A 56733-nucleotide genomic window follows, 5' to 3' on the forward strand; every position below is an offset into this window, starting at 1 on the left:
CGAGTCCGGTCCGATGACGCGCAGGTCGTGGCCGCCGCGACTCGGCCTCGTGTTTGTGTGACGGTCGCCCGGGCCAGCCGAGTCCGGTTGTCACCTGCACGTCGGTCACCGTCACACTCCTCTTGCCGAACCGGATCCGTCCCGGCGATTCCGCTTCTGCTTCGCCGAGCTTCTACCACCTCGCGATGCCCCCGCGACGACGCGCACAACAGTGGTCGGCACCGACAGAAGATCTGCGCCCAGACGCTCGATGGAACACTCCGCGGCGCCGGCCGCATCGAGTTCAGGGCGCGCTTCGTCGAGTTCGGTGCCCGCGCGTTCTCCTTTCATGGCCAAGACTGACCCACCGGGCCGACACAGTCCAAGCGCGACACGGGCCAGGCGGGAAAGTGGCGCGACCGCTCTGGCCGTGACCACGTCGTAGGTGCCCCGGTGATCCTCGGCGCGAGCCCGAACTACCGTGACACCGGTCAGTTCGAGCGCCTCCGCCACCTCCGACAGGAATGTGGCCCGACGCAACAAGGGCTCCAAGAGCGTGACTCGGAGGTCTGGGCGGGCGATGGCCAGGACGATTCCCGGCAGCCCGGCACCGGAGCCGATGTCGCACACTGTGGCGTTGGCCGGGATGACGCTCGCGAGCACCCCGCAGTTCAGCAGATGCCGGTCCCACAGCCGAGGCACCTCGCGCGGGCCGAGGAGACCTCTCTCAGTACCCGCGCCCGCCAGCAGTTCGGCGTACCGCCGAGCTAGCGGCAGTCGTTCACCGAATATTTCCTCTGCGGAAGGAGGGCTCTCTGGAGCTGCGGTCGGCGGCGTTTCACGTGAAACGTCGGAGGCCGACGCCTCGGGTTCAGGCTTGCTGGACGACGACTCGCCGGTCCGGTTCTTCGCCCTCCGACTCACTCGTCAGCCCCTTCGCAGCAACGGCGTCGTGGACGATCTTCCGCTCGAACGGCGTCATCGGCGCCATCCGGACCGGCTCACCACTCGCACGGACTTCTTCGACGACCTTCTCCGCCAGTGCGACCAGGTCGGCACGGCGCTGGGCGCGGTACCCACCGATGTCGAGCATCAGCCTGCTGCGTTCCCCGGTCTCCCGGTAGACGGCGAGCCGCGTCAGCTCCTGCAGCGCTTCGAGGACCTCGCCGTCCTGGCCGACCAAGAGGTTCAGGTCGCCCCCGACGATCGCGACCATCGCGCGGTCGCCCTCTACGTCCAGGTCGATGTCCCCGTCGATGTCGGCGATGTCGAGCAGCTCTTCGAGGTAGTCAGCCGCGACGTCACCCTCGGCCTCGAGCCGGGCGATCCGATCCGCGGACGCCTCGCCGGCCTCCTCGCTGTCGGACGTTTCCGTTCCGGCGTCCTGGTCGGCACGCCCGGTCGCGTCCGCCTGTGAAGACTCCACCGAACCGGCTTCCACCGCCTGGTCGGAGTGCTCGCTCGAACCGCCGGACTTCTCCGCATCGCCACCTTCGACGAACGACGTAGCGCCTTCAGTCACGACTTCTCCTTCGTTCCCGCGCCGTCGGCGGCGCTTCACACCTTCGGGGACGGCCAGGCCGTCCGTCGTCAACGGCCCTTCCGCTTGCTACGCGGCAGGCGCTGCGGTTGTACCCGCTTGACCGTCTGCGCGGTCGCCGCCTGCTCGCCGCCGGCGGCAGGGGCCGAGCCGTTCGGGGTTTCCTTGGCGGTCTCCTTGGCGCTCCCCGGCAGGATCGCGCCAAGACCCGCGCGGTGCCCCGTCTTCTTGGTTTTGCGCGCCTGGTAGGCGTCGTAGGCAGGCGTACCCGGTGCAGGATTACGGCGAATCACCCAGAACTGCTGCCCCATCGTCCAAAGGTTCGTGGTGAACCAGTAGATGAGCACACCGACCGGGAAGTTGACGCCGCCGACCGCGAACACCAGCGGGAGCACGTAAAGCAGAAGCTTCTGCTGCTGGGCGTACTGGCCGGTCAGCGCCTCGGGCGGCATGTTCTTGCGCATCAACTGGCGCTGGGTGGTGAACGTCGTGGCCGTCATCAGGAGGATGAGCACGATCGTCACGATCCGCACGGACAGGCTCGTCGAGCCGATGAACTTGTCCGAGATGTGCGCACCGAAGATCGAAGCGTGGCGTAGGGAGTCGACCAGGTCCTGGTTCAGGCCCGAGCCACGGACCACGCCGTTCGCCGCACCGTCGAGCACCCGGAACAACGCGATGAAGATCGGAGACTGCAAGAGGATGGGCAGACACGAGGAGAACGGGTTGGTGCCGCTCTCCTTGTAGAGCTTCATGAGCTCCTGGCCCATCCGCTCCCGGTCGTGGCCGTACTTCTTCTGCAGCTCGCGCACCTTCGGCTGCAGCAGCGCCATGTTGCGGCTGGCCCGGATCTGCCGGACGAACAGCGGGATGAGCAGGATCCGGATGAAGACCACGAGGCCGACGATCGACAGAACCCACGTCCACCCCGAGTCCGGACCGAGGATCGGGGAGAAAACGGTGTAGAACGCTCGGATGATCCACGACACGACGTCGTAGAGCGGCGTAAGGATCGTGTCGTACCAACTCACGCTTCATGCACCTCAGGTGTGGGTGTGCGCGCCCACACCGGCGCGCGGTCGGGGTGGCGGGACCGGGTCGTACCCACCGGGGGTCCAGGGGTGGCACCGCGCAAGCCGGCGTACGGCGAGCCAGCTACCGCGCAGTGCCCCGTGTGTCTCGACTGCTTCCAGGGCATAGGCGGAACACGAAGGGTGATAGCGGCACACCTGGCCGTACAAGGGGCTCACCACCAGGCGATAACCCTTGAGGAGCAGGACAAGAACGACCTTCACCGCACACCCTCCGCGTCGACCCGCCGCGAACGCGTCAGGACACCGTCCAGCGCCGCGTCGAGGTCACGTCCGAGCCGCTGGCCGGACGCCTCCGCTGCCGACGGTAACGCGCGGACGACGAGGAGGGTTCCTGGGGACAGCCCGGGGACCCGGTCTCGCACCAGGTGCCGCAGCCGCCGCCGCACGGTGTTTCGGACGACCGCGTTGCCCACAGCACGGCTCACCACGAAACCGACCCTCGCGGGGGCAGGTTCCGTGGTGAGGGCGAGGTGGACGACAAGCGTCGACCGACCCGACCGGCGTCCGCGTCGGATGGCCGTCGCGAAGTCGGCCGGACGACGCATGCGGTGGCGGGCCGGGACCACGACATCGAGTGTGACCTGGACGACCTCGGCCGTCAGACGGCGAGGCGCTGGCGGCCCTTGCGCCGCCGGGCAGAGAGGATGGCGCGGCCGGCTCGGGTCCGCATCCGCAGCCGGAAGCCGTGCGTCTTGGCCCGGCGCCGGTTGTTGGGCTGGAAGGTGCGCTTCACAGGGAGTCTCCTGGTCAGTGACGATGATCGCGGGCACCGTCAACTCGACGTCACCGTCCACCCGCGGCCCAGCACACGCACCGAGTGCGGTGTGGGATCTGATCCGTGAGCATACGGCGAGCGCCGAAGAGGACGGCACCGTGACCGACTTACGGTACGGGTCAGCCGCTCGGCCGGTCAAACTGGGTCCTGCCCGGCCGGTTGTGGCGACCGTCTCATGGCCCGGCGACCGTGCGCTCGGGCGTCCTGGTGTCCTCCACGTCGCCGATTCGGAAACGTACCGGCCTGTCCGGGCTCGGCGGGTTCGCCGGAATGAACCGAAGCTTGTTGGCCGGATTGTGCGCTTGTTACCGTCCTTCACCCTTAGGGTCGTCCACAGTCGCTTTACACAGCCTGTGGAAGGATCTGTGGACGCCTGCGGGCGCCTGGGATTTGTGGTCGACCGAAGTCCGTCCACAAGCGCGACCAGCGCGGTAATCCACAGGACGTGACGCAAGACCGAAGCGTGTCGAGACGGGAGTGACCCAGTGGCCGGCGAACCTGACCCACTCAGCGCCACCTGGCGACTGGTCCGCGAAGGCCTCGACCAGGATCTGCCGGCGACGCATCGAGTGTGGCTCGCCCAGAGTCGCCCGGTCACCCTGCACGGCAACACCGCGATCATCGCCGTCCGCGACGACTTCACTCGCACCCAGCTCGAGACCAAGCTCCGCCCGCGGCTCGAGGACGCCCTGTCCACCGCTCTCGGCCAGCCGGTCCGCCTGGCCGTCACCGTCGAACCCTCGCTCTCACTCGACGATCACGACGACCCTGGCGGGAGGGCGAGCACGCCCGCCGCCGGCGGAGAGTACGACCAGGGGCCCGAGCGTGGCGGGCCCCCCGCCGGACCACACGCCCAGGGAGGCACCGGAACGCAGGCGCCCGGGATGTCCGGTTCGTCCTCAGTGGACCCGGCCTCCTCAGGCCGGTCCGGCGTACCCGATCTCCCCCGGTCCGGGTTGAACGGCGGCGTGAGCGGGACGGACGCCTTCGCCTTGTCGTCCGCGCCCCCCGGACAGCCGGTACGCGCCGACAGCGAGCCCCCGCGGCTGAACCCGAAGTACCTCTTCGACACGTTCGTCATCGGCTCGTCCAACCGGTTCGCCCACGCGGCGGCGGTGGCCGTGTCGGAGGCGCCGGGCAAGGCGTACAACCCGTTGTTGATCTACGGCGACTCCGGGCTCGGAAAGACCCACCTGCTGCACGCGATCGGCCACTACGTCCGGAACCTCTTCGCGAACGCCCGGATTCGTTACGTGTCCAGCGAGGAGTTCACCAACGACTTCATCAACTCGATCCGGGACGACAAGGCGCCGACGTTCCAGCGCCGCTACCGCGACGTGGACGTACTCCTGGTCGACGACATCCAGTTCCTGGAGAACAAGGAGCGCACGCAGGAGGAGTTCTTCCACACCTTCAACGCGCTCCACAACGCGAACAAGCAGATCGTGATCTCCTCGGACCGGCCGCCGAAGCGCCTGGAGACGCTGGAGGACCGGCTGCGCAACCGGTTCGAGTGGGGACTGATCACCGACATCCAGCCGCCCGATCTGGAGACCCGGATCGCGATCCTGCGCAAGAAGGCCGCCCAGGAACGCCTCACCGCGCCGCCGGAGGTGCTGGAGTTCATCGCCAGCAAGATCCAGACCAACATCCGTGAGCTCGAGGGCGCACTGATCCGGGTGACGGCGTTCGCCAGTCTCAACCGGCAGGCCGTCGACCTCGCCCTGGCCGAGATCGTGCTCAAGGACCTCATCCCTACCGGTGGCGAGCCGGAGATCACCGCCGGCCAGATCATGGCGCAGACGTCGTCGTACTTCGGCCTGTCGATGGACGACCTCTGCGGCTCCAGCCGCAGCCGGGTCCTGGTGACGGCGCGGCAGATCGCGATGTACCTCTGCCGCGAGCTCACCGACCTGTCGCTGCCGAAGATCGGCCAGCAGTTCGGCGGGCGTGACCACACCACGGTGATGCACGCGGACCGGAAGATCCGGCAGCTGATGGCTGAACGGCGCAGCGTCTACAACCAGGTGACGGAGCTCACGAACCGCATCAAGCAGCAGGCCCGTTCCTCCTGAACCACCTCACCGCGGCACGCCAGCACGAACTGCCCGTCACACCCTCGCGCAGTGCTCACACCCTGGGGACAACTCTGTGGATCAATCCGGACCCGGTCGGGGAAGAACTGTGGATCGGGTGGGACAGAACTCAACGGTCCACCGGGCCCACCCAGGCACCCCCAGCCGCACACACAGCCCCGGTGGACGCTCGCAGGCCCGCTGAGCAGCGCAAACGCGAGTTATCCCCAGTGTCCACCGCACCTATGACGAAGCTGAGCCTATTTACGTCGATGACAAGAACTCCACAATCCCCAACGGCCCGCTCCTGGGGACGACGTCACCAGCCCCCGCACTTTCAGACCCCGACGGCCGACCGGGGCGGCGACCGGGCCCGGACGGGGAGGTGCACTGCGGATCCGTCAGGTCGCCCCGCCGCCACCGCCGACCTGGTCGGCGGTGTAGCGTCGTGCTCCCAGTTGGCCGCTGTCCGTCGAGGAGGCGAAGAGCGGTGAAGTTCCGCGTAGACCGTGACGTCCTCGCCGATTCGGTGGCCTGGGTGGCACGCAGCCTTCCGTCCAGGCCCTCGCTGCCCGTGCTTGCCGGCATGTTGGTCGAGGCCCGCGACGGTGAGTTGCTGCTGTCCGGCTTCGACTACGAAACCTCCGCGCGCGTCAGCGTGCCCGCCGACGTCTCCGCCGAGGGTTCGGCGTTGGTGTCCGGGCGCCTGCTCGCAGACATCAGCCGGAGCCTGCCGGCCCAGCCGGTCGACCTCACCGCCGAGGGCGGCAAGGTCGTGGTGACCTGCCGCAGCGCGCGGTTCACCGTGCAGACGCTGCCGGTCGAGGACTACCCCGAGCTGCCCCAGATGCCGGCCGCCTCCGGCATGGTGAAGGGCGACGTGTTCGCCAACGCCGTCTCGCAGGTGGCCGTGGCCGCCGGACGCGACGACATGCTGCCGGTCCTCACCGGCGTCCGGATCGAGATCGAGGGCTCGTCGGTGACGCTCGCCGCGACCGACCGCTACCGCCTCGCGGTACGCGAGTTCACCTGGTCGCCCGAGCAGTCCGACCTGTCCGCCACCGCTCTGGTGCCGGCCCGGGTCCTCGCCGACACGGCCAAGGCGTTCGGTGCCGGATCGGACGTGACGATCGCGCTCGCCGCTCCGGGCACCGGCAGCGGCGAGGGACTCGTGGGCTTCACCGGCACCACCGGTGGCTCCCAGCGCCGGACGACCACCCGGTTGCTGGACGGTGAGTTCCCGAAGTACCGCACGCTCTTCCCGCCCGAGCAGCAGACCGTCGCCCGGGTGGAGACGAGCTCCCTCGTCGAGTCGCTGAAGCGCGTCGCCCTGGTGGCCGAACGCAACACCCCGATCCGGCTGACGTTCGACGACGGGGTCGCCACCTTGGAGGCGGGCAGCAGCGACGAGGCCCAGGCGTCGGAGTCGATCGACGCGACCATCGAGGGCGAAGGGCTGACCATCGGGTTCAACCCGCAGTACCTCCTCGACGGCCTGGGCGCGATCGAGGCGCCGATCGCGCAGTTCGCGTTCACCCAGTCGACCCGTCCGGCCGTCCTCACCGGCCTGGCCGCTGCCGACGCCGAGCCGAACAGCGACTATCGCTACCTGCTGATGCCGGTACGGCTGCAGAGCTGAGGCTCGACGGGCTCACTCGGGCCGATCAGCAGGCCGATGCGGGAATGCCCCGGCGACGTTGGGGCAGCACACGGGAGGAACGGCGTACCGGCACACGAGAAGGGACTGGTTCTGATGGAGATCGGGCTTGTCGGGCTGGGCAAGATGGGCGCGAACATGCGGGAGCGCCTGCGAGCAGCCGATCACACGGTCGTGGGGTACGACCACAATCCCGAGGTCTCCGACGTGGACAGTCTCGAGGCCATGGTCGCCCAGATGTCGCGGCCACGCGTCGTGTGGGTGATGGTGCCGGCCGGGGCACCGACCCGAGCGGTGATCGCCGAGCTCGCCAAGCTTCTCGACGACGGTGACGTGGTCGTCGACGGCGGCAACTCGCGGTGGACCGACGACGTCACCAGCGCCCAGACGCTCGCCGAACGCGGCATCGGGTTCGTCGACTGCGGCGTGTCCGGCGGGGTGTGGGGCCGCACCAACGGCTACGCGCTGATGTGCGGTGGCACCGCCGAGGACGTGGCCAAGGTCCAGCCGGCGTTCGACGCGCTCAAGCCGGAGGGCGAGTTCGGCTTCGTCCACGCCGGCAAGGTCGGCGCCGGCCACTTCGCGAAGATGGTGCACAACGGCATCGAGTACGGCGTGATGCAGGCCTACGCCGAGGGCTACGAGCTTCTCGAGGCCACCGACATCGTCGACAACGTCACCGACGTCTTCCGCTCCTGGCGCGAGGGCACGGTGATCCGGTCCTGGCTGCTCGACCTGCTGGTCTCCGCACTCGAGGAGGACCAGGGGCTGGAGAAGATCAAGGGGTACGCCGACGACTCCGGCGAAGGTCGCTGGACCGTCGAGGCCGCCATCGACAACGCCGTACCCATGCCCGCCATCGCCGCGGCGCTGTTCGCCCGTTTCGCGTCCCGCCAGGAGGACTCCCCGGCGATGAAGGCGATCGCCGCGATGCGCAACCAGTTCGGCGGCCACGCGGTGCACCCGGACGCCCATGCGGTGCGCCCGGACACCGAGGCTCCCTGAGCCCATCCTCCGACGCACTGCCGTGTACGTCGCGCATCTCTCCCTCACCGACTTCCGCAACTACGCCACGGTCGAGCTCGACCTCGAACCCGGGGTCACGGTGTTTCTGGGCCAGAACGGCCAGGGCAAGACCAATCTCGTGGAGGCGGTCGGTTACCTCGCCACGCTCGGATCGCACCGGGTGCCGCACGACGCGCCGCTGGTGCGCGCCGACGCCACCCGTGCGATCGTCCGCGGGGACGTCGTCCGTGACGCCCGGCACCTGCTGATCGAGCTCGAGGTCACGCCCGGCCGCGCCAACCGGGCCCGGCTCAACCGGTCGCCGGTCTCCCGGCCGCGGGACGTGCTCGGAGTTCTCCGCACGGTCCTGTTCGCACCCGAGGACCTCGCCCTGGTGAAGGGCGACCCGGACACCCGGCGGCGGTTCCTGGACGAGTTGCTGGTGGCCCGCGCGCCGAGACTCGCCGGCGTACGCCAGGACTACGACCGGGTCCTGCGCCAGCGGAACACCCTGCTGAAGACAGCAGCCCAGGCGTCCTCGGGTGCGCTGCGCACACTGGACGCGTGGGACTCGCACCTGGCCCGGCTCAGCGGGGAGCTCCTCGCTGCCAGGCTGGCCACCATCGAGTTGCTGGGTCCCCTGGTGGCGAAGGCGTACGCACACGTCTCGCCCACGCAGGAGGAGGTCCGGCTCGACTACCGCTGCTCCGCCGAACTCGGCGACCAGGTCACCGCCGCCGCGCTGGCCGACGACGTCACCGCCGCGCTGGCCGAACGCCGGGACGAGGAGGTACGCCGCGGCGTCTCGCTGGTCGGTCCGCACCGCGACGACGTGGTCCTGAGCCTCGGAGAATTCCCCGCGAAGGGGTACGCCAGCCACGGCGAGTCGTGGTCGGTGGCGCTGGCGCTGCGGCTCGCGGCGTACGACCTGTTGTCCAGCGACGGCGGCGAGCCGGTGCTGATCCTGGACGACGTGTTCGCCGAACTCGACGCCGGCCGCCGGCGCCGGTTGGCGGGCCTGGTCGCCGGCGCGGAGCAGGTGCTGGTCACCGCGGCCGTGGCCGAGGATGTCCCGGAGCAGCTGGCCGGGGCGCGCTACGTCGTGGCTGAAGGGAGGGTCGAGCGTGCCGACCGAGCCGCGTGACCAGCCGGAGGGCTCGACTCCGGCCGAACCGTCCACGCCGTTCCCCGGCGCTTCGAACGCCCTCGACCCCACGGTGCCCGCCGACCTTGTCGACCCCGTCGGGGGGGAGGTCCAGACTCCGGCCGGTCAGGTCGACGAGGCGCCGGAAGGCCCCCACTCGCCCGACGACGGCGACGCGACCTGGAATCCGTCCGGCCTCGAACTGGCCCGGGCGGTCGCGGCAGCCCTCGCACGTCCCGGGCTCGGCGGCCCCGGTGGCCGCGCGGGTGGGCGGTCCGGTTCGGCGGGCCGCGCCGATCGGCGTTCCCGGTCAGGTCGCACGACGCGAACCACCCGGTCCGGTGCCGGTCCCGACGACCGTGACCCGCAGGTGCTCGACGCCACCATCGGCCGGCTGGTCGACGAACGCGGCTGGAGCACCGACGTGGCGGTCGCCGGTGCGCTCGCCCGCTGGGACCACATCGTCGGGCCGGACGTCGCCGCGCATTGTCGCGCGGAGCGGTACGTCGACGCCGAACTGACCGTCCGGGCCGACTCGACCGCGTGGGCGACCCAGGTCCGGCTGCTCGCGCCGAGCCTGGTCCGGCGGCTGAACGAGGAACTCGGGGACGGCACCGTCCGCCGGGTGGTCGTTCTCGGTCCGTCGGCGCCGAGCTGGCAGCGGGGTCTGCGCAGCGTCCGCGACGGACGGGGTCCCCGGGACACCTACGGCTGAGCTGCCCGGGTTCACCCTCCGCCGGAGCCCGGGCAGCGACGCCGATTCGCCCGCGTTGCCGCCATCGTCCCCTCTGCTCCTGTCGTCCGGGCCAGCTCCGAACGGCCTGGTTCCGGTCGCCCCGGCCCGTCCCCGCCCGCCCACCCGTGATCGTCCGCAGAAGCCACTCAGACCGATCAGCGGAAGCGAAGGTACGGAGGGGGATACCTCAGCCGCGGCTGTGCGGGCCAGTAGGGCTTCCAGGGCCTGCCAGACATGCTTCTGCGGCTCCGGACGAGTACAATGGCGGCAGTTCAGGCCGCTCCAACCGTCTGGGGCGCCGCGTTCAGATCGAACGCCGGACGTGCTCACAACCGGAGCGGCCTTTTCGTGTCCTGTTGGCAGGAGGTCAACCACACGTGACGACGACTGGTGAAGTGCCTCAGTACGACGCTAGCGCGATCAGGGTTCTCGAGGGCCTGGATGCCGTACGCAAGCGCCCGGGCATGTACATCGGCTCAACCGGTGAACGGGGTCTCCACCAACTCGTCTGGGAGGCCGTCGACAACGCGGTCGACGAGGCGATGGCCGGCCACGCCGACCGGGTCGAGGTCACCATCCTCGCCGACGGCGGCCTGCGGGTGGTCGACAACGGCCGCGGAATCCCCACCGGCATCGTCGAGTCGGAGGGACGCTCGGCGGTCGAGGTCGTCATGACCGTGCTGCACGCCGGCGGGAAGTTCGGCGGCGGCGGCTACAAGGTTTCCGGAGGCCTGCACGGTGTGGGCATCTCCGTCGTCAACGCGCTGTCGACCCGGCTCGAGGTCGAGGTCAGGAACGCCGGCCACCGCTGGACCCAGTCGTACCACCTCGGTGAGCCCGACCATCCACTCCAGCAGCACGAGGAGACCGAGGAGACCGGCACCACCATCAGCTTCTGGCCCACGCCGGACATCTTCGAGGTGACGACGTTCTCCTACGAGACGATCGCCACCCGGCTGCGTGAGATGGCGTTCCTCAACAAGGGCCTGACCATCGCCCTGCGCGACGAGCGGGTCGACATGACCGAGTCGGGGCAGGTACGCGAGGACGTCTTCTGCTACGAGAACGGCATCGTCGACTATGTCGCGCACCTCAACGCCGCCAAGGATCCGGTGCACCGCAGCGTGATCGCGTTCGAGGCAGAGGACGACAAGGCCGGCATGAGCCTGGACGTCGCGATGCAGTGGAACTCCTCCTTCACCGAGTCGGTGCACACGTTCGCCAACGCGATCAACACCCACGAGGGCGGCACGCACGAGGAGGGCTTTCGATCCGCGCTGACCAGCCTGGTGAACAGGTTCGGTGAGGACTGGAACCTCATCAAGAAGCGTGAGGACCGGCTGAGCGGCGACGACGTGCGCGAGGGCCTGACCGCGATCATCTCGGTCAAGATGGAGCAGCCGCAGTTCGAGGGCCAGACGAAGACCAAGCTCGGCAACACCGAGGCCAAGACGTTCGTCCAGACGCTGATGTACGACCAGCTCAGCCAGTGGTTCGAGAAGAACCCGGGTGAGGGCCGCGACATCGTGCGCAAGGGCATCGCCGCCGCGACCGCCCGGGTGGCCGCCCGGAAGGCGCGCGACCTGGCCCGCAACCGCAAGGGACTGCTCGGTGGCGGTGGCCTGCCCGGCAAGCTCGCCGACTGCCAGTCGACCAATCCCGACGAGTGCGAGATCTTCATCGTGGAGGGCGACTCCGCGGGCGGGTCGGCCAAGGGTGGTCGCGATCCGCGGATCCAGGCGATCCTGCCGATCCGGGGCAAGATCCTCAACGTCGAGCGGGCCCGCATCGACCGGGTGCTGCAGAACGCCGAGGTCCAGGCGATCATCGCGGCCCTGGGCACCGGCATCCACGAGGACTTCGACCTGGCCAAGCTGCGCTACCACAAGATCGTGCTGATGGCCGACGCCGACGTGGACGGCCAGCACATCACCACGCTGCTGCTCACGTTGCTGTTCCGTTTCATGAAGCAGGTCATCGAGGCCGGCCACGTCTACATCGCGCAGCCGCCGTTGTTCAAGATCCGCTGGTCCAACGCACCGCACGAGCTCGCCTACTCCGACCGCGAACGCGACGGTCTGCTGGCCGCGGGCCAGGAGGCAGGCCGGAAGCTGCCGAAGGAGAACCCGATCCAGCGTTACAAGGGTCTGGGCGAGATGAACGCCGACGAGCTGTGGGAGACCACGATGGATCCCGACGGCCGGATCCTGGGTCAGGTCACCCTCGACGACGCGGCGCAGGCGGACGAGATCTTCTCCGTACTCATGGGTGAGGACGTCGAGCAACGGCGTTCGTTCATCCAGCGCAACGCAAAAGACGTCCGGTTCCTCGACATCTGATGACTCTCGTCGCATCGTCCAGCTCCCCGTCCACCGGTTCGCCCGGACACCTCGCGTCGTCCCCCGTGGGCGACCGTAGTGCGAAGGAACAGGTCCAGTGACCGAAGACACCACCGCTGCTCCACCTCCTCCCCCCTCCAGGATCAACCCGGTCGATCTCCAGTCGGAGATGCAGCGCAACTACCTCGAGTACGCCATGAGCGTGATCGTGGGGCGGGCGCTGCCGGACGTCCGCGACGGGTTGAAGCCGGTGCACGTCCGCGTGCTGTACGCCATGTACGACGGCGGATACCGCCCGGACCGGGGCTTCTCCAAGTGCTCCCGCGTCGTCGGTGACGTGATGGGTCAGTACCACCCCCACGGCGACAGTGCGATCTACGACACCCTCGTCGGCCTGGCGCAGCCGTGGACCAAGCGGCACCCGCTGGTGCAGGGGCAGGGCAACTTCGGCTCGCCCGGCAACGACCCGCCGGCCGCGATGCGGTACACCGAGTGCCGGATGGCCCCGCTGGCCATGGAGATGGTGCGCGACATCGACGAGGACACCGTCGAGTTCCGCGCCAACTACGACGGTCGTGGGCAGGAGCCGGTCGTACTCCCCAGCCGGTTCCCCAACCTGCTGGTGAACGGCTCGGCCGGGATCGCGGTCGGGATGGCCACCAACATCCCGCCGCACAACATGCGCGAGGTCTCCTCGGCGGCGCTGTGGGCGCTTGAGCACCCCGAGGCCACCAGGGAGGAGATCCTCGCCGCCGCGATGGAGCGCATTCCCGGCCCGGACTTCCCGACCGGCGCGCTCATCGTCGGCAACCGTGGGATCGAGGACGCCTACCGCACCGGCCGCGGCTCGATCACCATGCGCGCGGTGGTCGACGTGGAGGAGGACAGCAAGGGCCGGACCTGTCTGGTCATCACCGAGCTGCCCTACCAGGTCAACCCGGACAACCTCGCCCTGCGGATCGCCGAGCTCGCCGACTCCGGCAAGGTCACCGGCATCGCCGACGTACGCGACGACTCCTCCTCCCGCACCGGCCAGCGCCTGGTCGTCGTCCTCAAGCGGGACGCGATCGCGAAGGTCGTCCTCAACAACCTCTACAAGCACACCCAGTTGCAGGACAACTTCGGCGCCAACATGCTGGCGCTGGTCGACGGGATTCCGCGCACGCTCTCCCTCGACCAGTTCATCTCGCACTGGATCGACCACCAGATCGACGTCATCCAGCGGCGCACCCGCTTCCGGCTGCGCAAGGCGGAGGAGGACGCCCACGTCTACCGCGGCCTGGCCAAGGCGCTGGACGCGCTGGACGAGGTCATCGCGCTGATCCGGCGCAGCCCCTCGGCCGACGACGCCCGCACCGGGCTGATCGAGCTGCTGGAGATCGACGAGATCCAGGCGCGGGCCATCCTCGACATGCAGCTGCGCCGGCTGGCCGCGCTCGAACGCCAGGCGATCCTGGAGCGGCTGGCCGAGCTGGAGGCCCGGATCGCCGACTACAAGGACATCCTCGCCTCGCCGCAGCGCCAGCGGACGATCGTGGCGGAGGAGCTGACCGCCATCGTCGACCGCTACGGCGACGACCGGCGTACGCAGATCATTCCCGCCGACGGTGACCTGACCGCGGCCGACCTCATCCCCGACGAGGAGGTCGTGGTCACCATCACGATGGGTGGCTACGCCAAACGCACCCGTAGTGACCTCTACCGCAGCCAGAAGCGCGGCGGAAAGGGCGTACGCGGCGCGGCGTTGCGTGGCGACGACGTGATCAACCACCTGTTCGTGACCCGCACCCATCACTGGCTGTTGTTCTTCACCAACCGGGGTCGGGTCTACCGCGCCAAGGCGTACGAGCTGCCCGAGGCGGCGCGGGACGCGAAGGGCGGCCACGTCGCCGGGCTGCTGTCGTTCCAGCCGGACGAGGAGATCGCCGAGGTGCTGGCGATCGCCGACTACGAGCAGTTCCCGTACCTCGTCCTCGCCACCAAGAAGGGCCTGGTCAAGAAGACCCCGCTGCGGGAGTACGACTCCAACCGCGCGGCCGGGGTCATCGCCTTGAATTTCCGCGACGACGACGACGAACTGATCGGCGCGGAGCTGGTCAACCCCGACGACGAACTCCTCCTGGTCTCCCGCAAGGCTCAGGCGGTGCGATTCGTGGCCGATGACGGACAGCTGCGCCCGATGGGCCGGGCTACCTCCGGTGTGACCGGGATGCGTTTCCGCGACGGTGACGAACTGTTGTCGATGGCGGTGATCCGGGCCGGTCAGGAAGAGGGCCAGTACGTCTTCACGGTCACCGACGGTGGCTACGCCAAGCGGACCGCCGTGTCCGAGTACCGCCGGCAGGGCCGCGGGGGACTGGGAATCAAGGCTATGCGGATTTCGGACGCCCGCGGCTCCCTCGTCGGGGCAATCGTGGTAAGCAACGGGGACCGGGTTCTGTCCGTCAAAGCCAGTGGACAGGTGACCAGAAGCCCGGTCGCGGACGTGGCAGCGAAGGGACGTGACACCATGGGCGTCATCTTCGCCGACGTTCGCGAGGGGGATTCGGTCGTTGCCATCGCCCGGAACACCGAGGACGATGCTGGGGACGACGGGAAACCGGAGACGGCCGACGACCTGCCCACTGATGATGGACCTACCGACGGTCCGGCCGGGCAGGACCAGGCCGACAGCCAGGAGGACAGCACGTGACACGGAACGGCGGGCCTGACGAATCCGCTACCCAAGTCATCCCCTCGGCCGGGGGCGGAGCTGGCCAGAGCAACCGTTCTGGGCGAAAAGCCCAGAACGGTCCGGATGATACCCCGCGTGCGGCGCCGCCCCGCCCCGATCTGCGTCGGCCCGCACCCAACAGGCCGACCGACCCGGCGGCGATCCGGGAGCGTAACGGGCTCCGCCAGCGGATCCTGGCCGCGCCGCAGCCGCCACCGGACCCGCGCACCCGCGTGCGCCGGGCCCGGCTCCGGGCGGTCCGGCTCGACCCATGGTCGGTGATGAAGACGGCGTTCCTGCTGTCCATCGCGTTCGCGATCGTGACCGTCGTCGCGGTCAGCGTGGTCTGGTACGTCCTCCAGGCGGCAGGCGTGTACGACTCCATCAGCCGGACGATCACCGACGTGCTGGGCAGCGCCTCCGAGACCCGGTTCAACCTCGAGGACTACATCGGACTGCAGCGGGTCCTCGGATTCACCGCGCTGATCTGTGTGGTCGACGTCATCCTGATCACCGCGATCGCCACGCTGTGCGCGTTCCTCTACAACCTGTCCGCCAGCCTGCTGGGTGGTCTGGAGGTCACGCTCGCCGAGGACGACTGACGGCGGCGGGACCGCGCCCGGAAGCAGTGCTCGGTGATCCAAAGGTGATCTCCGAGCGCGTCCGGTCGCGCACCGTCCCGTTGGTGGTACCCGCGTCGAACCGGTTTGGGCGGGACGCTAGGGTTGCGGTAACGTTCGTCGGCGCCCGGGCCTATAGCTCAGACGGTTAGAGCGCTTCCCTGATAAGGAAGAGGTCACTGGTTCAAGTCCAGTTAGGCCCACTCACCCGAGCGGCCGGCACGTTCGACACGGCAGCGATGTCGTGCCCGTGTCGGCCACCCGCAGGGGTGCGGTCATCCCAGGCCGGCGTCGTTCAAGGAGGCTCCCGATGATCAAGAAGGCACTCCTCGCCGCTGTGGCGATCGCGGGCGGCTGGTTCGCGTACAAGCGGTTGCAGGCGGACAAGGCAGAACAGAACCTGTGGGCGGAGGCAACCGACCCGGTCCCGCCTTCCGGTGGCGCCCACTGATCGACCAGCTCGGCGCTCCGGCGTCGCTCCCGGGGGCGTAGCTCAACTGGCAGAGCACTGCCTTTGCAAGGCAGGGGTTAGGGGTTCGAGTCCCCTCGTCTCCACCACCACACAACGCCAGGTCAGGCGGATGACCGTCGGCATTCGGACCAGGTGGTCCTGCGGTAGCTGGGTGGACGTACCTACCAACGAACGGAATCGAGCGCTGGCCACGGCGGACCCGCCCGCAGGACGTCGAGGAACGCCACTCCTGATCTCCGGCCGCTCGGGTGTTGGTCGCCGAGACGCCAGCGGTGCATCGCGACGATCGCCAGCACGAGACCCCGGCATTCGTCGACCAGATCTTGGTCAGCTTTCGGGTAGCGGTCGCCGACTCCTTTGGGCACCCAGGCAAGGTCGTACTCCACAGGCCCGTGGGCGGTGTTCTCGAAGTCGATGAAGAGCGGCCCGTTGTTCGTGTCGAGCACGTTCCCCGGGTGCGGCTCGCCGTGCAGCAGCTGCTCGGGGGCGCCCCGTTCGACGATCGATCCCCGCAGATCACGCAGCACGTTGGCGAGCAATGCCCGGTCCGCATCCGTGAGGTCGGGGGTGACGTCACGGTTGGCAACGTCTTGTTGCGTCTCCACAACGCGATCCATGAAGTGGGGCATCGTGACATCCATCTGCCGCAGGCCGGCATGAAGACGCCCAAGCGCGTGCGCGTACTCAGCCGACGGAAGCGCTCGACGAACCGGTTCGAAGTAGGTCCACATGGCGATCGCGAAGCCGTCACGCACGAAGACGCGTGGTTCGACCCGGGCGTCGAGCGCGGCGACCGGGCTGTCCGTCTGCACCAGCCGCTTCACGAGCTCGACTTCTCGCTCTGCGCTCCCAGCGTGATGGGTCACGGGCGCGACCCGGGCGACGATGTCGCATGGCGTCAGGCGGACGACGAGCCGGTTGGAGTCATTGAGGACGACAGCGTCATCGACCGCCAAGTCGAGGGCTGTGGCGGTTGACCTCGCGGCAGCCACCGCACGCCGCACCTCCGCTGCTTGCATCAGCTACATCCTCGACCAGGGCGCGAAGAGCTGCACCCGACTCCCTGGGCGCCAGTGACCAGGCACCGGGGTACGGACGTCGGTCTCGACTTCACCCGGCGCAGGGTAGCCTCGCCGAGGCTCGGCAGGTCAGGACACTCGCAGCATTCGGTGCTCTACGGTCATCTCCACCACCACAAGACCACCACCAGGTCGCGCCCGGCCGCGGCGCAGGCGACCGGTGAGCGTTCGGTACCGTCCCGTCCGTGAACGACGCGGCGATCGATGTCTTCCTGGCCGGCCGACCGGACACCTCCCGCCGGGTGACTCTGCGCCACCTCGCCGGCCGGGACCAGGACGAGTTCCTCGACCTGGTGCGCGCCAGCACGCAACTGCATCACCCCTGGATGTCCCTGCCGTCCACACCGGAGCAGTTCCAGGCCTACCTCGCGCGGTACGCGGAGTCCGGCGAGGAGTCGTTGCTGGTCTGCGTGCGCGGCAGTGGAGCCATCGCCGGTCTGGTCAACATCAACAGCATCATTCGGGGACGGTTCCAGTCCGGGGCCATCGCCTACGCCGCCTTTGCCCCGTCCGCCGGCCAGGGGTACCTGAGCGAAGGGGTCACGGTGGTGGTGCGCTACGCCTTCGAGCAGTTGCGGCTCCACCGGCTCGAAGCCCAGATCCAGCCCGGCAACCACGCCTCGCTCAAGCTGGTTCGCCGAGTCGGCTTCCGCCAGGAGGGCTACTCGCCCGAACTGTTGTACATCGACGGCGCCTGGCGAGACCACGAACGATGGGCCATCACCACCTCCATGGTCGACATCAGGCCCACGCCGCCCCACCCGACGCTGCCGGAGCGCTAGAGCCACCCGGGGGAGTTGCCCCCGGCAGGGCCGTGGCCAACGTGCTGCGGATCCGTCCTCCCCCGGCCGGCCGACGCCCGGTCATGGGGTGACGTCCCCGCTGAGGGAGGAGGGCGCGTCGGGCAGCGGTTCGCCGAAGTGCATCCCGGACGCGTCGATGAACACCTGCCGAATGGCGGCGTCGTGCTCCGACCCCCGGTGCTGCAGGACCGCGACCACGCGATGCATCGAGCCTCCCCGCTCCACGTAGCGCAGGGTGATGGTGCTGTCGATGAGGCTGGCGATCTCCGCGGCGATCGACGGGGTGAGGCTGGAGGTGAAGCGTCCGGTCGGGGCGGACGTGAGCAGGGTCGTGATCTCGTACGGCCGCAGGAGAGCGGTGAGGGCGAGGACGAAGTCCAGCAGTCCGCGAGGGGCCACGATGCGTTCCAGGGCGGAGATCGTGTCGATCACCAGCCGCCTCGGCCTGAACGCCTCGATCTCTCTGCGGATGTTGAGGAAGTGGTCCTCGATGGAAGCCGTCTCCGGATAGGTGGACAGCGCCTTCAACAGGCCCGTCCCCTGCACGGCCGGAAGGTCGATCCCCCAGCCCGCCGCGCTCCGGGACAGCTGTTCGAGGGTCTCGTCGAACGTGTACAGCAGGCAGCGCTCACCGGCGTCGAACGCCGCCTGGGCGAACCTCAGCCCGGTCAGCGTCTTGCCCGACCCGGTCGGCCCGGTCAGCAGGACGATCGAGTCGCGGTACACGCCTCCTCCGCACATGCGGTCCAGGTCCGGGTTGCCGAGACTGACCCGCTCGGTCGACGCGTGCGTGCCCGGTCGAAGGAACGCGAGCGGGATGATGACCATCCCCTCGACGGGGTCGATGGTGAACAGCCACTCACCGGTCCGGTGTGGCGCGCCGCGGAACTTCACGATCTCGACGGTTCGCCGGCGCCGCTCGCCCTGCAGCACGTTGCGCAGAATGACCACGTTGTCCAGGACGAACTCCTCCACGCCGAGGTGGGAGACCCCGTCGTACTCCCGCAGTCGTTCGGCGGTGACGACGGAGGTGACACCGAGTTCCTTCAGATGCGTGACGAACCGGAAGAGCTCGGTCCGGACCGAGGTGACGTTGGGGTACCTCGCGAGGATGGCGCCGATCGAGTCGATACAGACCCGCGCGGCGTTCGTCGCGCGGACCGCGTTCCCGATCCTGCTGACCAGTGCGGCGTAGTTGTAGTGGCCGGCGGTGAGAGTCTCCTGCGTACTCTCGAACGACGCGTCGAGGAACGTCCACCTGCCTTCCCGTTCCCACTGCTCCACCGGGAAGCCCAGCGACGACGCGTTCCGGCGCAGATCCGCGGGCGACTCCTCGAACGTGACGAACACTCCGGGCTGCCCGTACTCGGCGAGGCCCCGGGCGAGGTACTCCATGGCGAACAACGTCTTCCCGGTGCCGGTGCTCCCGGTCACGAGCGTGCACCTGCCACGCGGCAGCCCACCCAGGGCGATCGGGTCGAACCCGTTGATGCCGGTCGGGACCTTCTCCAGCGCGTTATCGCTCATCTCGCAGCCGTTCGATCCGGGACTGGAAGGTGGTGGGAAGCCCCAGCGCGGCGGCAGTGCGTTCGTCGTCGGACAGATCGCCGACCACCCTGACCTCCGGCAGCGGCATCGACCGTACGACCGTCGGCGTGAGGACGATCTGTTCCCGCTCGGCAAGTTCGGGTTCCTCGTCGACGTCGACCACCCGCAGTTCGTACGCGCCCGGGACCAAGGCCTCGCAGAGGGCTCTCAGCTGGACCTCCGCGCGCGACGACGACTCCGAGCGACCCACCACGAAGAGGGTCAGCTCGAACCCGGTCGATGTCGGGAACCCCACATCCACCCCCGGCCGACAGCTGTCCCCGCGCGTACGCCACCCACGAGATACCCACCCGCCCCACTCCCAGACCGGACCCGAACCCCGGAAAGTCCGACACCTCGGGTTGGACGAAATGGCGTCGACTCGTACGGAGGCGCCGTGTCAGCATCACCGCCATGCCTGCCGGTGGGGAGCCGCCGCGATGAGCCCAGGCCGGGTGAGCGACCGGGATCCGGTCACCGTCTTCGTCCGCTGGACCTGGTGCCGGGCGTTCCTCCACCGGGGCTGGTGGTTGGTCGCCAGCGTCTACCTCGTCGTCGACGCGCACCTGTCGGCCGCGCAGCTGGTGCTGATCGGCGTGGCGCAGGGGCTGGTCGCGTTCGGGTTCGAGGTTCCGGCCGGCGTGGTCGCCGACACGGTGAGCCGGAAGTGGTCCTTGGTGCTCAGCCACCTGCTGATGGGCAGCGCCATGCTGGCCACCGGCCTGGTGACCGGCTTCTGGCTGGTGGTCGCGACCCAGATGCTCTGGGGCCTGGCATGGACGTTTGCCAGCGGTGCCGACGTCGCCTGGATCACCGACGAGCTCGACGATCCCGCACGTGTCTCCGGCGTGCTGGTCCGGGCGGGGCGGGCGCAGCTGACGGGAGCGGCGGCCGGGATGGTGAGCGTCGGCGCGCTGGCCTCCCTGATGAACCGGAGCACCGCGATGGTGCTGGCCGGTAGCGCCATGCTGGCGCTCGGCGCGTACGTCGGCTGCCGCTTCCGCGAGGGCCGGTTCGTGCCGACGCGCACCGGGCGCTGGTCCGCCTCGTGGCGGATCGCGGCCCGAGGAGTGGCACTGGTGCGGTGCAGCCGCGTCCTCCTCGTCGTCTTCGCGGGGACCTTCCTGGTCAACGGCGCCGAGGACGCCTTCGGTCGCCTGTGTCCGCGGCGCCTGGTCGAGCTCGGGTTCCCTGCCGATCCGGTCACCTGGTTCACCGTCCTTGGTGTCCTCACTCTGCTCGTCGGCGCGGTCGCGCTGCGCCTGGTGGAGCCGCGTATCGACGACGTACGCACGGCCCCACGCGGCTACGTCGTGGCGTGTGCCGTGGGGGCGCTCGGTCTCGTCGGCCTGGCGAGCTCACCCGGGTACGTCCACGGCGGTGTGGCCGTCCTGTTCGTCGCCGGGGTCGCGGTTCCCCTGACTCGGGTGATCGCGACCATCTGGGTCAACCGGGAGACCAGCGGTGACGTTCGGGCGACGGTCCATTCGTTCCTGGCGCAGGCGGAGTACGCCGGTGAGGTCGTCTGTGGTGGCGCCGTCGCCCTCGTCGCGGCGTCGATCGGGCTGCGTCCAGCGCTCGTGGGGTGCGCCGTCCTCCTGGTCGCCACGACGGTCCTGGTCCCGATGGGGACACGAGCCGGTCTGCGCTGAGGTTCGGAAAACGCGGGCGGTCCGGTCGGTGGCCGTCGGTACGGTGTCGGCGTGACCAGTACGAACGACATCCGCCGGTGGGCGACCGCCTTGCCCGAGGTCGAGGAGATCGACCACTTCCGCTTCCACGTGCCCGTCTTCAAGGTGCGCGGCCGGACCTTCGTCGGCATGGGGCAGGACAGCACGACCGCCGTGTTCTGTATCGCCGAGCAGGAGGCGTACGACGTGGCGGCCGCCGATCCCGCCACGTACGAGGCCCTCAGGCGGCCGGACGCCCGGAAGAGCTTCCTCGGTCTGCAGGTACAGCTCGGTGACGTCTCCACCGTCCGGGTTCGCTCCCTCGTGGAGCAGGCGTGGCGTCAGCAGGCGCCGAAGCGGCTGGTCGCGGAGTACGACCGAAGAGACCGGAACGCGCCTGCCTCGGCACCGACGCCGTGACCGCGGCCACGGCGTCGCGGCGGCGACTGGTCGACCTGGTCGAGGGCATCCGCCCCTGGGACGAGACCGAGCGTGCCCACCGGCAGACGACGCTGGACTGGCTGGCCGGCGGGGCCCCGGTTCACCGGACCGCGAAACCGGACGTCCCGGATCCGCACCTGGTGAGCTACTTCGTCGTACTCGACGAGGCCCGGCGGGAGCTGCTGCTCGTCGCCCATCGCAAGGCGGGCCTCTGGCTGCCGTCCGGCGGGCACGTCGAACCCGATGAGGACCCGTGGGAGACGGTCGTACGAGAGTGTCGCGAGGAACTCCACGTCACGGCGGCGCCTTCCGGACTGCCAGGCCTACCCGGCGACAGGCCGTTCTTCGTCACCGTGACCCGCACCCGCGGCGCCGGCCCGCACACCGACGTCAGCCTCTGGTACGTCCTCGGCCTGCCCAGGTCGTCGATCGTCTCCTACGACGCGGCCGAGTTCGACGGCATCAGGTGGGTGCGGCTGGACGAGGTGGGCGCCGAGCCGCCGGACACGCTGGACCCGCACCTGCCCCGGTTCGCGGCCAAACTGATGGCGTCGGTACGACCCGCCGGCGGCCGGTGGTAGACCCTCTCCACCGGGCAGCGGTCAACGCCGGGCAGCGGTCAACGGACGACGCGAAACCACAGGCTCGTCGCCTGGGGAGTCTGGGCCACGTCCATCCGTTCCAGCCGTACGTTCGTCCCGCCGGGGTGCTCGAACAACCGAACGCCGTCGCCGAGCAGCACCGGGGCGACGAACACCAGGATCTCGTCCAGGAGACCGGCCTCGACGCAGCCGCGGGCCGTCCGGGCGCCGAGCACGTTGACGTACTTCTCTCCGGCGGCGGCCTTCGCCCCGTCCACCGCCTGCCGCAGGTCGGTGACGAAGGTGACGCCTGGGATCGGCCGCTCCGGCGGCCGGTTGGTGAGGACGAACTGCGGCCCTTCCCACCCGCCGCCGAACGCCTTGCCCTCCCTTTCGGTGCCCCGATGCGGGTCGTCGCCGCCGAAGGTGCGGTTGCCGACGAGCAGGGCGCCGATCCGGGGGATGAGCCGGTCCACGGTCGGGTTCGGGCCGAGGTGGCTGGTCAACCAGGACATGTCGCCGCCCGGCCCGGCGATGAAGCCGTCCAGCGACATGGTGCACGAGTACAACAACCTGCTCACGTGTTGCCTCCGTTCGATGTGGGTCCGCCCGGAGCCCGTGGAGGGTGTTCTGGTCACGGGGCTCGCCGCGGATGACCCCCGTTGAGACGGCCGACTGCGAAGAAACTGATCGGAGCTGATCCGGTGCCGTTCGCGGGCCGGTGGGCGCGGTCTGCGTGCGCCCCGGGTGAGCAGGTGCTACGCGGCGAGCTCACCAGGAAGCTCGAACGCCGGGAACAGCCCGCTGTCGTGGAACGCGGTGATCTCCGCGATCCGCCCGCCCTCGATCCGGACCACCCCGATGGCGAGTGCACGGAAGGCGGACTCGCCGTCGCCGCGGACGTACGTCGCCAGTGCCGGTCGTCCGTTCGCCCGGGTGGCCAGCATCCGGAACCGTCCCACGTAGGCTGGCGACTCGGGATTCCAGCTCTCGGTCAACGCGGCCAGGACCGTGTCCCGGCCCTGCATCCACAGTGTCCACGGCGGCATCGTCGTACGGACGTCCTCGGCGAGGAGTTCGGCGACCGCCGCGACGTCGGCGCGTTCGACCGCCAGCATGTAGCGGCGCAGCACCGCGCGCTCCTCGGCGGACGGCTCCTGCGGCGCGACCCACTCCGACCGGCGCTCGGGCAACTGTTCCCGCATGGTGGCCCGGGCGCGCTGCAACGCGCTGTTGACACCGGCCAGGCTGCTCTCCAGCAGCTCCGCGGCCTGCTTCGCCGGCCAGCCGAGTACGTCACGCAGCAGGAACACCGCTCGCTGCCGGGGCGGCAGATGCTGGATCGCTGCCAGGAACGCCAACTCCAGCGTCTCCTTCGCCTCCACGATGGCGTCGGGTTCGGCGTCTCGCGGAGCCACCGGACCCACCGGCTCGATCGGCGAAGTGCCACCGACCGGATCCCGCAGGCGGTCGGGGAACGGCTGCAGCCACGGTACGTCGGTGCGCGGCGGCAACAGCGCCTCGCCGGCGTCCGACGGCCCGCTCAGGTGGTGCGGGAGCACCCGCCGGGCCCGGCCGTCCAGCGCGTCGAGGCACGCGTTGGACGCGATGCGGTACAGCCAGGCGCGCAGGCTCGACCGCCCCCCGAAGTCGCTGATGCCCTTCCAGGCGCGCAGGAAGGTCTCCTGCACGAGATCCTCGGCCTCGTCGAACGAGCCCAGCATGCGGTAGCAGTGCACCCGGAGTTCGCGCCGATGCGGCTCGACCAGCGCGGCGAACGCCGTTTCGTCGCCGCCTCGTGCGGCGGCCAGGGCGGACGCGGACGTGTCCTGGCCGATTTCCTGCTGCGGGTCCGTCGACGCGGCGTCCATGTGCTCACGTTAGGCCACGCCGGAGAACGCTCAGCCTCCCTGCTCGGCGGCCCGCTTGAGCGCGGCGAGGCGGCGGTCCCACGCGGCGGCCCGGTCGGCCAACCAGCGCGCCGACGCGTCGAGCGGTTCGGTGTGGGCGGAGTAGAGCACCTCCCGACCGGCGCGGACCCCCGTCACCAGACCCGCGTCCTCCAGCACTCGCAGGTGCTTCACGACCGCCTGCCGGGAGACCGGCAGCCGACCGGCGAGCGTCGTCGCGCTCGCCCGGCCGGCTTCCACGAGAACGTCGAGGAGTTGCCGGCGGGTCGGATCGGCCATCGCCGCCAGGACCGCTCCGACGTCGACCCCGGCGGCCGTCATCGGGAGGGGTTCTCGGCGTCCCGCTTGGCGAATCCGAGCTGCATCTCCCACCCCTCGGTGTTGCCCCTGAGCGCGTCGGCCCGGCCTTCGGGCGAGGGGTACACGGTCTCGAAGCCGCTCTCGACCACCCGCACCAGCGTCCCGCCGTCCTTCTCGGCGAGGAAGAACTCCACCAGCGTGGAGTTGTCCTCGCCGGGCAGTTCGCTCGGGTCGGCGTTGCCCCGGAACGAGACGTAGGTCGGCGCGTCCGCGGCGATCGGCAGCACGCCGAACTTTCCGTACGGCTGGAACTCCACCACCACCAGGTCGCCCTCCCGGGTGACCGTCTGCTTGGACCGGTCGCCGTCACCGATCCACCAACCGGGCTCGCTCACCAGGGACCACACCCGCTCGATCGGGGCGTCGATCATGATCTCGCGTTCGATCCGGTCCGTCCTGCGTGCTGCCTCGCCCATCTGAACCGTCCTTCGCTGCCTCGGGCTTCTTCGGATGACGTGCTACCCAACGGTTGCACATTGGGCGCAGACGTGCAACCGATTGGTAGCACGTTCGGACGTACGGCGACATGTCCTCGTGTGACCGCGAGGCCCTGGGCGTCGGAGGAGGTCGCGCCGGCTTACGGCGTCACAGGTGGATGTCGTCCACCCGGACGTCGATCGTGTGCAACTCCAGGCCGAGCTGGCGCCGGGCGGCCGTACGCACCGCCCTCCGGACGCGTTCGACGATCACCGACACAGGTGTTCGGTGCCCCAGGGTGAGGTTGATCTGGAGCCTTGCTGGGTCGTCGCGCTCGGGGAAGTGGCAGCGGTTGACGGTGACGCCCGCGACCTCGCTCGCCGCCGCGGCGAGCACGGTGGCGGCCGCGTGTTCGGTGATGGCGAGGTGCAGGGGGTGTTCGGCCGGCAGCGACAGTCGCCAGCTTCGGCTCCGGGTGGCGTGGATGCGGGCCATGACCGACTCGACGAACCCCGGCGGGGGCTCCGCGGGCTCGTCCCGCAGAAGCCGGGCGGCCTGCATTACCGGGGCGAACCCCGCCGCGGTGGCCCGGCAGTGCGGGCACGACAGTTCGTGGTCGTCCAGGCCGCCGCCGGTCAGGTGGTCGTACACCGTCCCCACGCCGCGGCCGCACGGGAGAACCTCCTCGCGCCGGTCCCGGTCGGGCGGCGGAGGGGTGTTGCCGTCGGGATGGTCTATCGCCATGGTTTCAGCTCCCTGGCGAGGCGGACGCGGGCGCGATGAATGCGTCCCCGCACCGCGTCGGGTCCGATTCCCGTGACCTCGGCGATCTCGTCATAGGAGAGCCCCTCCAACTCTCGTAACACCCAGCATGCACGTTGCTCCGGCGTGAGCAGTCCGAGGGCCGCCTGAAGCGCGGCGAGCAGGTCGGCGACGAGCACGTGCTGCTCGGGATTGCCGGTAGCCGAGGGCGGAAGCCTGGCACGTTCATGATCGAGTTCCGCGTCGGGGTGGCCGTGACGCCTTCTCGCCGCCTGGAGCGCGGCCGTGGTGACGATGCGGTAGAGCCACGCTGCGAAGGCCTGTTCGACGCGGATCCGGTCGAGGCGGCGCCAGGCCGTGAGGAACGCCTCCTGCGCGACGTCCTGGGCCGCGTCGGCGTCGCCCAGGATGCGCAGCGCGATCCGGTAGGCCGGACCGGAGTAGCGGCGTACCAACTGGGCGAACGCCGTCGTGTCGCCGATCCGCGCTCGCGCCACCAGGGTGTCGTCCGCGGGTGCGGACGTCGTCACCCGGTCACCGCGCCACGGAGTGCGACCGGATGACTGTGATCCAGATCACGTGAAAACCCCCGTGAGGAGAAGGGACCCAGGAACATCTTCGCTAGGTATATCCGCCCGTCCGATCCCTCGCAAAGCGGTCACTCTGAGCAGGCGCACGGGGGAACGCCGGATTCGGACGGTTTCGGACGACCACGCACGACGCACACCACACGCACGGACGAGGCACCACTCCGGCAACACCTGGTGCCGACGCTTGGACGAGAGGCGAACATGACTGCGCAAACCAACGACAAGACCAACTCCACCGTGGGCGAGTCGAACGGCCCCTCCACCGGTGCGGTCGCCACACGGAAGGGCAGCGACCTTGCCGGCAGCGGCGGCCGTACGGTGATCGCGGACGCGGTGGTCGCGAAGATCGTCGGCATGGCCACCCGTGAGGTCCGCGGCGTCCACGCCATGGGCGCGGGAATCTCCCGCGCGTTCGGCGCGGTACGCGAGCGGATCGGTGGCTCGACCTCCACCGTCACCCAGGGCGTCGCGGTCGAGGTGGGCGAACGCCAGGCCGCCATCGACCTGGACGTCGTCGTCGAGTACGGCGTCTCCATTCCCGACCTCGCCGCGGGCATCCGCCGCAACGTCGTGGGTGCCGTGGAGAAGCTGTCCGGGCTCGAGGTGACCGAGGTCAACATCACCGTCGGCGACATCCACCTGCCCGGCGAGCAGGAGTCCAACGAGGCTCCCGAGCAGCCCCGGGTCCAGTGAGCCGACCATCGGCCGAGTCGCTCGGCACCGAGCCCGTCGACGCGGGCCGGTTGGCGGACCTGATCGCCGCGGCGGTCGGGGCCTGCCCGGACGTGGCACGGCTCAGTGCAGGGCCTGTCGCCACCTACCTGCCCGGGCGCTCGGTGCCCGGGGTCGCGGTACGTGACGGCGAGGTCCGGGTGGCCGTAGTGGCCCGGTACGGGCGGCCGCTGGCCGAGATCGCCGAGCAGGTACGCGCAGCGGTCGCTCCCCTCGTACCCGCTCGACGAGTCGACGTGACCATCGACGACCTGGCGATCGGTGACGAGGAGCAGGAGCGGCGACCGGCATCGGATTCGGCGGCGGGTGCGGAAGGTGGGGAAAGGGATCCGAGCGTCGCATGAGCTCGGATCCCACCACCCGCACCCGCGCGGAACGCAGCGCGTTCCGTGCCTGGGTGCGTACGCACCACCCGGACGTGGGCGGTGACCACGCAGAATTCGTCGCCGGACTGGAGCGGATGCGTGGCGGCCGCGAGGTCGCGTCGGCACGTACGCCGTCGCCGGGAGCGGCGGGCAGCGCGGCGCGAGCCGACGACGTGAGCACGTTCCGCCGACGTGGCGGACTGTGGCTTCTGATCCGGTGGTGGCGACGAATGCGCCGCCGGGAACCCCGGGTGCGGTGACGCGTTCGCGGGACTACTGATCGAAAGGGTGTGCCTTCGATGGATGAGACGCGCTGGTGGCCGGCGATCGGCATGGCGTTCGGTACGGCAGTGGGATTCGCGGGGGCGTTCGGCGGGTTCTCGGCGTTCCTGATCGTGGCGGTGCTCGGCCTGCTGGGACTGCTGGTCGGCCGTGCGCTAACCGGCGACCTCGACGTAGGTGCGTTGCTGGGTAGCCGGAGGCGGTCGTGACGACCGTGACCGAGGCGCCTGCGACCCGCCCACCCGAGTCCGCGTCCGGCACAGGGGACCGGACGACGACCCTGGGTCCGGCGGAGTCGCGGGGACGTACCGAGATCGCCGGCCGTGTCCTCGAACGCATCGCGGGCCAGGCGCTCGCCGAGGTCGACAAGGCCGGCGGGGCCAGTCGGCGGGTGCTCGGCGTACCCCTCGGCCGGGACGACCTCGATTCCGGACCGCAGGTGTCGGCGCAGGTGGACGGCGAACTGGCCACCGTACGCATGACCGTCTCGGTCGTCTATCCCGCGCCGGTGCGCGAGGTCACCCGGAAGCTCCGTACCCACGTGATGGAGCGGATCTCCGGACTCACCGGGATCGAGGTGCGCCAGGTCGACATCGACGTCGCGCACCTCGTACCCCCGGCCGAGCACGGTAGGAGGGTGTTGTGAGCGCGCCCACCGAGGAGATCCGTACGGCGGAGGCCCGGCCTGCCCCGCCGCCACCCGGTGCGGGTGACCGTAAGTCGCTTCGCCGGGCCACCCACGTGTTCCGTCCCCGTCGGGTGCTGCCGGCCACGATCGTCGCGATCGTGCTCGCCGTGGTGGCCGGGCTGGTGGCCCTCGAGGTGATCGGCGGACTGTTCGGGTCGCCGCCCGGGCTGCTGCCGGTCGAACGGCTGAGTGCCCTCGGTCGGGAAACGCGCTGGAACGACTCGCTCCCGTTCGCAGTCTGCGGCCTGGCCGTCCTGCTCGGACTGCTGTTGGTCTTCCTCGCGTTGAAGCCCGGCCGTCCGCGTGCGGTGGTGCTGGCGTCTGCCGATCCCCAGGTCGTCATGGGGATCGAGTCGGCGGGGATGAGCCGGCACCTCGCCCGCGCGGCGGAGTCGGTGCCCGGAGTCTCCTCCGCCCAGGTGGCAGTCAGTGCGCGCAGAGTGCGGGTGGTCGCATCCAGTTCCCTGCGCGACACCGTCGGCCTCGACGAGCAGGTCCGTACGGCCGTCTCCGAACGCGTCGACGAACTCGCGCCGATGGCGGGTCGCCCCAACGTCCGGGTCACCGTTCGCCGCAGACAGGACTGAGTCAGATGACCACGAGGAACCGTCGTACCGCCCTGAGGAACCGCGTGGGGCTCGCCCTGGTCGGGCTCGTGCTGCTGCTGGCCGGCGCGGCCGGGCTGGCGCGCGGGCTGAACGTCCTGCCTCGCGCGTTCGGACCCGCATCCTCCCCCGTGATCGATCCGGCGACCACCCGGTTCGTCGCGGAGCAGAAGTGGTTCTGGCCCGCGCTCGCCCTGGTCGCGATCATGTTGGCGCTGCTGGCGCTGTGGTGGCTGGCGAGCCAGACCCGGGTCGACAGCCTGCGCAACCTCCGCCTCGAACCCGACCCGCGGCAGGGCGTGACTAACCTGCCCGGCAGGGCGGTGACCGCCGCGATCGAGAACGACCTCGCCGACAGCCCGTACCTCCACCGCGGCCATGCCCGGCTGACCGGCTCGGCCGCACACCCCCGGCTGCACCTGCACGTGGTCCTGGACCGCGACGCGGACCCGGCGGCGGCCCGGGCCCGGATCGACCAGGCACTGGGGCGGGTGCGGCAGGCGGTCGAACTCGACGAGCTCCCGACGACGGTGGAGCTGACCGCGCGTCGCTGACATCCTCGTCGCGGTCTCCGGTGGGTGTCGGGGGTTGTGTCGGTGGGTGCCGCTAGTGTCCGGCGGCACCGGGCCGGACCCCGCCTGCCCGGTCGGTGAGGAGGCAGACATGACCGAGCGACCACGCATGCAGGTGACGGCCACCGTGCTGGAGTCCTCCGACGCGCAGGCGCTGGCGGCCTTCTACGTCCGGTTGCTGGGCTGGAAGGTCGTGCAGGACGAACCGCACTGGGTACGCCTGGACCGCGAGGACGGCGGTGCCGCCCTGTCGTTCCAGACCGAGCCCTCCTACGTGCGGCCGACGTGGCCCGCCACCGAGGGTGCGCAGCAGATGATGGCGCACCTCGACATCAACGTCGACGACCTCGACGCGGCCGGCGCCCACGCGGAGGCGGCCGGCGCGACGCTTGCCGACTACCAGCCGCAGGACGACGTACGCGTGTACCTCGATCCCGCCGGCCATCCGTTCTGCCTCTACCTCTAGGTCTCGGGACCTCCAGGCCTCGGGCGAACAGCAGCTGCACGGGCCGGGCCGCGGAGGGTCAGTGATCGGGCTGCGGTCGGGCTGCGGTCGGGCTGCGGTCGGACTGCGGTCGGACTGCGGTCGGGCTGCGGTCGGACTGGTGTGCACAGCTGGTGTAACAGAAAGCTCGGACACAGCGCGGTGCGCCCGTTGCGGGCGGAGGCGGCCAGCGCGACCGGGGATCGCCGAGCCACGGCACGGGGGTTGACCGGGAGCGCACACGAGGGCCCGATCGTTGTTCCCTGAGGTGGGCTGCCGCAGCCGTACGGCCCCGGGCGTCGTGTTCCTTCGATCACTCCGGTTTTCCGCAGGGACCGGCTGCGGCCGGCCCACCGAACTGTGCGGCGTACCTCATGGTTTTGACCCGTGGCGGTTCGTAGCGTCCACGCATGATCGAACGGAGCGTGTTTGTGAGCGCCATGACAGCGGCGGCCGAGGCCGAGTCAACCGGCGGGATCGTCGGCTGGGTCACCGGACTGATGGAGAAGCTCGGCAGCCCGGGCGCCGGAGTGGCGGTCTTCCTGGAGAACCTCTTTCCGCCCATCCCGAGCGAGCTGATCCTGCCGCTCGCGGGCTTCACCGCCAGCCGGGGCGACCTCAGCCTGGCGGCCGCCATCGGCTGGACCACGGTGGGTTCGACGCTGGGCGCGCTCGTCCTCTACTTCCTCGGTGCGGGTGTGGGCCGCGACCGTACGCGTGCGCTGGTGCAGAAGCTGCCCCTGGTGAAAGTGTCCGACGTCGACCGGACCGAGGAGTGGTTCCTGCGGCACGGGCGATCGACGGTGTTCTTCGGCCGGATGGTCCCGCTGTTCCGCAGCCTGATCTCGATCCCGGCCGGGGTGGAGCGCATGCCCCTGGTGTTGTTCGTGCCCCTCACCGCGGCCGGCAGCGCGCTGTGGAACTCCGCGCTGATCCTGGCGGGCTACTTCCTCGGCGAGCACTGGTCGCTGGTCGAGGTGTACGTCGGGATGTTCTCCAAGGCGATCGTCGCGGTCGGGGCCCTGGCCGTGGCGGCGTTCGTCGTCGTCCGCCTGCTGCGCCGCGACGGTGACCAGGACGACGAGAGGGGCGGCGAAAGGGACGGCGAGTGGGAGGAACGCCGTGCCCGGCGCGGCCACCGGCGGCTGGGTGACGAACCCGCGGAGTGACCGGGACGTCCGGGGGGCTGCCCCTAGCTGCCGAGGTAGCGCAGAACGGCGAGGACGCGCCGGCTGTAGCCGCCCGTGCGAGACAGGTCCAGCTTCTCGAAGATCGCGTTCACGTGCTTCTCCACTCCGGACAGGGAGATGTGCAGGCGTTCGGCGATCGCGGCGTTGGTGTGCCCCTGCGCCATCTCCGCGAGCACCTGCCGCTCCCGGTCGGTGAGATGGGCGAGCGGGTCCGTGTGGGTGGTCCGGGCCAGGAGTTGCCGCACCACCTCCGGGTCGAACGCCGCACCTCCCGCACCCACCCGGTCCAGCGCGGCCAGGAACTCCCCCACCTGCGCCACCCTGTCCTTGAGCAGATAACCCACGCCGCCACCCTCCGCCGCCAAGAGGTCGGCGGCGTACCGCTTCTCGACGTACTGCGACAGGACCAGTACGCCGGTGTCCGGCCACCGCCGCCGGATCTCCAGGGCGGCGCGCAGTCCCTCGTCGGTGTGGGTGGGCGGCATGCGTACGTCGGCGACCACCACGTCCGGCAGGTGCGCGGCGACCGTGGAAACCAGGGCCGTTCCGTCGCCGACCGCGGCGACCACCTCGTGCCCCTCGTCGGCCAGCAGCCGGGCCAGGCCGTCGCGCAGCAGCACCGAGTCCTCGGCCAGGATCACCCGCACGGTACCTCCGTCGTCACTGTCGTCGGCCCGCCTGTCGGGCTGGCCACCGCGAACGAGCCGTCCAGCGCCGCGATCCGGCGGGCGAGACCGGCCAACCCGGGCCCCGCCGGGTCGGCGCCGCCGTGCCCGTCGTCGCGGACGCTTACCCGCACCGATCCGTGGTCCGGCGACTCGGCCAGGTCGACCGTGATCGCAGACGCGCCACTGTGCTTGGCCGCGTTGGTGACCGCCTCGCACACCACGAAGTAGACGGCGGTCTCCACCCGCGCGGGCAACGGTAGGACCAGGTCGGAGCGGATCCGTACGGGCACCGCGGACCGCTCGGCCACCGCAGCCAGCGCGTCGTCGAGCCCGAGGGTGTCCAGAGCGGACGGGTAGATCCGCCACGCGACCTCGCGCAGGTCGGACAGCACCTCCTGCGACTCCTCGTGCGCCTGCCGGAGCAGGTCGGCGTGCGCGGCCGGATCGGCGTTGCGGCGCGTACGCCCGAGCATCATCGCCAGGGCGACGAGGCGCTGTTGTACGCCGTCGTGCAGGTCCCGTTCGATGCGCCGCCGCTCGGCGTCCACGGCGGCGACGATGCCGGCCCGGCTGGCGGCGAGTTCGCTGATCCGGCCTTCGAGGACCTCCCGGGTACTCGGCCCGAGGAAGCGCCGGGCGACCCGGCGCTCCAGGCCAGCCACGCCGGCGAGCCCCTGCAGGGCGAGGAACAGCAGGACCGCACCGGCAGCCGCGGCGTACAGCACGATCGGCCAGGTCGGCGGGATGTCGTCCGGTTGGGCGCCGCGGGCCCAGCCGGTGACCAGCACGGCACCGGCGGCCATGCCGTACAGCAGCAGCACCCAGATCGCGCCGCCGAGCAGGCGACGGGCACGCGCACCGCGAGGTAGCCGAGCGCGCACCGGTCACCGGTCGGGCGGGTCGCGTCCGCGTCGGCGAGGAAGGTGGCCAGCCGGGCGCGTTCCAGGCCGGCCAGCCGACTGGCGTACGCACCTGCCCGCGTCAGCAGTCGCTGCCGGCCGCGCCTCCACGGCAGGACCGGCAGCAGGGCCAGGCCCACCAGCAACAGGAAGGCGAGGTCGGTGACCGCGGTGAAGGCACCGAGCAGCACGCCCAGCCAGAGCCTGCCGAGCCGGCCGAGGGCCCGCCCGGGAACCCGCCCGGGAACCCGCCCGGTAATCCGCCGCCCGGGGATCCACTGCTCGGAAGTCCACACAGTGGCAGAGCGTAACCGAGGTCGAGGAGGTGCCCGACATACCCGGCCGCGACCGATCGGCCACCCAACGCGGTGGAATGCGCCCCGGGTGCCAGGGCGTTCGGGAGGGTGGACACCGGCCACCTAAGGTGGGCAGGCCGCCCGGCGATGGCGATCCCGATCCCCGGCCCGGCACAGAACGTAACCAACAGGAGCCGCACACCCGCGCGGCTCCTCCTCGGCGTGCGCCCCGACCGGGCGGCCCGCCCCAGCAGAACCAGGAGGACCCCAGCTCCATGAACCACGGCCTGCTCATCGCGTTCGTCGTAGCGGTGGCGCTGATCAGCGTCGTACCCGGCCCGGACATGATGTTCGTCCTCGCCCACGCGGTCTCCGGCGGCCGCCGGTCAGGCTTTGTCGCCGCGGCCGGAATGTCGACCGGGCTCACGGTGCACACTGTCGCCGCGGCGTTCGGCCTGGGCGCGTTGATCAGGACCGCGCCGCTGGTGCTGGAGGGCATCCGGATCGCCGGGGCGGTGTTCCTGGTCTACCTCGCCGTGATGACCTGGCGGGCCAGCCGGGGCAGGGGTGGTTCGGTGAGTACGCCGAACAAGCCGCGCTCGCAGCCCCGGGTGTACGCGATGGCCGTGCTCACCAACCTCGCGAACCCGAAGGTCATCCTCTTCTACCTCGCGTTCATGCCGCAGTTCCTCACCACCGGTGCGCACAGCTGGCCGGCCACCGCGCAGTTCCTCGTCCTCGGCGCGATCTTCATCGCCATCGGGATCGTGGTGGACTCCTCCGTCGCCCTGCTGGCCGGGACGTTCTCCGAGCGGGTGCTGCGCCGGCAGGCGTTCCGCCGTTGGCTGGAGCGTGCGTCCGCGACCATCTTCGGTGCCCTCGCGGTCCGGCTGGTGCTGGACGCCACGCAGTAGCAGCCGTAGCAGCCGTAGCAGCCGGAGCAGCCGGTAGCGGAGGGCGACACGCGTCCCGGCCGGAAGGAACCCGCCGACGAGTCCGACCGGTGCCGCGTACGGTTGCGCCATGGCCGCATCGGCAGCCCGCGGCCGGAGGCGCACCCGCACGGCACTGGTCACTCTTCTCGTCGTCGCCCTCGTCACGGGCGGCGGCGTTGCCGTCGCAGCGGCCGCGCGCGGCGCGGACGGTCAGGGTGCTGGTCACCGCACCGCCGACGCCCTGGTCACCGTCCACACGGGACCGCGCGGTGACCGGCCGGTCAGGCTGGACACCCGGCTGTACGTCCCCTCGACCGCGACCGCCGACCATCCGGCGCCGGCGGTGCTGCTCGCCCACGGACTCGGCGGAACCAAGGACAGTGTCGCCGGGCAGGCCCGTGACCTGGTGCGACACGGATACGTCGTCCTCACCTGGACCGCCGAGGGCTTCGGCGCCTCCGGCGGCCAGATCCACCTGGACAGCCCCGACTGGGAGGTCCGGGACGCCCGTCGCCTGCTGGACTGGCTGGCCCGCCGTCCGGAGGTGCGCCGGGACGGCGCTGGAGACCCGAGGGTCGGCGTGGTTGGCGCCTCCTACGGTGGCGCGCTGGCACTGCTGGTGGCCGGCTCCGACCGGCGGGTGGACGCGATCGTCCCCCAGGTCACCTGGAACGACCTGGGCAACGCGCTGCTGCCGGAGGCGACCGGGCGTGGGGCCGCCGCCGGCGTACTGAAACGGGCGTGGGCCGGCCGGTTGTTCGCCGCCGGCCTCGGCTCCGCCAACGGCTCGGCGGGCTCCGGCGGCATGGCACGATCGTCCGCGGGGGCCACCCCCGACTGCGGGAGGTACGCCGAGGACGTGTGCCGGGCGTACCAGCGACTCATCCTCACCGGTCGCGCCGACCCGGCCACCCGTGCCCTGCTGGCCAGGTCCAGCCCGGCCTCCGTCCTGCACCGGATCACCGCACCGACCCTGCTGATCCAGGGCACGGCGGACACGCTCTTTCCACTGAGCGAGGCCGACGCCAACGCGATCGGCATCGCCAGGGCCGGCACCAGGGTGCGGGTGGCGTGGTTCTCCGGCGGTCACGACGGTGGTGCCGGCGCCGACCTGGACCAGCGCCGGGTGAAGGCAGCCACGCTCGGCTGGCTCGACTATCACCTGCGCCACGAGGGGTCGCCGCCACCGGACTCGTTCGCGTTCAGCCGGGTCACCGGCACCGGCTACGGCGGGGACGGCATGCGGGTGCTCGGGCTCTTCGCCGACAGCTACCCCCGCCTCGACGGAGACCGTCCGGCCCGCAACGTGATGCTGCGCGGGTCGCCGCGCGCGGTCGGCAACCCGCCTGCGGGCACTCCCGCGGCCGTCTCCTCCGTACCCGGCCTGGGTGCCCTCGCCGGTTCGCTTCTGTCGCAGTCCTCGGCCGGCTCCTCGTCGGACCCCTCGGCCGGGTCCGCGTCCGGCTCCCTGCCGGAGTCCTCGTTCGCCGGGTCGATCGGTGGCTCGTTCACCACGGACGTCCCCGGCCAGTTCGTGTCGTACGACTCGGCGCCGCTGGCGGCGCCGGTCGACGTCACCGGCGCTCCCACCGTGCGGATCCGCGCGGCTTCGCGGTCGGGCAGTGCGGTGCTGTTCGTCAAGCTGTACGACGTCGCGCCGAACGGCACCCGGGAACTCCCCGGCGGCGCCGTGGCACCGGTCCGGCTGACCGGGCTGCCCGGCTCGATCGAGGAGGCCCGGCCGGTGCCGGTGACCCTGCCCGGCATCGTGCACCGCTTCCCCGCCGGTCACCGGCTCCGGGTCACTCTCGCCACCACCGACCAGGCGTACGCCGGACCGGCGCAACCGCAGGTCTACACGGTCGGCCTGGCCGCCGGCACCGGCGTGAAGCTGCCGCAGGTCACCGCGTTCACCGCCACCGACCCGACCGGGCCGTGGGTCGTCCTGCTCGGCGCCGTCGTGGCCGCGCTGGCGGTCGTACTGCCGACTGCCTGGTGGGCGGCGCGCCGACGGAGCAGCCGGCGGGTCCGGCAGGTGGTGGCGGAGTACGCCGACGTGCCGCTGGTGGTCCGCGGCGTGACCAAGACCTACGCCGACGGGCTGACCGCGCTGGACGGCGTCGACTTCACCGTCCGCCGCGGCGAGGTCGTCGGCCTGCTCGGCCCGAACGGCGCCGGGAAGACCACCTGTCTGCGCCTCCTGCTCGGCCTGGTCCGGCCGACCGCGGGCGAGGCGCTCGTCTTCGGCCACCGGGTCGGCGCCGGTGCACCCGTACTGTCCCGGGTGGGGGCGCTGGTGGAGGGGCCGGGCTTCCTGCCGGACCTGACCGGCCGGGCCAACCTGGAACTGTTCTGGCAGGCCACCGGACGACCGCCGGGAGACGCGCACCTGGACGAGGTGCTCGCCATCGCCGCGCTCGGCCCCGCCCTGAACCGCAAGGTCCGCACCTACAGCCACGGCATGCGGCAGCGGCTGGCGATCGCCCAGGCCATGCTCGGGCTGCCCGACCTGCTCATCCTGGACGAGCCCACCGACGGGCTCGACCCACCGCAGATCGCGACCCTGCGGCGGACGCTGCGTGCCTACACCGCGGGCGGCCGTGCGGTCCTCGTGTCCAGCCACCTGCTCGCGGAGGTGGAGCGCACCTGCAGCCACGTCGTGGTCCTGCACCGGGGCCGGCTGCTGGCAGCCGGGACAGTGGCCGAGGTGGTCGGTGACTCACCGACCCTCGAGGACGTGTTCCTGACTCTGGTGGAGGACCAGACGCCGCCCGGCCAGGCGCCGGGTGACGACCTGGCGGCCACGGTCGAGAGAGGTGATCCGGTGTGACCGAGCGTGGGACCTCCCAGGAGACCCAGGACACTGGCCCAGGCGCCGACGGCGGGACGCCCGGCTACCGGTCCGGCGCCACCCTGCCGTTCCGGGCCGAGCTCCGCCGGCAGGTGCGCCGCCGGCGTACCGCCCTCGCGTTCGGACTCGTCGTCGCGCTTCCACTGATTCTGATGGCCGCGTTCACCCTCGGGTCGGGCGATGGAAGCGGGCTGCCGTCCTACGCGGCCCTGGCGACCTTCGGTGGCGTCAACTTCACGGTGTTCACTCTGGCCACCGCGGCGGCCCTGCTGCTCACCCTGATCGTCGCGCTGGTGTGCGGTGACGCGGTGGCCGGCGAAGCCGGGTGGGGAAGCCTCCGCTACCTGCTCGCGGTGCCCGTCCCCCGCGCCCGGCTGCTCGGGATGAAGCTGGCGGTCGGCCTGGTCACCTCGGCGGTCGCGTTGCTGGTCCTCACCGTCACCGCCCTGGCCGTGGGCAGCGCGGCGTTCGGCTGGCACCCGTTGCGCACTCCGCGCGGTGACGAGCTGCCGCCGATGGACGCTCTGTGGCGAATCGCGGTGATGGTCGGCTACCTGGCCGTCTGTCTGCTGCTGGTGGCGGCGCTGGCGTTCTGGTTCTCGGTGCGCACGGACGCACCGCTGGTCGCGGTGGGCGGAGCGGTCCTCGTGGTGATCGTCGCGAACATCCTGGACGCGGTGGAGGCGCTCGGTGGGGTCCGTGCCGTGCTGCCGATGCACTACGCCGCCGCCTGGCGGGGACTGTTCACCGATCCCCAGCAGTGGGAGGACCTGGCCAAGGGCACCCTGTCGTCCGTGGCGTACACGGCCGTCTTCCTCGCACTGGCGTGGTGGACGTTCCTCCGCAAGGACGTCCTCTCCTAGGGGTCGTCCTCCGGAAACCGCAGGTCAACTGCCCTCCGGGGGGTCCTCGGCTGGTCGTTCGCCGGCTCACGACCGGAGCTGCCCGGAGCTAGGCTGGCAGGGTGAGCGTCGGTCCCACCGGGCCGTCCAACGGCCTGCCACCAGGTCCGTACACAGGCCTGCCCACAGGGCTGTCCACAGCATCGCCCACAGGGCTGTCCACGGGGGCGTACGACGGCTCCGCCGACACGTCGGCGGTGTGCCTGCGTGGCGTCTCGTACCGCTTCAAGGAGCATCTGGCCGTCGCCGACGTCGACCTCGACGTACGCCGCGGTGAGGTGTTCGGACTGCTCGGCCCCAACGGCGCGGGGAAGACCACCACGATCAGGTTGCTCACCACGCTGCTGCCGATCCAGGACGGCCGGGTGCACGTCTTCGGACGCGACGTACGCCGGTCGAAGATGGCGGTCCGCCGGCTGCTCGGCTACGTGCCCCAGCAGTTGTCCGCGGACGCAGATCTCACCGGGCGGGAGAACGTGGCCCTGTTCGCCCGGCTGTTCGACGTGCCGCGGCGCGAGCGACGCCACCGGATCGACGATGCGCTCGCCGTGATGGGCCTGTCCGATGCTGCCGACCGGCTCGCCTCGACGTACTCCGGCGGCATGATCCGCCGGCTCGAGCTCGCCCAGGCCCTGGTCAGCCGCCCCCGGCTGCTGGTGCTCGACGAACCCACCATCGGACTGGACCCGATCGCGCGCGGGACGGTCTGGGAACGCGTCCAGGAGTTGCGGGCCGACACCGGTATGACGGTGCTGGTCACCACCCACTACATGGACGAGGCCGAGCAGGAGTGCGACCGGATCGCACTGATGCACCTCGGCAGGCTGCGTGCGGTTGGCGCGCCGGCGGAGCTGAAGGCCGCGCTCGGACCGGGCGCGACGCTGGAGGCGGTCTTCCGGCACCACTCCGGCGACGTGTTCGGCGACGGAAGCGGCGAGGGTGAGGAGGGCGGTGACTTCCGTGGCGTCCGAAGCACGCGTCGCACGGCCCGGCGGCTCGGTTGACCAGCCCATCCGGGAACGCGTCCCGTGGCGGCTGCCGAGCCGGGTGGTGACGTTGTGCCTGCTCGAACTGGAGAAGCTACGGCACGACCGGACCGAGCTGATCACCCGCGCGGTGCAGCCGGCGCTGTGGCTCACCGTCTTCGGAACGACGTTCAGCCGGTTGCACGTCATCCCCACCGGCCAGGTGCCCTACCTGGACTTCCTGGCACCGGGGATCCTGGCCCAGTCGGCGCTGTTCATCGCGATCTTCTACGGCATCCAGATCATCTGGGAGCGCGACGCGGGAGTGCTCGCCAAGTTGCTGGTCACCCCGACACCGCGGGCCGCGCTGGTCACCGGCAAGGCGTTCGCGGCAGGGGTGCGGGCCTGTGCGCAGGCGGTGATCGTGCTGGTCCTCGCGGCGGTGCTCGGGGTGCACCTGACCGCGAACCCGCTGCGTATCCTGGGCGCGTTCGCCGCCCTGATGCTCGGTGCGGCGTTCTTCTGCTGTCTGTCCCTCACCATCGCCGGCCTGGTGCTCAACCGCGACCGGCTGATGGGGATCGGGCAGGCGCTGACCATGCCGTTGTTCTTCGCCTCGAACGCGCTCTACCCGGTGGCACTGATGCCGGATTGGTTGCGCTGGATCGCCCTCGCCAACCCGTTGAGCTACCAGGTGGACGCGTTACGGGGGTTGCTGGTGGGTACGCCCGCGCACCTGGCGCTGGACTTCACGGTGCTGGTGCTCGCCGCGGGCGTGGGCATCACCGCGGCCTCCGCGTTGCTCGGCCGGCTCGCCCGCTGAGCACGTGAAACGCCGGCAGCGCGACGCTCGTGACCCCGCTGGATGCGGGTGAGGTCGCGCTGCCGGCGCAGAGGTGCTTGTGCCGCGTGGTGTCGTGTTTGCTGGTGGTGTCCCTCGCGGGTACCGGTCAGCCGGCGTGGCGGCCGTCGCGGTCGTTGTCCTCGGCGGCCTCCGGCGTCTCGACGTGCTCGGCCGGTGCGTCCGGCGTGGTCGGGATCGGCGGGGTGGACGTGCGGTCGGCGACCGCCTCGCCCGGGCTGGCGCCCACGGTGTCGGCCGGCTCGGACGACGCGTGCTTGGGCGCACCGGACCCGGCGACGGTCTCCGGTGTCTGGCCGGGCGCCGGTGGGCTCGCCGGAGCCGAGGTCTGCGGCGGTGCCGCCGACGGCATCGGCTGCCACTGCTGCTGGCTGCTCCCCTTGAGGGCGCGGTAGGCGGCGATCGCGGCACCGCCGAGCGCACCGACGAGCAGGAGCAGGCCCCACTTGCGCTTACGGTGCGGCTTGGCCACCTCGACCTCGCCCCGCAGGGCGGCGTAGGCGGCGGTCCCGCGGCGAAGGGCCTCCTCGCGGTAGGGCTCGCTGGCCTCGAGTGCGTGCGAGACTGCCTCGCTCACCCGCGGCGCGACGTCCTCGACGAGGACCTGGCGGGCATGCTCGACGGCGGGGGTGACCCTCTCCCGGGCCTCCTCGACTGCCGGGCCGAGGTGTGTCCGGGCGTTCTCGACGGCGGGGCCGAGGTGCGTCCGGGCGTTCTCGACTGCCGGGCCGAGGTGTGTCCGGGCGTTCTCGACGGCGGGAGCGAGGCGCCCCCGGGCGTTCTCGACTGCCGGGCTCATCCGCTCGCGGGCGCTCTCCACGGCCGGTGCGACGCGCTCGCGGGCGGACTCGACGGCGGGTACGAGTCGCTGGCGCGCACTGTCCACGGCGGGGGTGAGTCGTTCGCGGGTGTAGTCGGCGGCCGGTGCGACCCGTTCGCGGAGCTCCGGGGCCAGGCCCGCTCGCTTCTTCTGGCGTCCCATGCTGGTTGCGCCTCCTTGTCCACACGTGCGGCGTGCGGCTTCTTCTCGAGTCCCCGTGCACCACGCGGCGGGGATGTGTCGGGATGCCTTTCCCACGGTGCCTCCGATCATGCCCGGTCGGCACGTTCCTGTCTCGGGGGCACCCCGCAAGCATTCCACTCGTTGCCGTGAAAGGATCGCCGCTACGGCAACACGAGCGGAGAGAGGACGTACCGGTGAGTGAAGAGACGTTCGCCACACTTCGGACCTCGAAGGGCGATGTGGTGATCCGGCTGTTCCCCGATCACGCGCCCAAGACGGTTCAGAACTTCGTCGGCCTGGCGGAGGGCACCCGCGAGTGGGTCAACCCCGAGACCGGGGAGAAGTCCTCCGACCGCTTCTACGACGGACTCACCTTCCACCGGATCATCGAGGGCTTCATGACCCAGGGGGGCTGCCCCCTCGGCACCGGCACCGGCGGCCCCGGCTACCGCTTCGGTGACGAGATCCACCCCGACCTCCGCTTCGACCGGCCCTACCTCCTGGCGATGGCGAACGCCGGCCCCAACACCAACGGCTCGCAGTTCTTCATCACCGCCGGCCCGACTCCGCACCTCAACGGCCGGCACACGATCTTCGGTGAGGTCGAGGACCAGGCCAGCCGCGCTGTGATGGACGAGATCAACTCCGTGCCCACCGGGCAGATGGACCGGCCGATCGAGCCGGTCATCCTGGAGTCGGTCGACATCGAGCGCCGCGAGGCCTGACCCGGGTCCGAGCAGCGATGACCGACCAGTCACGGCCGGACGAAGGCCCGGAGGCCGGCCAGTCCTCCGGGCATCCGCCCGTGCCGACGTGCTACCGCCACCCCGAGCGCGAGACCTACATTCGCTGCCAGCGGTGCGACCGGCCGATCTGCCCCGACTGTCAGCGGCAGGCGGCCGTGGGTTTCCAGTGCGTGGAGTGCGTACGCGAGGGCGCCCGGGCCACCCCTGCCGCCCGCACCCGGTTCGGCGGCGTGGTCCGCGGCGAGGGCGCGCTCGTCACCAAGGTGCTGATCGGGCTCAACCTCGCGGTCTTCCTGCTGACGGTGGTCGTCGGCCGAGCCGTCGAGCAACAACTCTCCCTGGTCGGCAACAGGTTCTTCTTCGCCGACGCGGTCGGTGAGTCCTTCGGCGTGGCCGGTGGCGCCTACTGGCGGTTGCTGACCTCGGCGTTCCTGCACGTCGAGATCTGGCACCTCGCGATCAACATGTTCTCCCTGTGGGTGCTCGGCCCGCCCTTGGAGCGGCTCCTCGGCCGGCTGCGGTTCACCGGTCTCTATCTCGTCGCGGCGCTGGCCGGCAGCGCTGTCGCGTACGCCTTCACCTCACCGTTGACGCCCATCCTCGGCGCGTCCGGCGCGATCTTCGGTCTCTTCGGCGCGACCGTCATGATGGCCCGCCGGATGCGGGCCGACATGAGTTGGTTCCTCGGGATCCTGCTCATGAACGTCGTACTGAACGTCGTCTTCCGGCACTTCCTGTCCTGGCAGGGCCACCTCGGCGGGTTCGTCGCCGGGCTGGTCCTGGGCGCGGTCATCGCGTACGCGCCGCGGGAACGCCGTGACCTCGTACAGGGCCTCGGTTTCGCGGGTGTGCTGCTCGCCTCGATCGCGCTGATTCTGTGGCGGACCGCGCAGATCAACGCCGGCCTGGCCTGACACGCGAAACTCCTGCGCTGAGACCCGCACTCCTCGGCCGGCACCCGTACCCCTGCCCTGTCGCCGGGCACCCAGGTCAGGCCCGCGCGGCACAGGCCGGGGACTCTCACACTCCGTGGAACTCCCGCACGTCCACAGCTGGGGACAACCGGCCGAGGTACACCGGGGATATCCCCAGGCAGCCTGTGGATGTTGGGGACAACTCCGGAATAGCTGGGGACAGCGTGTGGACGCCCGGTGCACAGCGGAGCTCAGGCCCCTGACCTGCAGCTTTCTCAGGTTTACTCGCCGTTGCCGAGCGGCCTGGTCGAGGCGGGCGGCCGGCCGGACCGGCGTACATGCACAGTGCCGGCACGTGGGGCGGCCCCCTGTGGCTCCACGGGCAACCGATTCACAGCCGAGTTGTCCACAGTCTGGGGATGGCGGTGTGGACGAACTACACGGTTGTAAGCCGTCCGAGGGCGCCGACGAGTCACCCGGCGGACGCCCTGCGACAGTGGTGCGGACGGTGAGATCCGGGGAAGGTCAGCGCCACTGGGTGGAGACGACGAACCCGGTGGCGATCAGGCCCATCCCGATCAGGATGTTCCAGTTGTGCAGGTCGCGCATGCCGGGAATCGCGGTACCGGCGAGATAGAAGGTGACGATCCAGGCCAGCCCGAGCAGGAAGCAGGTCAGCATGACCGGCACCACCCACCGCCCGGCGTGCCTGCTTCCCTCGCTCTTCGCGGTGCCACCGCGCGGAGGGGTGTAGACCTGCTTCTTCCGGCCGTGTGATTCGGGCACCTCGCCACCTTTCGTAGTAAGACGTCCGAGCCGGCTGGCACCGGCGACGCCGGCTGGCGAGGACGGGACGCCGACAACGCCGACAGCCCTGACTGGACACTGGTCGGGCACTGACGTCGGTTAGCGTAGTCAACACTCAGGGCGCGACGACGACGGAGGGCACGTGGCTGACCAACTGCCCGACTCGTCGACCTCCGAGCCGGCGGACGGCAAGGAGGTCCGGCGTCGTCGTCGGCTGCGCCCGTCCCGGTTGCTGGCCGCACTGACGTTCGCGCTGGCCGGCTTCCTCGGAGTGACCAGCGCGGTGAGCGCCGAGGGCACCGACCTGCGGGCCGAACGCCAGACCGACCTGGCCGACCTCGCGCGGTCCCAGCTGCGGACCAACCAGCGGCTCGGCGAACGGGTGAGCAACCTCCGGGCGGAGGTCGACGAGCTCCTGGCCCGGCAGTTGCACAACGACCGCTCCGACGCCGCCCAGAAGAAGGTCGACCGGCTCGCGCCCGTCGCCGGACTGACCCCGGTCCGGGGGCCCGGGGTCACCGTCGTGCTGGACGACGCCCCACCCAGCGCCCGTTCCAACGACACCGACCCGGACGCCCTGGTCGTCCACCAGCAGGACATCCAGGCCGTGGTGAACGCGATGTGGGCCGGTGGTGCGGAGGCGATGACGATCCAGGGGCAGCGGGTGATCTCCACCTCGGCGATCCGCTGCGTCGGCAACTCCGTCGTACTCCACGGTGTCCCCTACCCGCCGCCGTACCGCATCGAGGCGGTCGGCGACGTGGGCGGCATGATCCAGGCGATCGGGGACTCGCCGGCGATCAACACCTACCTCGCCTACGTGACGGACCCGAGGTACCGCCTGGGGTGGAAGCTCACCCGGTCGACCAACCTGCGGATGCCGGCGTTCGACGGCCCGCTCAACCTCGACTACGCCACCGAAGGCGGCGTCAGCGGGGACGCGGCCTCCCGGTGACGAGTGCGGCATCGGCCGTGGCCGGCGGGTAGTAGGCGGGCGGCGGGACGTTCGGACGGGGCGCGCAGCACAATGGTCCGGTGAGCACCCGCATCCTCGTCGTCGACAACTACGACTCCTTCGTCTTCAACCTGGTGCAGTACCTCTACCAGCTCGGAGTCGAGTGCGACGTACGCCGCAACGACGAGGTCGAGCTGTCCGAGATCGACAGCTACGCCGGTGTCCTGCTCTCCCCAGGTCCGGGTACCCCCGAGCACGCCGGTGTCTGTGTCGACCTGGTGCGCCGGGCCGCCGGGCGGGTGCCGGTGTTCGGGGTGTGTCTCGGCCTGCAGGCGATCGCCGTGGCGTACGGCGGAGTGGTCACCCGCGCCCCCGAACTCCTGCACGGCAAGACCAGTCTGGTCCACCACGAGGGCGCGGGAGTTCTCGCCGGGCTGCCGGACCCGTTCACCGCGACCCGCTACCACTCGCTCGCGGTCGAGCCCACCTCGGTGCCGCCGGTGTTCGAGGTGACCGCCCGAACCGACTCCGGTGTGCTGATGGCGCTCAGACACCGCGAGTTCGACTGCGAGGGTGTGCAGTTCCACCCCGAGTCGGTCCTCACCGAGGGAGGCCACCGGTTGCTGGCCAACTGGCTGGTCACCTGTGGTGAGGCCGGCGCGGTGGAGCGGTCGGCCGGCCTCGCGCCGGTGGTCAGCCGGTCCTGAACCCCTCGTGAGCCGGGGTCAGCCGGCCCCCTGACTCAGCTGGCCCCCTTGGCTCCGGCAGGTCGGCGGCTCAGGCCGTCGGTGGCGGAGGTGGCGGCGTCGTCGCCCCGCCGCCCTGCGGCGGTGGCGGGGGCTGCGGCGTGTCGCTCGGGGTGGGCTCCGGCGGAGACGGTGACGGAGGCGGGGTCTCGGTCTTGGACGGACTGGGCTTCGGCTCCGGCTGTGTCTGCGTCGGGCTCGGCGACGGCGACGGCGGTTCTTCGGTCTTGGTCGGCTTTGGCTTCGGCTGGGGCTTGGGCTGCTGGGCCGGTGCCCGGGCGATCACGATCGTGACCGTCGTGTCGGGTTCACGGCGCTTCCCGGCGCCCGGCACCTGCCGGACGACCGTGCCCGCCTCCGCCTGCGACGTGGTGTCGTAGCGCTTGTTCACCCGGAACCCCGCGTCGGCGAGCCGGGCCTCCGCGACCGCCGCGCTGTCCCCCAGGACGCGCGGGACGGTGACCAGTCCGCTCGCGTGGTACAGCGTGACCGTGCTGCCGGCCTTGACGACCGCCCCTTCGTCCGGGTCGACGCGGCTGACCGTGTTGGCGTCACCGCTGGCGTTGGAGTCCTCGCGGCTGACGACGTTCAGGCCTTCCTTCTCCAGCATCGTGCGGGCAGTGGCGACCTTCTTGCCCACCACCGCTGGGATGGTGACCTCGCCCTGTCCGCTGGACACGGCGACGTCCACCGCGCTGTCGACCTTCGCGGACGCGCCCGGCGTGGGGTTCTGGGAGACGATCTGCCCCTTGGCGACGGATTCGCTGGCCTGCTGGGTGACCTTGCCGAGCCGAAGCCGGCTCTGTGCGAGCACGGTCTGCGCCTCGGGCAGCGTCTTCCCCTGCAGTGTGGGGGTGGAGACGGTGTTCGCCGAGTCCTTGCCCAGGCTCTGCAGGCCGATGAACGCCGCGACACCGAGGACGAACACGATCGCGATGGCGAGCAGGATGTACGCCGCCTTCCGGCCGCGCTCGGGGTCCTGGTCGTCGTCCTCGGTGTAGGCGGCGTGTTCGGGGTCCGCCGGGTTGATCGGCTCGTCCGGCGGCAGGAAGCGTGCGGTCGCGCCGGCGGCGAGCATCGGCGCGATGAGTTCCTGGCCGGACAGCCCGCGTTCGATGTCCTGCCGCATCTCCGCGGCGGACTGGTACCGGTCGTGCGGCTTCTTCTGCAGCGCCTTGATGGTGATCGCGTCGGCGATCGGCGGCACCTCCGGGTCGAGCATCGACGGCGGCCGAGGCTCCTCCCGGACGTGCTGGTACGCCACCGAGACCGGCGAGTCGCCGACGAACGGCGGCCGGCCGGTGAGGAGTTCGTACAGCAGGCAGCCGGTGGAGTAGATGTCGCTGCGCGCATCGACCGACTCACCGCGCGCCTGCTCCGGGGAGAGATACTGCGCGGTGCCGATCACGGCAGCGGTTTGGGTCATCGTGGCCGACGCGTCGGCGACCGCGCGGGCGATGCCGAAGTCCATCACCTTGACGTCGCCGTTCGGCGTCAACATGACGTTGCCGGGCTTGATGTCGCGGTGGACGATGCCCGCGCGGTGGCTGTACTCCAGCGCCTCCAGCACGTCCGCGGTGATCTCCAGTGCCCGCTCGGGGAGGATCCGGCGGCCCTCGCGGAGCACGTCGCGCAGGGTCCGTCCCTCGACGTACTCCATCACGATGTACGGCACCGAGATGCCGTCCACCTTCTCCTCGCCGGTGTCGTAGACGGCGACGATGGTCGGCTGGTTGAGCGCCGCGGCCGACTGTGCCTCCCGGCGGAACCTGGCCTGGAAGACCGGGTCGGTGGCGAGGTCCGGGCGCAGCGTCTTCACCGCGACCGTCCGGCCGAGCCGGCGGTCGACGCCGATCCTCACCTCGGCCATGCCGCCGTGCCCGAGCACCTCGCCGAGCTCGTAGCGGCCGCCGAGGAACCGCGCGTCCGTCATGACGTACCTCTCCTCACGCGGTGTCCCGGCCTCATCGCCCGATCACCGCCCGCATCACGGCCTTGGCCACCGGTGCCGCCAGCCGCCCGCCGGAAATCTCGTTGCGCCCCACGTCGGCGTGCTCGATGACCACGGCCACCGCGACCTGGGGGGCGTTCGCCGGTGCGAACGACGTGAACCAGGCGTACGGCGGCTTGTCCGGCGTGGTCTGCGCCGTTCCCGTCTTGCCGGCCACCGACACGCCGTCGATCTTCACCGGCTGGCCGGTGCCGTGGTCCACGACGTCGACCATCATCTGGGTCAGCTGCTGGGCGACGTCGCCGGACACCGCCTGGGACAGCGTCCGGGGCTCGGTCACCTCGAGGGTCTTCAGGTCCGGCCCGCTCACCTTGGCCACGACGTACGGCTGCATCACCTTGCCGCCGTTGGCGATGCCGGCGGAGACCATCGCCATCTGCAGCGGCGTGGCGGCGACGTCGAACTGGCCGATCGAGCTCTGCGCGAGCTGCGGGGGGTTCACTTCCCTGGGGAACACGCTGGTGGAGGCGCCGAGGTCGGGGAGGTACTCCTGGCCGAACCCGAACTTCTCCGCCTGCTGGCGCAGTGCCTTCTCGCCGACCTTGAGCCCGAGCCCGCCGAACGCGGTGTTGCAGGAGGTGGCCAGAGCCTGGGTGAGGGTGACCTGCGGCGCGGGCCCGCACAGGCCGTTCTGCCAGTTCTTCATGTTGAACGTCGTCAACGGGAGGTCCAGCTCAGCCGGCGCCGGCAGCTGGGAGTTGGGGTTGTAGCGCCCACTGGACAGGGCCGCCGCCGCGGTGACCAGCTTGAACGTCGAGCCCGGGGGGTAACGGCGCTGCGCAGCGCGGTTCTCCATCGGCCTGCTCGGGTCGTCCTGCAGCTCGTTGGCCGCCTTCAGGATCGAGTTGGCGTCGTGGGAGGAGAGCCGGTTGGGGTCGTACGTCGGCTTGCTCACCATCGCCAGGATCTTGCCCGTCGACGGCTCGATCGCCACCACGGCGCCGCGCTTGTTGCCCAGTGCGTCGTAGGCCGCCTGCTGCGCCTTCGGGTTGATCGTCAGCAGGACGCTGCCGCCCTGCGGCTGGCGGTTGGTGATCAGGTCCACGATCCGGCGGACGAACAGCCGGTCGTCGGTCCCGGACAGGACGGAGTTCTCCGCCTTCTCCAGGCCGCGCCGACCGAGGACGTAGGAGTAGTAGCCGGTGAGGTGGCCGTACAGCTGCGGGTCGCGGTACCTGCGGAGGTAGACCAAGTCGTCCTTGGTCTTCACGGAGTAGGCGACCTGGGTGCCCCCGACCATGATCGGGCCCCGCTCCCGGGCGTACTCGTCCAGCGTGACCCGCTTGTTGTCGGAGCGGTCGTTGAGGTCGGACGCCTGGAAGACCTGGATGTAGTTGGCGTTGGCCAGCAGTGCCAGGAACAGCACCATGAAGGCCACCGCGATCCGGCGAATCGAACGGTTCATCGGGACATCACCGGCGTACCACCACTACCTGGGTCAGGGCATCTTCGGTCGGCGCGGGCGGCAGGACGGCGGCCGGCCTCCGCGCGAAGTCGCTGATCCGCAGCATCAGGGCGACCAGCGCCCAGTTGGCCACCAGCGAGGAACCTCCGTAGGACAGGAACGGCGTGGTGAGGCCGGTCAGCGGAATCAGCTTGGTGACGCCGCCGATCACCACGAACACCTGGATCGCGAAGACCGTGGCGATGCCGGTGGCGAGCAGCTTGCCGTACTGGTCGCGGCAGACCAGGGCGGTGCGCAGGCCGCGTTCGACGATCACGCCGTACAGCAGCAGGATCGCCATCAGCCCGGTCAGGCCGAGCTCCTCGCCGATCACCGCGGCGATGAAGTCGCTCTTGGCCAACGGCACCAGTGTCGGGTGACCCTCACCGAGCCCGCGGCCGAGCAGCCCGCCGTAGGCGAAGCCGTACAGCGACTGGACGATCTGGTACGCGCCGTTGGCGTTGGCCGGGTCGAACGGATGCAACCAGGCGTTGACGCGGTTGGCGATGTGGGAGAACTGCGAGATGCCGAGCTGGGTGGCGGCGATGTAAGCGAACCACGCGCCGCCGACGAACATCGTGCCGCCGAGGAACAGCCAGCCCGGGCGTTCGGTCGCGACGTACAACATGACCACGAAGACGCCGAAGAACAGCACCGCGGTGCCCAGGTCGCGCTGGAAGACCAGAATGGCCAGGCTGATCAGCCAGGCGGACACGATCGGGCCCAGGTCACGGCCGCGGGGCAGGTCGATGGCGAGGAACCGCCGCCCCGCCAGCGCCAGCGCCTCCTTCTTGACCACGAGGTAGCCGGCGAAGAAGACGATGAGCAGCATCTTCGCCACCTCGCCCGGCTGGAACGACAGCCCGGCGAACCGCACCCAGATCTGTGCGCCCTGGAAGCGCACGCCGATTCCGGGGACCAGCGGCAGGAGCAGCAGAGCCACACCGGCGAACAGCGCGGTGTAGGTGGCCCGCTGCAGCCAACGGTGGTCGCGGACCAGCAACAACATGGCGATGAACGCCGCCACACCCACCGCGGTCCACGTGAGCTGGGCGGGTGCGTCGACGCGTGGCATCGCCTCGCCGGCATCCTGGGCCGCCTTGACCTTGGACAGGTCGAGCCGGTGGATCAGGGCCAGGCCGAGGCCGTTCAGCAGAACGACGCAGGGCAGCAGGATCGGGTCGGCGTACGGCGCACGGAACCGGACCACGAGGTGGGCGATCCCGACCAGCAGGATGAGGCCGACGGCGTACGACACGATCTGCTGGGAGACGTGGCCGGTCACGGCGACACCGACGATGGCGTACGCGCCGACGGCGACTCCGAGCGCGAGGACGAGCAGGACCAGCTCCGCGCCGCGGCGCTTGCGGGGCTGCACGGAGTTGGTCTGCTGGGTGTCGCTCACTTCGTACCTGTCGGGGTCGGGGTCGGGGCTTCGCCGCCGTCGCACTCGAGGGGGATGTCGGGGGCGCCGGCCGCGCGGTTGCCGGTGGACACTGCCGGGCTGTCGGTGGGGGACGGCGAGGGCAGGGCGGCGTTGGCGTTCGGCGTCTTCGTGGGACTCGGCCGGCCCGTGGCCTTGCCGGTGGGCCGGGGAGTCGGGGTCGGTGTGGGCTTGGTGGTTCCCTGGGCGGAGCAGCGGCGGGCGACGTCGGACAGCATCGAGACGATGGCCCGGGCCTCGCCGAGGTCGGTGGCCGAGATCGTGCTCGACACCCGCTCGCGGTGATACTGCGGAAGCTTGGCAAGGGTCAGCGGCTCGAGCTCGTAGAGCTGGGAGACCCGCAGGCCGGGGATCTGCTGGGAGATCCCGCGAAAGATCGCCACCCGGGCGCCGGAGGCCGCGCCGCCGTTGTCCGCCGCGTCGGCGGGATAGGCGCCTACGTAGTACTGCCGCTGGGTCCAGTCGTACGCCCACCGTACGCCCACCGCGAGCAATGCCAGCACGGCCAGGATGCACAGGACGCGGACCAGCCAGCGGAACCGGCGGCGCGGAGGGCGCGGGGCGTAGCGCAGCTCCTCCTCGCGGTCGGCGTCGCCGGGCACCCCCGCGCCCACGTCGTCGACCCGGACGTCGGCCTCGTCGGGGTCGTCGTCCTCGTCCACGACCTCGTGGGTGGAGGTGGGGTGGGAGGAAGTGACGCTGTTGCCTCCGGAACTCACCTCCGGGTCGACCGCGGCCACCGCACCGACGAGCGCGATCGCCGACGCGGCCGCACCCGGCCCGCCGTCGCGGTCGGGGTCTACGACGTCGGCCACCACGCAGGTCACGTTGTCGGGACTGCCGTGGTCGAGGGCCGCCTCGACCAGGTTGGTGGCGGCCTCCTCCGGCGTGGCCGCCCGGCCGAGGATCTCCGCGATGACGGGGTCCTTGATGCCGGCGTTGTCCAGGCCGTCGGAGCAGACCAGGAACCGGTCGCCGGGGTCGACCTCGATCGGCTGGATGTCCGGCCGGGCGTCCTGGCGCCCCTCCAGCACGCGGATGATGAGCGACCGGTGCGGGTGGTACTCGGCCTCCTCCGGGGTGATCCGGCCCTCGTCGACCAGACTCTGGACGAACGTGTGGTCGTGGGTGAGCATCCGAAGTCGGCCACCGCGCAGGAGGTAGGCGCGGGAGTCGCCGATGTGGGCGACGTGCGCGACGCTCCCGTCGAACAGGATCGCCGTCAGCGTCGTGCCCATACCCTCCAGGTGGGGCTCGGTCTCGATGCGGGCGGCGATCCGCGAGTTGGCCTCGGCCGCGACCCGGTTGAGCTCCTGGTCCGGATCCGCGTGCTCGGCCACGTCGAGGTCGCGGACCGTCGTGATCGTGATGGCACTGGCGACGTCGCCGCCGACCGCGCCGCCCATCCCGTCGGCGACGGCGAGGAGGTAGGGACCGGCGTACCCGGAGTCCTCGTTCCGCTTCTTCGGACCGAGACCGACGTCGGTGCGGGCGGCGTACCGGAGCGCGAGCGTCATCCTGCCTTCTCTTGGCCGGGAGGGGTCGGAAGGTGGACGTGGCGGGACCGGACGGGGCCGGCCCGCCGGACTGCACCGGGCAGCCCGGCCGTCACTACGCTCATCCGTACAACCTCGCAGGTCATCGTGGCGCGCCTACTTGTACAGCTCGATGATCGTCTTGCCGACTCGGACAGGAATGCCCGGCCCCACCGCCGTCGGGCCGTGGATGCGCGACTCTCCCACGAAGGTGCCGTTGGTTGAGCCGAGGTCCTCGGCGTACCACGAGCCGTTCTGCGGGCGCAGCACAGCGTGCCGGGTGGAGACGTACTCGTCGTCGATCTGCAGCTCGCACTCCCCGCCCCGGCCGATCACCAGCGGCGAGTCGCCCAGCGGCACCTGCAGTCCCGAACTCGCCCCCTGGACCACCACCGCCGTCGTGGGTTCTCCTCGCTTCCGGCGCGGCGGCTTCGCGGGCTTGGCCGGCTTCTTCTGCGGCCGGTCGGACTTGGCCGATCCGCTGACCCGGGTGCCGAACAGGTCCGAACGGATCACCGAGACGGCGGACAGCACGAACAGCCAGAGCACCGCGAGGAAGCCCAGCTTGATGATGGTGAGGGTGAGTTCGGACACTACCGCTGCGCTCCGTCCGGATGACGCAGGACGAGGAGCGTGTTGCCGAGCAGGATCTGACTGCCCTCCCGAAGCGGCGCGTAGTCGACGCGCTGCCCGTTGACCACGATCCCGTTGGTGGAACCCAGGTCGTGGATGGTGACGGTGTAGCGGGGGCCCTCCTGAACGACACGGATCTCGGCGTGCCGGCGGGAGACGCCCGGGTCGGTGATGCGGAGGTCGGCCTCGGTGCCCCGGCCCAGCACGGCGCCCGGTGGCTCCAGCGGGTGCCTCTGGCCGTTGACCTCGAGGTAGGGAGCGGGCGCAGGTGCCCGGCGCTGACCGGGGCCGCCTGGGCCGCCTGGACTGCCCGAGCTGCCGTTACCCGACGGCGCGTACCCCGGCGCGTTGCCCTGCCCCGGGCCCGGACGCCGGCCCGGTCCGCGCGGCGGTCCACCGGGGCCCTGGCGATGGTCGGGCGGAGGTTGCCGGCGCCCGGGCGTCACCTGGGCGACGGCGCTGCTACGGACCCGGAACCGTCCGGTGGACAGGCCGTCCTGGCGTTCGAACGAGACGGTGACCGGGCCGGTGAACGCGTAGCTCTGGTTGCCGGCGTGCCGGCTCACCACCTCGGCGAGCTCCTTGCTGAGGGTCTGCTCGTACGGCGCTAGCCGTTCGTGGTCGCTCGGTGACAGCTCGACAACGAAGTCGTTGGGGACCAGGCTGGACTCCCGGGACAGCACCTGAGCGGAGTTGTCGAGCTCCCGCTGCAGTGCGGAGGCGATCTCGACCGGCTGGACAGCCGAGCGGAAAACGCGTGCGAAGGTTCCGGTCACGAGACCTTCCAGGCCACGTTCAAAACGTCGAAAGACTCCCACAGGTACCTCCTTCCCGTACCAGCGCCGGCCATGTTCGCGTCGATCGTAACTGTCGTTCCAGGGTGGGGCTGACTCCAACCACCTCCTGTGGGTTCCCGGGCGTACGACCGAGCCGTCGCCGATCGTCACCGAGCCGCCCGGGGAGCTGCCGGGAACCCGCCGGAACCCGTCACAGGTGCAGGTGACGTTCTACACGCAAACGCCCCCATCGGCCGCGTGCTGCCGACCGGACCAGTGTGGCGAGCTGGGGACCACGTCGCCAGTGGACCCGTGCTAGCCTCTAGGCGCTCCAGATCACCGCGATGCGGTGTGACGGGGCGGAGTGCGCGCGAGTGGCGGAATAGGCAGACGCGCAGGATTCAGGTTCCTGTGCCCGCAAGGGCGTGGGGGTTCAACTCCCCCCTCGCGCACCAGTGCAGTGGCCCGGATACGGCTGGACGTAGCCTCCAGCCGGGTCCGGGCCGATTTCGTTTCACATATTCGACGCAGCGCCGGCCGCGACGTCGACGCCTTGGGTGTCGACGCCGCGACGGGTGCCCGCCGTTTCCCCGCGCACGTAGGGCTCCCGATCGCGCACCGCCTTCCCGGCCGACACTTTCTGCGCATGTTCGATTACGGTTCTCTTGCCCACCGGCCAGGGTCACCGGCTCACCGAACCGGTCCACGATTCGTGGCGAAAGCGCGCACGACGTCCGCTGTGCCTGGTGTGGCACTGTGGGGAGATGGCGCAGACGCGGGCAGGGGTGGACAGGCATGCGCTGGACCCTGACGATCCCGGGTCCGCCGACTCACTGTGCGTACGAATCGACGCCGCGTCCGAGCTGCACGCGTTCGTCGCCGAAGCCGGCCGGCGTGAGCGCGTCCGGCGCGAGCTGGCCGAACTCCGTGAGCTACGCGAGGCAAGCGAAGTCGCGGCGCCGGCAGGCTCCCGCTCCGGTCACGGTCTGGACCGCCCGGCGTTGTTCGGCGTTCCGGTCGGTGTCAAGGACGTCTTCCACGTCGATGGACTGCCCACGGCCGCGGGATCGCGGCTGCCGCCGGAGCTGCTGGCCGGCCCCGAAGGTGGTGCGGTCACCCGGCTCCGCGAAGCCGGCGCGGTGGTGGCGGGCAAGACGGTGACCGCGGAGTTCGCGTCCGTGGCGCCCGGCCCCACCCGCAACCCGCACAGGGCCGGTCACACGCCCGGCGGGTCGAGCAGCGGGTCCGCGGCGGCGGTGGCGGCCGGGCTGGTGCCGCTCGCGCTGGGTACGCAGACCGTGGGGTCGGTGCTGCGGCCGGCGGCATACTGCGGGATCGTCGGCTTCAAGCCCGGCCACGGCCGGATCCCGGACGACGGACTGGTGCCGAACGCACCCACGTTCGACACGGTGGGCATCCTCGCCGTCGACGTCGCCACCGCGATCCGGGCGGCCGCCGTCCTCTGCACGGACTGGCGTCCGGGCCTGGTGGCGGACCTTCCGTACGAGGGCGGCGGAACGCCGGAGGCGCTGCCCCTCATGCCCGTCCCGCCCGAGCTGCCGGTCCTCGGCGTACCCGACGGCGCCTACCTGCGGCAGGCGACCCCGGTGGCGCAGGCGGCGTTCGCCGCGCAGGTGGAGACCCTGGCCGCCGCCGGCTACCCCGTCCGCAGGGTCGGGATGCTGGACGACATCGACGAGGTCAACCGGCGCAACCGCACGATCAACGGCTTCGAGTTCGCACGGGTGCACGAGCAGTGGTTCGCGCCGTACGCCGACCGCTACCACCCGCTGACGGCCGCCGCGGTCCGCGACGGCCGGAAGGTGTCCGAGGCCGACTACGCCGACGCGCTGGCGCGGCGCGAGCACTTCGCCGGTGACCTGGTGCGGCGCATGGACGCCGAGGGGATCGACGGGTGGATCGCGCCCGCGGCGACCGGACCCGCCCCGGAAGGCCTGGACTCCACCGGAAGCCCGCTGATGACGCTGCCCTGGACCCAGGCCCGGCTGCCGGCGGTGAGCGTGCCGGCCGGCCTGGTGGACGGGCTGCCGGTGGGCCTGCAGTGCGTGGCCCGCCCGGGCGCCGACGAGACTCTGCTGGCCTGGGCGCGGCGGTTGGCAGCCGTCCTGGGAACTACCCGACGACGCGAAGGACTTCGATGAGCGGTTCGCAGATCGTGGCCATGGGCCACTACCAGCCCCCGAAGGTACTCACCAACGACGACATCGCCCGGCTCGTCGACACCAACGACGAGTGGATCCGGAGCAGGGTCGGCATCCGTACGCGCCACATCGCCGAGACCGAGACGGTGGACGAGATGGCGGCGGCCGCGGCGGAGAAGGCGCTGTCGGCCAGCGGGCGTACCGCGGGTGACGTGGACCTGATCGCGGTCGCCACCTGCACGGCGGTCGACCGGTCGCCGAGCATGGCCGCCCGGGTCGCCGCCCGGCTCGGGATCGCCGCGCCCGCGGCGTACGACATCAACACCGCCTGTTCGGGGTTCTGCTACGCGCTGGCCACCGCCGACCACGCCATCCGGGCCGGTGCTGCGCGCACCGCGCTCGTGATCGGGTCGGAGAAGTTGTCGGAGGTCACCGACTGGACCGACCGGTCGACCTGCATCCTGGTTGGGGACGGCGCGGGGGCCGCGGTGGTGACGGCCTCGGAGGAGCCGGGTATCGGCCCGGTCGTGTGGGGGTCGGCGCCGGAGCTGGGCGACGCGGTACGCATCGAGGGTCAGCCCGCGGTGTTCAGCCAGGAGGGCCAGTCGGTGTTCCGGTGGGCGACCACGAAGCTGGCGCCGATCGCCCGGGAGGTGTGCGCCCGGGCCGGTGTCGACCCGGCCGACCTCGCGGCTGTCGTACCCCACCAGGCCAACCTGCGCATCATCGAGCCGCTCGTCCGCCAGCTCGGCGCGACGAACGCGGTGCTCGCCCGCGACCTGGTGGAGTCCGGCAACACCTCGGCCGCGAGCGTGCCGCTGGCGCTGTCCAAGCTGGTCGAACGCGGCGAGGTTCCGGCGGGTGCGCCGGCGCTGCTGTTCGGGTTCGGCGGCGGACTGGCGTACGCCGGGCAGGTCGTGCGCTGCCCCTGACGCTGACGCCTTGGCCGGGCTCCGGAGCCGGCCTCAGGAGCCGAGGTTGCCCCGGATCCGGTCAAGCGCCCGGATCAGCGCCGCGCGGTCGTCTTCGCCGAAACCGGCCAGCGCCCGGTCCGACAGGGCCCGCGTCTCCGCGTCCAGGACCACCTCGAGCTCCCGGCCGCGGTCGGTGAGGTGGATGCGGACCAGCCGGCGGTCGCGCAGGTCGGGTTCGCGGGTGACGAGGCCGGCGGCCTCCATCCGGATCGCGGCCCGGGTCACGGTCGGGGTGGCCAGGCCGAGCCGGCGGGCGAGCTCGCCGGGTGCGAGACCATCCTCCTTCCACAGCTCCCGGAGCAGGAACTGCTGGCCGTCGCGGACCCCATGCGCGCGGTAGGCCTCGTCGGCCGCCTCGGCGAGGGCCCGCTTGGTGGCCCAGAAGACGCCCTGGAACTCGTCGCGGGGGAAGCTGCGCGGCATCTTCGTCACGGCGTCATTGTCCCTTGCCGTCCGCTTACCTGCCCGTTGCCGAGCTGATCGCGTCGGTGAGCCGCTCGACAGCGGCGACGACGGCGTTGTCGGGCAGGTTGCCGTAGCCGAGGACGAGGGCCGGGCGGGTGGGATCCGGGCGGAGCCGGTAGCCGTCGAGGTCGGCGACGCGGACACCGCGCGCCGCGGCCCGGGCGACGACGGTCGCGGCGGGAGTGGCGGGTTCGAGGTGGAGGACGAGGTGCAGACCGGCGGCCACGCCGGACAGCTCGCACCGGGGCAGGCTCGCGCCGAGTGCGGCCACCAGGGCGTCCCGGCGGTGGCGGTACCGGTGCCGGGCCGCCCGCAGGTGCCGGTCGTACCCTCCGGTCTCCACGAACGATGCCAGCGCGAGCTGGTCGATCACCGGCGGGCCGGACGTGCGGTGTTCCGGCGTCTCGCGGAGCGCGGCTGCCCAGCGGCCCGGCGGAAGGAGCCAGCCGATCCCGACCGCCGGTGACAGGGTC

The 56733-nt window shown here is 70.9% G+C and carries 60 protein-coding genes and 3 tRNA genes (1 of these 63 cut by a window edge); 36 read left to right on the forward strand and 27 right to left on the reverse strand.

Annotated elements, in window-relative coordinates:
* Window positions 1-111: 111 nt before the first annotated feature.
* The 6 genes from rsmG to rpmH all read right to left on the reverse strand — a co-directional run bounded on the left by rsmG (window position 112) and on the right by rpmH (window position 3346).
* Window positions 112-771, reverse strand: coding sequence for a 16S rRNA (guanine(527)-N(7))-methyltransferase RsmG (gene rsmG, locus BLU27_RS05440; protein ID WP_241827991.1), 660 nt, complete (start codon window positions 769-771; stop codon window positions 112-114).
* A gap of 79 nt (window positions 772-850) precedes the next feature.
* Window positions 851-1420 (reverse strand): Jag family protein, encoded by a 570-nt coding sequence (locus BLU27_RS05445; protein WP_197681878.1) that lies wholly within the window; start codon window positions 1418-1420, stop codon window positions 851-853.
* A gap of 149 nt (window positions 1421-1569) precedes the next feature.
* Window positions 1570-2550, reverse strand: a complete 981-nt coding sequence (yidC, locus tag BLU27_RS05450; protein ID WP_092651143.1) for a membrane protein insertase YidC — start codon at window positions 2548-2550, stop codon at window positions 1570-1572.
* A gap of 12 nt (window positions 2551-2562) precedes the next feature.
* Window positions 2563-2814 carry a membrane protein insertion efficiency factor YidD gene (yidD, locus tag BLU27_RS05455; RefSeq protein WP_092651145.1) on the reverse strand — a complete coding sequence of 84 codons (252 nt, stop codon included), beginning with the start codon at window positions 2812-2814 and terminating at the stop codon, window positions 2563-2565.
* Window positions 2811-3179, reverse strand: a complete 369-nt coding sequence (gene rnpA, locus BLU27_RS05460) for a ribonuclease P protein component (RefSeq protein ID WP_092651147.1) — start codon at window positions 3177-3179, stop codon at window positions 2811-2813. The genes yidD and rnpA overlap by 4 nt, the downstream gene beginning before the upstream one ends.
* Window positions 3180-3211: 32 nt before the next feature.
* The gene (rpmH, locus tag BLU27_RS05465) at window positions 3212-3346 is read right to left on the reverse strand and encodes a 50S ribosomal protein L34 (RefSeq protein ID WP_092651150.1); all 135 of its coding nucleotides are present in this window, start codon (window positions 3344-3346) and stop codon (window positions 3212-3214) included.
* 527 nt (window positions 3347-3873) lie between these two features.
* Between rpmH and dnaA the strand changes: the two genes are divergently transcribed.
* The 11 genes from dnaA to BLU27_RS05515 all read left to right on the forward strand — a co-directional run bounded on the left by dnaA (window position 3874) and on the right by BLU27_RS05515 (window position 16235).
* Window positions 3874-5463: a chromosomal replication initiator protein DnaA gene (gene dnaA, locus BLU27_RS05470; protein WP_092651153.1), complete on the forward strand. Its 1590-nt coding sequence runs from the start codon at window positions 3874-3876 to the stop codon at window positions 5461-5463.
* A 490-nt stretch (window positions 5464-5953) separates the two neighbouring features.
* On the forward strand, window positions 5954-7102 hold the full coding sequence (gene dnaN / locus BLU27_RS05475; RefSeq protein WP_092651156.1) for a DNA polymerase III subunit beta: 1149 nt from the start codon (window positions 5954-5956) through the stop codon (window positions 7100-7102).
* Between the two features lie 114 nt (window positions 7103-7216).
* A complete protein-coding gene (gnd, locus tag BLU27_RS05480) occupies window positions 7217-8125 on the forward strand; it encodes a phosphogluconate dehydrogenase (NAD(+)-dependent, decarboxylating) (RefSeq protein ID WP_092651159.1) in 909 nt (302 codons plus the stop codon).
* A 22-nt stretch (window positions 8126-8147) separates the two neighbouring features.
* The gene (gene recF / locus BLU27_RS05485) at window positions 8148-9269 is read left to right on the forward strand and encodes a DNA replication/repair protein RecF (protein ID WP_092651161.1); all 1122 of its coding nucleotides are present in this window, start codon (window positions 8148-8150) and stop codon (window positions 9267-9269) included.
* Window positions 9250-9984, forward strand: coding sequence for a DciA family protein (locus tag BLU27_RS30235; RefSeq protein WP_338417593.1), 735 nt, complete (start codon window positions 9250-9252; stop codon window positions 9982-9984). Before recF ends, BLU27_RS30235 begins: the two co-directional genes overlap by 20 nt.
* Before the next feature lie 398 nt (window positions 9985-10382).
* Entirely contained in the window at window positions 10383-12344 is a 1962-nt protein-coding gene (gene gyrB, locus BLU27_RS05495; protein WP_277869281.1) for a DNA topoisomerase (ATP-hydrolyzing) subunit B, read from the forward strand.
* A 97-nt stretch (window positions 12345-12441) separates the two neighbouring features.
* On the forward strand, window positions 12442-15036 hold the full coding sequence (gene gyrA, locus BLU27_RS05500; RefSeq protein WP_092651165.1) for a DNA gyrase subunit A: 2595 nt from the start codon (window positions 12442-12444) through the stop codon (window positions 15034-15036).
* 302 nt (window positions 15037-15338) lie between these two features.
* Window positions 15339-15659, forward strand: a complete 321-nt coding sequence (locus BLU27_RS05505) for a DUF3566 domain-containing protein (RefSeq protein ID WP_092657213.1) — start codon at window positions 15339-15341, stop codon at window positions 15657-15659.
* Between the two features lie 147 nt (window positions 15660-15806).
* Window positions 15807-15880, forward strand: a tRNA-Ile gene (locus BLU27_RS05510).
* Window positions 15881-15987: 107 nt separating this feature from the next.
* A complete protein-coding gene (locus tag BLU27_RS29480) occupies window positions 15988-16128 on the forward strand; it encodes a DLW-39 family protein (RefSeq protein ID WP_172804880.1) in 141 nt (46 codons plus the stop codon).
* Window positions 16129-16159: 31 nt separating this feature from the next.
* Window positions 16160-16235: transfer RNA gene (locus tag BLU27_RS05515), tRNA-Ala, on the forward strand.
* A 75-nt stretch (window positions 16236-16310) separates the two neighbouring features.
* Here BLU27_RS05515 and BLU27_RS05520 read toward each other — a convergent pair.
* Complete coding sequence (locus tag BLU27_RS05520; protein ID WP_092651167.1) at window positions 16311-17168, reverse strand: aminoglycoside phosphotransferase family protein; 858 nt, start codon at window positions 17166-17168, stop codon at window positions 16311-16313.
* A gap of 245 nt (window positions 17169-17413) precedes the next feature.
* Between BLU27_RS05520 and BLU27_RS05525 the strand changes: the two genes are divergently transcribed.
* Window positions 17414-18010, forward strand: a complete 597-nt coding sequence (locus BLU27_RS05525) for a GNAT family N-acetyltransferase (protein ID WP_197681695.1) — start codon at window positions 17414-17416, stop codon at window positions 18008-18010.
* 81 nt (window positions 18011-18091) lie between these two features.
* Here BLU27_RS05525 and kaiC read toward each other — a convergent pair whose 3' ends face one another.
* Together kaiC and BLU27_RS05535 are read right to left on the reverse strand one after the other, a co-directional pair.
* The gene (gene kaiC / locus BLU27_RS05530) at window positions 18092-19558 is read right to left on the reverse strand and encodes a circadian clock protein KaiC (protein WP_092651169.1); all 1467 of its coding nucleotides are present in this window, start codon (window positions 19556-19558) and stop codon (window positions 18092-18094) included.
* Window positions 19548-19874 (reverse strand): circadian clock KaiB family protein, encoded by a 327-nt coding sequence (locus BLU27_RS05535; protein ID WP_157728251.1) that lies wholly within the window; start codon window positions 19872-19874, stop codon window positions 19548-19550. Before BLU27_RS05535 ends, kaiC begins: the two co-directional genes overlap by 11 nt.
* Window positions 19875-20058: 184 nt before the next feature.
* Between BLU27_RS05535 and BLU27_RS05540 the strand changes: the two genes are divergently transcribed.
* Genes BLU27_RS05540 through BLU27_RS05550 form a run of 3 tightly spaced genes read left to right on the forward strand, consistent with a single transcriptional unit; the run spans window position 20059 to window position 22310 of the window.
* Window positions 20059-21270 (forward strand): MFS transporter, encoded by a 1212-nt coding sequence (locus BLU27_RS05540; protein ID WP_092651173.1) that lies wholly within the window; start codon window positions 20059-20061, stop codon window positions 21268-21270.
* Window positions 21271-21321: 51 nt separating this feature from the next.
* Window positions 21322-21708 carry an MmcQ/YjbR family DNA-binding protein gene (locus tag BLU27_RS05545; protein WP_092651175.1) on the forward strand — a complete coding sequence of 129 codons (387 nt, stop codon included), beginning with the start codon at window positions 21322-21324 and terminating at the stop codon, window positions 21706-21708.
* Entirely contained in the window at window positions 21705-22310 is a 606-nt protein-coding gene (locus BLU27_RS05550) for an NUDIX hydrolase (RefSeq protein WP_092651177.1), read from the forward strand. Before BLU27_RS05545 ends, BLU27_RS05550 begins: the two co-directional genes overlap by 4 nt.
* A 38-nt stretch (window positions 22311-22348) precedes the next feature.
* Here the strand turns inward: BLU27_RS05550 and BLU27_RS05555 are convergent, their stop codons facing one another.
* The 6 genes from BLU27_RS05555 to BLU27_RS05580 all read right to left on the reverse strand — a co-directional run bounded on the left by BLU27_RS05555 (window position 22349) and on the right by BLU27_RS05580 (window position 26289).
* Window positions 22349-22891, reverse strand: coding sequence for a dihydrofolate reductase family protein (locus tag BLU27_RS05555; protein WP_092651179.1), 543 nt, complete (start codon window positions 22889-22891; stop codon window positions 22349-22351).
* Between the two features lie 177 nt (window positions 22892-23068).
* Window positions 23069-24181, reverse strand: coding sequence for a sigma-70 family RNA polymerase sigma factor (locus tag BLU27_RS05560; protein ID WP_092651181.1), 1113 nt, complete (start codon window positions 24179-24181; stop codon window positions 23069-23071).
* A gap of 30 nt (window positions 24182-24211) precedes the next feature.
* A complete protein-coding gene (locus BLU27_RS05565) occupies window positions 24212-24541 on the reverse strand; it encodes an ArsR/SmtB family transcription factor (protein ID WP_092651183.1) in 330 nt (109 codons plus the stop codon).
* A complete protein-coding gene (locus BLU27_RS05570) occupies window positions 24538-24996 on the reverse strand; it encodes an SRPBCC family protein (RefSeq protein WP_092651185.1) in 459 nt (152 codons plus the stop codon). The genes BLU27_RS05565 and BLU27_RS05570 overlap by 4 nt, the downstream gene beginning before the upstream one ends.
* A 169-nt stretch (window positions 24997-25165) precedes the next feature.
* Window positions 25166-25741, reverse strand: coding sequence for an anti-sigma factor family protein (locus BLU27_RS05575; protein ID WP_092651187.1), 576 nt, complete (start codon window positions 25739-25741; stop codon window positions 25166-25168).
* Window positions 25732-26289: an RNA polymerase sigma factor gene (locus BLU27_RS05580; RefSeq protein ID WP_092651189.1), complete on the reverse strand. Its 558-nt coding sequence runs from the start codon at window positions 26287-26289 to the stop codon at window positions 25732-25734. Before BLU27_RS05580 ends, BLU27_RS05575 begins: the two co-directional genes overlap by 10 nt.
* A gap of 261 nt (window positions 26290-26550) precedes the next feature.
* On the opposite strand from BLU27_RS05580, the gene BLU27_RS05585 reads away from it, so the two are divergent.
* The 9 genes from BLU27_RS05585 to BLU27_RS05625 all read left to right on the forward strand — a co-directional run bounded on the left by BLU27_RS05585 (window position 26551) and on the right by BLU27_RS05625 (window position 31246).
* On the forward strand, window positions 26551-27042 hold the full coding sequence (locus BLU27_RS05585; protein WP_092651191.1) for an Asp23/Gls24 family envelope stress response protein: 492 nt from the start codon (window positions 26551-26553) through the stop codon (window positions 27040-27042).
* On the forward strand, window positions 27039-27425 hold the full coding sequence (locus tag BLU27_RS29780; protein WP_197681697.1) for an Asp23/Gls24 family envelope stress response protein: 387 nt from the start codon (window positions 27039-27041) through the stop codon (window positions 27423-27425). The genes BLU27_RS05585 and BLU27_RS29780 overlap by 4 nt, the downstream gene beginning before the upstream one ends.
* Entirely contained in the window at window positions 27422-27706 is a 285-nt protein-coding gene (locus tag BLU27_RS05595) for a hypothetical protein (protein WP_092651193.1), read from the forward strand. The genes BLU27_RS29780 and BLU27_RS05595 overlap by 4 nt, the downstream gene beginning before the upstream one ends.
* 39 nt (window positions 27707-27745) lie before the next feature.
* Window positions 27746-27937, forward strand: a complete 192-nt coding sequence (locus tag BLU27_RS05600; RefSeq protein ID WP_092651195.1) for a hypothetical protein — start codon at window positions 27746-27748, stop codon at window positions 27935-27937.
* Entirely contained in the window at window positions 27934-28374 is a 441-nt protein-coding gene (locus tag BLU27_RS05605) for an Asp23/Gls24 family envelope stress response protein (RefSeq protein ID WP_092651197.1), read from the forward strand. The genes BLU27_RS05600 and BLU27_RS05605 overlap by 4 nt, the downstream gene beginning before the upstream one ends.
* Complete coding sequence (locus tag BLU27_RS05610) at window positions 28371-29003, forward strand: DUF6286 domain-containing protein (protein WP_092651200.1); 633 nt, start codon at window positions 28371-28373, stop codon at window positions 29001-29003. The genes BLU27_RS05605 and BLU27_RS05610 overlap by 4 nt, the downstream gene beginning before the upstream one ends.
* Window positions 29004-29008: 5 nt before the next feature.
* Window positions 29009-29575: an alkaline shock response membrane anchor protein AmaP gene (locus tag BLU27_RS05615; protein WP_157728252.1), complete on the forward strand. Its 567-nt coding sequence runs from the start codon at window positions 29009-29011 to the stop codon at window positions 29573-29575.
* A 109-nt stretch (window positions 29576-29684) separates the two neighbouring features.
* Window positions 29685-30059 (forward strand): VOC family protein, encoded by a 375-nt coding sequence (locus BLU27_RS05620; RefSeq protein WP_197681698.1) that lies wholly within the window; start codon window positions 29685-29687, stop codon window positions 30057-30059.
* A 458-nt stretch (window positions 30060-30517) separates the two neighbouring features.
* Window positions 30518-31246: a DedA family protein gene (locus tag BLU27_RS05625; RefSeq protein WP_197681879.1), complete on the forward strand. Its 729-nt coding sequence runs from the start codon at window positions 30518-30520 to the stop codon at window positions 31244-31246.
* 23 nt (window positions 31247-31269) lie between these two features.
* Here the strand turns inward: BLU27_RS05625 and BLU27_RS05630 are convergent, their stop codons facing one another.
* Both BLU27_RS05630 and BLU27_RS05635 read right to left on the reverse strand, forming a co-directional pair.
* Entirely contained in the window at window positions 31270-31914 is a 645-nt protein-coding gene (locus tag BLU27_RS05630) for a response regulator (RefSeq protein WP_092651206.1), read from the reverse strand.
* Entirely contained in the window at window positions 31905-32816 is a 912-nt protein-coding gene (locus tag BLU27_RS05635) for a sensor histidine kinase (RefSeq protein WP_241827797.1), read from the reverse strand. Before BLU27_RS05635 ends, BLU27_RS05630 begins: the two co-directional genes overlap by 10 nt.
* A gap of 589 nt (window positions 32817-33405) precedes the next feature.
* Here BLU27_RS05635 and BLU27_RS05640 point away from each other — a divergent pair.
* From BLU27_RS05640 to BLU27_RS05660, 5 genes are all read left to right on the forward strand, one after another.
* Window positions 33406-34044 (forward strand): LysE family translocator, encoded by a 639-nt coding sequence (locus tag BLU27_RS05640; protein ID WP_092651208.1) that lies wholly within the window; start codon window positions 33406-33408, stop codon window positions 34042-34044.
* A 109-nt stretch (window positions 34045-34153) separates the two neighbouring features.
* Window positions 34154-36895: an alpha/beta fold hydrolase gene (locus tag BLU27_RS05645; protein ID WP_092651210.1), complete on the forward strand. Its 2742-nt coding sequence runs from the start codon at window positions 34154-34156 to the stop codon at window positions 36893-36895.
* Window positions 36892-37779 carry an ABC transporter permease gene (locus BLU27_RS05650; protein ID WP_092651212.1) on the forward strand — a complete coding sequence of 296 codons (888 nt, stop codon included), beginning with the start codon at window positions 36892-36894 and terminating at the stop codon, window positions 37777-37779. Before BLU27_RS05645 ends, BLU27_RS05650 begins: the two co-directional genes overlap by 4 nt.
* Window positions 37780-37880: 101 nt before the next feature.
* Complete coding sequence (locus tag BLU27_RS05655; protein ID WP_241827798.1) at window positions 37881-38822, forward strand: ATP-binding cassette domain-containing protein; 942 nt, start codon at window positions 37881-37883, stop codon at window positions 38820-38822.
* Window positions 38779-39606, forward strand: a complete 828-nt coding sequence (locus tag BLU27_RS05660) for an ABC transporter permease (protein ID WP_172804882.1) — start codon at window positions 38779-38781, stop codon at window positions 39604-39606. The genes BLU27_RS05655 and BLU27_RS05660 overlap by 44 nt, the downstream gene beginning before the upstream one ends.
* A gap of 127 nt (window positions 39607-39733) precedes the next feature.
* Here BLU27_RS05660 and BLU27_RS05665 read toward each other — a convergent pair whose 3' ends face one another.
* A complete protein-coding gene (locus BLU27_RS05665; RefSeq protein ID WP_092651216.1) occupies window positions 39734-40627 on the reverse strand; it encodes a DUF5324 family protein in 894 nt (297 codons plus the stop codon).
* A gap of 215 nt (window positions 40628-40842) precedes the next feature.
* Between BLU27_RS05665 and BLU27_RS05670 the strand changes: the two genes are divergently transcribed.
* Both BLU27_RS05670 and BLU27_RS05675 read left to right on the forward strand, forming a co-directional pair.
* Complete coding sequence (locus tag BLU27_RS05670) at window positions 40843-41373, forward strand: peptidylprolyl isomerase (protein ID WP_241827799.1); 531 nt, start codon at window positions 40843-40845, stop codon at window positions 41371-41373.
* A gap of 17 nt (window positions 41374-41390) precedes the next feature.
* On the forward strand, window positions 41391-42308 hold the full coding sequence (locus tag BLU27_RS05675) for a rhomboid family intramembrane serine protease (protein WP_092651220.1): 918 nt from the start codon (window positions 41391-41393) through the stop codon (window positions 42306-42308).
* 525 nt (window positions 42309-42833) lie between these two features.
* Here the strand turns inward: BLU27_RS05675 and BLU27_RS05680 are convergent.
* Window positions 42834-43094, reverse strand: coding sequence for a cell division protein CrgA (locus BLU27_RS05680; protein WP_092651222.1), 261 nt, complete (start codon window positions 43092-43094; stop codon window positions 42834-42836).
* Window positions 43095-43257: 163 nt separating this feature from the next.
* Here BLU27_RS05680 and BLU27_RS05685 point away from each other — a divergent pair, with 163 nt between their 5' ends.
* Both BLU27_RS05685 and BLU27_RS05690 read left to right on the forward strand, forming a co-directional pair.
* Complete coding sequence (locus BLU27_RS05685) at window positions 43258-44070, forward strand: DUF881 domain-containing protein (protein WP_241827800.1); 813 nt, start codon at window positions 43258-43260, stop codon at window positions 44068-44070.
* An 80-nt stretch (window positions 44071-44150) separates the two neighbouring features.
* Window positions 44151-44777, forward strand: a complete 627-nt coding sequence (locus BLU27_RS05690) for an aminodeoxychorismate/anthranilate synthase component II (protein WP_092651224.1) — start codon at window positions 44151-44153, stop codon at window positions 44775-44777.
* Window positions 44778-44847: 70 nt separating this feature from the next.
* Here the strand turns inward: BLU27_RS05690 and pknB are convergent, their stop codons facing one another.
* The 6 genes from pknB to BLU27_RS05720 form a co-directional block, all read right to left on the reverse strand.
* A complete protein-coding gene (gene pknB / locus BLU27_RS05695; protein ID WP_157728253.1) occupies window positions 44848-46749 on the reverse strand; it encodes a Stk1 family PASTA domain-containing Ser/Thr kinase in 1902 nt (633 codons plus the stop codon).
* A gap of 31 nt (window positions 46750-46780) precedes the next feature.
* Window positions 46781-48232: a peptidoglycan D,D-transpeptidase FtsI family protein gene (locus BLU27_RS05700; RefSeq protein WP_092651226.1), complete on the reverse strand. Its 1452-nt coding sequence runs from the start codon at window positions 48230-48232 to the stop codon at window positions 46781-46783.
* Window positions 48233-48239: 7 nt separating this feature from the next.
* The gene (locus BLU27_RS05705; RefSeq protein WP_092651228.1) at window positions 48240-49676 is read right to left on the reverse strand and encodes an FtsW/RodA/SpoVE family cell cycle protein; all 1437 of its coding nucleotides are present in this window, start codon (window positions 49674-49676) and stop codon (window positions 48240-48242) included.
* Window positions 49673-51232: a PP2C family protein-serine/threonine phosphatase gene (locus BLU27_RS05710; RefSeq protein ID WP_092651230.1), complete on the reverse strand. Its 1560-nt coding sequence runs from the start codon at window positions 51230-51232 to the stop codon at window positions 49673-49675. Before BLU27_RS05710 ends, BLU27_RS05705 begins: the two co-directional genes overlap by 4 nt.
* 135 nt (window positions 51233-51367) lie before the next feature.
* A complete protein-coding gene (locus BLU27_RS05715; RefSeq protein ID WP_092651232.1) occupies window positions 51368-51844 on the reverse strand; it encodes an FHA domain-containing protein FhaB/FipA in 477 nt (158 codons plus the stop codon).
* The gene (locus BLU27_RS05720; protein ID WP_422386072.1) at window positions 51844-52659 is read right to left on the reverse strand and encodes an FhaA domain-containing protein; all 816 of its coding nucleotides are present in this window, start codon (window positions 52657-52659) and stop codon (window positions 51844-51846) included. The genes BLU27_RS05715 and BLU27_RS05720 overlap by 1 nt, the downstream gene beginning before the upstream one ends.
* Window positions 52660-53027: 368 nt before the next feature.
* Between BLU27_RS05720 and BLU27_RS05725 the strand changes: the two genes are divergently transcribed.
* From BLU27_RS05725 to BLU27_RS05735, 3 genes are all read left to right on the forward strand, one after another.
* Window positions 53028-53114, forward strand: a tRNA-Leu gene (locus tag BLU27_RS05725).
* 309 nt (window positions 53115-53423) lie between these two features.
* Complete coding sequence (locus BLU27_RS05730) at window positions 53424-54821, forward strand: amidase (RefSeq protein ID WP_092651236.1); 1398 nt, start codon at window positions 53424-53426, stop codon at window positions 54819-54821.
* On the forward strand, window positions 54818-55753 hold the full coding sequence (locus tag BLU27_RS05735; RefSeq protein WP_092651239.1) for a beta-ketoacyl-ACP synthase III: 936 nt from the start codon (window positions 54818-54820) through the stop codon (window positions 55751-55753). The genes BLU27_RS05730 and BLU27_RS05735 overlap by 4 nt, the downstream gene beginning before the upstream one ends.
* A 33-nt stretch (window positions 55754-55786) precedes the next feature.
* On the opposite strand, the gene BLU27_RS05740 is transcribed toward BLU27_RS05735, so the two are convergent.
* Window positions 55787-56218, reverse strand: a complete 432-nt coding sequence (locus BLU27_RS05740) for a MarR family winged helix-turn-helix transcriptional regulator (RefSeq protein WP_241827996.1) — start codon at window positions 56216-56218, stop codon at window positions 55787-55789.
* 34 nt (window positions 56219-56252) lie between these two features.
* On the reverse strand, window positions 56253-56733 hold the final stretch of the coding sequence (pdxR, locus tag BLU27_RS05745) for a MocR-like pyridoxine biosynthesis transcription factor PdxR (protein WP_241827801.1). Its footprint extends 1064 nt past the window's final position; 481 of the gene's 1545 nt are visible here — the last part of the coding sequence; its start codon lies off the right edge, out of view; the stop codon is at window positions 56253-56255.

Origin of the sequence: Actinopolymorpha singaporensis, from assembly GCF_900104745.1 — a bacterium.
In the GTDB taxonomy this organism is placed as follows: Bacteria; Actinomycetota; Actinomycetes; order Propionibacteriales; family Actinopolymorphaceae; genus Actinopolymorpha; species Actinopolymorpha singaporensis.

Coding starts and splice junctions, on each gene's coding strand:
- gnd (WP_092651159.1), top strand. CDS start 7,217: ATGGAGATCGGGCTTGTCGGGCTGGGCAAGATGGGCGCGAACATGCGG.
- BLU27_RS05505 (WP_092657213.1), top strand. CDS start 15,339: ATGAAGACGGCGTTCCTGCTGTCCATCGCGTTCGCGATCGTGACCGTC.
- BLU27_RS29480 (WP_172804880.1), top strand. CDS start 15,988: ATGATCAAGAAGGCACTCCTCGCCGCTGTGGCGATCGCGGGCGGCTGG.
- BLU27_RS05520 (WP_092651167.1), bottom strand. CDS start 17,168: ATGCAAGCAGCGGAGGTGCGGCGTGCGGTGGCTGCCGCGAGGTCAACC.
- kaiC (WP_092651169.1), bottom strand. CDS start 19,558: ATGAGCGATAACGCGCTGGAGAAGGTCCCGACCGGCATCAACGGGTTC.
- BLU27_RS05540 (WP_092651173.1), top strand. CDS start 20,059: ATGAGCCCAGGCCGGGTGAGCGACCGGGATCCGGTCACCGTCTTCGTC.
- BLU27_RS05560 (WP_092651181.1), bottom strand. CDS start 24,181: ATGGACGCCGCGTCGACGGACCCGCAGCAGGAAATCGGCCAGGACACG.
- BLU27_RS05565 (WP_092651183.1), bottom strand. CDS start 24,541: ATGACGGCCGCCGGGGTCGACGTCGGAGCGGTCCTGGCGGCGATGGCC.
- BLU27_RS05570 (WP_092651185.1), bottom strand. CDS start 24,996: ATGGGCGAGGCAGCACGCAGGACGGACCGGATCGAACGCGAGATCATG.
- BLU27_RS05575 (WP_092651187.1), bottom strand. CDS start 25,741: ATGGCGATAGACCATCCCGACGGCAACACCCCTCCGCCGCCCGACCGG.
- BLU27_RS05585 (WP_092651191.1), top strand. CDS start 26,551: ATGACTGCGCAAACCAACGACAAGACCAACTCCACCGTGGGCGAGTCG.
- BLU27_RS05595 (WP_092651193.1), top strand. CDS start 27,422: ATGAGCTCGGATCCCACCACCCGCACCCGCGCGGAACGCAGCGCGTTC.
- BLU27_RS05600 (WP_092651195.1), top strand. CDS start 27,746: ATGGATGAGACGCGCTGGTGGCCGGCGATCGGCATGGCGTTCGGTACG.
- BLU27_RS05615 (WP_157728252.1), top strand. CDS start 29,009: ATGACCACGAGGAACCGTCGTACCGCCCTGAGGAACCGCGTGGGGCTC.
- BLU27_RS05620 (WP_197681698.1), top strand. CDS start 29,685: ATGACCGAGCGACCACGCATGCAGGTGACGGCCACCGTGCTGGAGTCC.
- BLU27_RS05625 (WP_197681879.1), top strand. CDS start 30,518: ATGACAGCGGCGGCCGAGGCCGAGTCAACCGGCGGGATCGTCGGCTGG.
- BLU27_RS05640 (WP_092651208.1), top strand. CDS start 33,406: ATGAACCACGGCCTGCTCATCGCGTTCGTCGTAGCGGTGGCGCTGATC.
- BLU27_RS05645 (WP_092651210.1), top strand. CDS start 34,154: ATGGCCGCATCGGCAGCCCGCGGCCGGAGGCGCACCCGCACGGCACTG.
- BLU27_RS05665 (WP_092651216.1), bottom strand. CDS start 40,627: ATGGGACGCCAGAAGAAGCGAGCGGGCCTGGCCCCGGAGCTCCGCGAA.
- BLU27_RS05675 (WP_092651220.1), top strand. CDS start 41,391: ATGACCGACCAGTCACGGCCGGACGAAGGCCCGGAGGCCGGCCAGTCC.
- pknB (WP_157728253.1), bottom strand. CDS start 46,749: ATGACGGACGCGCGGTTCCTCGGCGGCCGCTACGAGCTCGGCGAGGTG.
- BLU27_RS05700 (WP_092651226.1), bottom strand. CDS start 48,232: ATGAACCGTTCGATTCGCCGGATCGCGGTGGCCTTCATGGTGCTGTTC.
- BLU27_RS05710 (WP_092651230.1), bottom strand. CDS start 51,232: ATGACGCTCGCGCTCCGGTACGCCGCCCGCACCGACGTCGGTCTCGGT.
- BLU27_RS05730 (WP_092651236.1), top strand. CDS start 53,424: ATGGCGCAGACGCGGGCAGGGGTGGACAGGCATGCGCTGGACCCTGAC.
- BLU27_RS05735 (WP_092651239.1), top strand. CDS start 54,818: ATGAGCGGTTCGCAGATCGTGGCCATGGGCCACTACCAGCCCCCGAAG.
- BLU27_RS05740 (WP_241827996.1), bottom strand. CDS start 56,218: ATGCCGCGCAGCTTCCCCCGCGACGAGTTCCAGGGCGTCTTCTGGGCC.